The organism is Qipengyuania sp. SS22 (assembly GCF_025736935.1).
In the GTDB taxonomy this organism is placed as follows: domain Bacteria; phylum Pseudomonadota; class Alphaproteobacteria; order Sphingomonadales; family Sphingomonadaceae; genus Qipengyuania.
Genome location: NZ_CP107048.1, coordinates 2,355,234 through 2,411,934 on the forward strand (window position 1 = coordinate 2,355,234; position 56,701 = coordinate 2,411,934).

Consider the following 56,701-nt stretch of genomic DNA (forward strand, 5'->3'; position numbering starts at 1 on the left):
CGATCGCCGAGCATTGAATCCGGACCTCCAGTGATATAAAAATGATATCATAATTATTGGAGGAACGATATGACCGTCGAACTCAGGGGAATGAAGACCAGTAGCGAACAGGCAGGCTCAAGCTTCAGCGGCTATCCCATGCTGGCGCTGATCCTGGTCTTGCTGGTGCTGGTAATATGGAACGTTGCCGGAAATGTGCCGATGGACGGCGCGGACAAGGCGGCCAAGCTCACCTTCGTCGGCCTGCTCGTCCTGCCGATCCTCGTGCTGGCGTTTCTCGCCGCCGGATTTTTCATGATCCAGCCCAACCAGGCCGCGGTGATCACCCTGTTCGGCGAATATCGCGGGACCGAGCGGCGCGAGGGGCTGCGCTGGATCTGGCCGTGGATGACCAAGAACAAGCTTTCGGTGCGCGCGCACAATATCCATTCGGAACGCGTGAAGATCAACGATTTGCGCGGCAATCCGATCGAGATCGCCTGCAATGTCGTCTGGCGCGTCGCCGACAGCGCGGAGGCAAGTTTCGATGTCGACGATTACAAGGAATTCGTGAACATCCAGATCGAAGCGGGTCTGCGCACGGTCGGCTCGCGCCATCCCTATGACGATTTCGAAGGCGAGGAAGTCACGCTGCGCGGCGGCGCGGACGTCATCAATCGCGAATTGCTCGAGGAACTCAACGACCGGTTGAAGGTCGCGGGTATCATCGTCGACGAAGCGGGCCTGACTCACCTCGCCTATGCCAGCGAAATCGCCAGCGCGATGCTCAAGCGCCAGCAGGCGGATGCGATCATTGCGGCGCGGGCCAAGATCGTGCTTGGCGCGGTCGGCATGGTCGAGGATGCGCTGACCAAGCTCGCGCAGGACGATATCGTCGAACTCGATGACGAACGCCGCGCGGCGATGGTCAGCAACCTGATGGTCGTGCTGTGCGGCGAGAAGGACGTGCACCCGGTGATCAACGCGGGCTCGCTCTACCAATAGGCATGCGTGGAGCTTCGGTCCGATGACAAAGAAGGCCTTCGCCCTGCGCCTCGATCCGGCGGTCCACGCCGCGATAGAGCGGCTTGCCGCGAGCGAGCTACGCAGCGCCAATGCCCAGATCGAGATGTTGCTGCGCGAGTCGCTGGCGAAGCGCGGGATCAAGGTGCCGGTGTCGAAACCGCTCAAGCGCGGCCGGCCGAAGAAGGAGGAATGAGATGACAGTCCCTCACTGGCTGAGCGCGGTTGTCCTGCTGGCAGCGGTGGGCGGCCCGCCCGCGGCCGTTGCGGTCGGGGCGGATTTGATGACACGCGATAGGGGGGCAGGTGAGTGAACGAGCGTGACGACGGCGCATGGTTCGCACCCAAGAGCCATGGCTATGGTGCGGGTCTGCCGATTGCCTGGCAGGGCTGGGCGCTGCTGACGGGCTACCTCGCGGTGCTCTTGCTGTGCGTCGGCTTGGCGGCATGGAATGCGGAAGTAGGGTTGGCTGGGGCTATCCTCCTCGGCTCCGTTGCTACCGCAGCACTGGTTTATGTCGCAGCTTTGAAAACGCGTGGCGGCTGGCGCTGGCGGTGGGGCAAAGACGATTGAGGGTCTCATCCCGGGCACGGGACTTATCACTGCGTTAACCATTATACCCTAGGCGTTGACTATGGTTTCGCCATTCGTCTCCCCCGCCTCGCGCCTTCCGCGCTGGCTTCTCGCTGCGATCGCCGCGATGGCGGTCAGCGCTATCCCGCTGGCCGCGGTGCTGGCGCAGACCGGCGGATCGCCCAGCTTTACCGTCGCCGAGACCGGCCGCGGCTATGGTTCGCTGCAGGCTGCGGTCGATGCGATCGGCAATCGCGAGGGCACGGTGGTGATTGCTTCCGGCAATTGGAACGAGTGCGCGGTACAGAGCGAGGGCGTGGTCCATTTCCGCGCCGAACAGCCGGGTGAAGCGCTGCTTGGCGGCAAGGCGTGCGAAGGCAAGGCATCGCTGGTGCTGCGCGGTCGCGCTGCCAGCGTCGAAGGGCTGGTTTTCGCCGATATCGCGGTTGCCGACGGCAATGGCGCGGGCATCCGTCTTGAAGAGGGGCCGCTGCGCGTGTCGCAAAGCTGGTTCCGTGACAGCCAGCAGGGGATCTTGACCACCAATGGCGTCGACAGCGAGCTGGTGGTCGACAAATCGACCTTCACCCGGCTGGGCACTTGCGAAAATTCGGGCGGCTGCGCCCATTCGATCTATGCCGGCGATTACGGCAGCGTCACCGTGACGCGCAGCCGGTTCGAACAGGGCACCGGCGGCCATTACCTCAAGTCGCGTGCGGCGCGGATCGTGATCGAAGGCAACAGTTTCGACGATGCCAACGGCCACGGTACCAATTACCTGATCGACCTGCCCAATGGCGGGACCGGCGCGATTCGCGGCAACTGGTTCGTCCAGGGGCGCGACAAGGAAAACTGGTCGACGATGATCGCCATCGGCGCCGAAGGCGCACGTTACACGTCCGACGGGCTGGTCATTGCCGATAACGATGCGCGGATGGTCCCGGGGCTGTCGCGCAGCCCGGCCTTCATTGCCGACTGGACCAATGACGCGCTGGTGATCGAGAACAACAGGCTCGGCAGCAACGTCAGGCGCTTCGAGCGGCGCTGAACGCCGGGGCGAAAGTCACCGCGCCGCGCGGCGCGTCGCCTTCAAGCACCAAACGCTGGAAATAGCGGGGCTCCGCCCCGTCGTAGCGCAGCGCGGAATCGCATTCGAAACCGAAGCGCGCGTAATAGGCCGGATCGCCGACCAGCACGATCCCGTGCCCGCCGCTTTCGCGCAGATCGGCAATGCCGCGCTTGATCAGCGCCGAACCGATGCCCTGCCGTTGCAGTTCGGGCGAGACGCTGACCGGGCCGAGCCCGAACCACCCCTCGCTGCCATCGGAAATGGTGACCGGCGAAAATGCGGCATGGCCGACGATCCGCGCCGTATCCTCGGCGACCAGCGACAGCGCCAGGTCGCCATCGGCGCGCAGCCGGTCGACCAGTTGCTGCTCGTCGCCACCGGCATAGGGCATGTCGCGGAACGCCGCTTCGGTCAGCGCGAAGATCGTCGGTGCATCACAGCTGCGTTCGGGCCGGATCGCGATGGCGCTCAAATCAGATGTCCCGACCGGTCACGTTTGGTCGCGAGGTAATGCGCGTTGTGCGGATTGTCGGGCAGCGCATGCGGCACGCGCTCGGTGATGGACACACCTTCCGCCTCGAGCGTGGCGACCTTGGCCGGATTGTTGGTCATCAGCCTTATTGCCCCGACATTGAGCAACTCCAGCATGCGCGCCGCAGTGGGGAAATCGCGTGCTTCGTCGGGCAGACCAAGCCGCGTGTTGGCATCGACCGTGTCGAAGCCCTGATCCTGCAGGCGGTAGGCGCGCAGCTTGTTGATGATGCCGATCCCGCGGCCTTCCTGTCGCATATACAGCAGGACGCCCCAGCCGCCCTCCTCGGCCTCGGCGGCCATAGCCTGTAGCGCGGCGGCGAGTTGCGGGCCGCAATCGCATTTGAGGCTGCCGAGGATATCGCCCGTGAGGCATTCCGAATGCAGCCGGACCAGCGGAATGCGGTCGGCCGATTGCTCGCCGATGATCAGCGCGACATGCTCGCGCGTGTCATCGGGACTGCGGAAGGCGACGATCCGCGCATCGGCGGCGGCGGCCACGGGCAGCCGCGCGCGCGAGGCGATCTGCAGCCGCGCGGCATCGGTAAAAGCGCCGACGTCGGCAGCGGTCAGCGCCACCGCTTCGCCGGCATTTTCCGGGTCGACCAAAAAGGCGGGCAGCACGCCGGCGAGACGGGCGAGTTCGAGCGCGGCGCGTGCCTGCTCCTCCCATTCGAGCGCCAGCGCCTTGAACGGCCCTTTGAGCGGCTTGGCCATGTCGAGCGCGGGATCGGCAACCGCCAGCGCGGCGGGCAGGTCGAACGGGTCGGCACCGCGCATCAGCACCGGCTGGCGCGGCGCGGCGGCTTCGATCTGGTTGGCCAGCTTGAGCGTCGCCGCGCGCGTGGCGGATATCAGCATGGCCGATCCTGCGAGTTCGCCGAAGGCGGTTTCGACCGGTTGCAGCCGCGGGGCTCCTTCGATGGCGAGCGGCCAGCCGTGGCGCAGCGCGTCCACCGCTTGCGCCGCGCGCCGTGAAGGAGAAGCTGCGCTCAGAGCGTGAACTCCGTCACCAGCGGCACATGGTCCGATGGCTTTTCCCAGTCGCGCGCATATTCGTGGATCGAATGGCCGGTGGCCTGCCGCGCAAGTTCGGGGCTGGCCCACATATGGTCGAGCCGGCGGCCGCGGTCGTTCACCTTCCAGTCCTTCGACCGGTAGCTCCACCAGCTGTAATAGCGCTCGGGCGCCGCGATGTGTTCGCGCCCGATATCGCTCCAGCCGTGTGCATCCATGAAGCGCTGCAGGCTCTCGACCTCGATCGGCGTGTGGCTGACCACCTTGAGCAATTGCTTGTGGTTCCAAACATCGCTTTCGAGCGGGGCGATGTTGAAATCGCCGACGATCAGCGTCGGCCGGTCGACCGCATCGGCCCAGCGGGTCATCCGCTCGAGGAAATCGAGTTTCTGGCCGAACTTGGTGTTCTTTTCGCGATCGGGCTCGTCCCCGCCGGCGGGGACATAGACGTTCTCGACGATCATCCCCTGATGGTCGGTCAGCTCGACACCGACATGGCGCGCTTCGCCATTGTCCTGCCAGTCATGGCGGCTGAATTCCTTGAGCGGCGTTTTCGCGACTGTCGCGACCCCGTGATAGCCCTTCTGGCCGTGCACCGCGAAATGCTCGTAGCCGAGCGCGCGGAATGCCTCGTAAGGAAACTGGTGCTCCTGGCACTTGATCTCCTGCAGGCACAGCACATCGGGCGCCTGCTCTTCGATGAAGCGCTCGACGATAGGCATGCGCAGACGGACGGAATTGATGTTCCAGGTAGCGATAGAAACCATGGCCAGCGACTTAGGACGCGCGCCGGGAAAACTCCACCTTTCCCTTTTCGGATCGAGCCGATAGCGCGGGGGCGATTGCCAGGAGAGCTACATGATCCGGACCCATTCCCTCGCCGCGCTGGCCGCATCCGCCGCGCTGTTGCTGGGCGGCTGCACCACCACCAACAATTACAACTATCCCAAGGACGCGCGCGCCGCGCCGGCTGCCAGCAAAGCGCAGGCCGCGGGCCAGGCGAAGAACGTAATCCTGTTCATCGGCGACGGTATGGGCATTTCCACCGTCACCGCCGCGCGGATCTATGCGGGCCAGAAGCAGGGGCAGAGCGGCGAGGAATACGTCCTGCCGTTCGAAACCTTCGACAATGTCGCGCTGGTCAAGACCTACAATACCGACGCGCAGGTGGCCGACAGCGCGGGCACGGCCAGCGCCATGCATACGGGCGTTAAGACCAGGATCGGCGTGCTCGGCTATGGGCCCGGCGTGGCCAATGGCGATTGCGCATCGGGCAGCGGGCACGAACTGGGCCTGCTGGGTGAAGAGGTGAAGCAGCGCGGGCTGGCGCTGGGCATCGTCAGCACCGCGCGGCTCACGCATGCGACCCCCGCCTCGGTCTATGCGCGCAGCGTGTCGCGCGACTGGGAAGGCGATACCGCCATTCCCGAAGACCAGCGCGGGCTTGGCTGCACCGACATCGCGCAGCAACTGGTCGCCGCGCCGTTCGATGTCGCGCTGGGCGGCGGCAGCGTGGCTTTCTTCGGCAAGCAGAACGGCGGGTTGAGGCTCGATGACGGCGCCGACCTTCCCGCGGACTGGGCGGCGGCGACCGGGGGCAATTTCGTCACCACGGCTGCTGATCTGGCCGCAGCCCCTGCCGATGCGCCGCTGCTGGGGCTCTTTTCGCCCAGCCACATGACCTACATGGTCGAGCGCGGTGACCAGAGCAGCGAACCGACGCTGACCGAGATGACCGCGACGGCCGTAACCCGGCTGGCGGACGATCCCGACGGGTTCTACCTGATGGTCGAAGGCGGCCGGATCGACCATGGTCATCACGACGGGCAGGCGGGCTACGCGCTGGAGGAAGCAGTCGAGTTTGCGCGCGCGATCCAGTGGGCGATCGACAATACCGACCCGGCAGAGACGCTGATCATGGTCACTGCCGATCACAGCCATGTCTTCACGATCGCGGGCTATCCGCGGCGCGGCAACGATATCCTCGGCCTGGTCGTGCCGCCTGAAGGTTGGGGCGAGGATGGCGACCCTGCCGATGCCCCGATGCTGGCGGCGGACGGCAAGCCCTACACCACGCTCGGTTATGGCAATGGTCCGGGAGCGCTGAAGCCCGCCGTCGCAAATGGCCGCCCGATCCCCGAAACCGGTATCGGGGCGCACCAGCAGGCGGCAATACCCACGGGCTCCGAAACGCACGGGGGCGAGGATGTCGCGCTGTATGCCAATGGCCCGGGGGCCGAAAACGTCCGCGGCGTGATGGAGCAGAACCTCATTTACGACGTGATCCGCAAGGCGTTCGGCTGGGACACGGAATAGCCGCGCACCCGCGTTCATCCCTTCCGGACAGCAAAAAGCCCTCACGCCGGGGGCATTGGCGCGAGGGCTTCCTGTGAGCGTTCGTCACGCTTGGAACGAGACGAACCAGATCGAGGGGGTCAACAGGGGGGAAACCCGCCTCGTGTCGTCTCGTGAATTAGAAATTAGGCCTCGGTCGATTGCTGTTCAATGAACGCCATGGAGCGGGATAACGCATAGATCGCACAATTCGCCGCGTGCCCGTTTATCCCGGGCGACGGGACGAACGGCGCGGGTCACGGAAGGTGAACGCGCTGTCGGCCACCGCCACGCCATAGCGCTGATTGGCAAGCCGTACGGTGGTGCGGTGATTCTGCGAATCGAGCGCGACCCAGTGGGTCAGCCGGAGCCCGCCCGGCGATGCGGCATCGCGCGCGAAGATCAGCGTGATCACACCGAATTCGGGCCGCTTGGTATCGCGCACTTCGACGCTGACGACATCGGGGTGACTGGTCGGCACCAGCTTGCCGAAGCGCTTCACGTCGCGGCTCGGGTCGAGCAGTGCGCCGAGCGGCGAGTTCTCGATCGGCCAGCGCTGGACCTGGTTGACCTCGTAGTCGACCATATACATCGACTTGCCGTTCGAGACGACGAGCATGGGCACGCCCTTCTCGTATTCGAACCGGATCTTGCCCGGCCGCTTGAGCGTCATGACCCCGCGTACGGTCTGGCCGCTGCGGTCGGTCTGGACGAAATCGGCCTTCATTGTCGAGATACCGCGCAAGGCCGCAACGGCCTTGTCGAGATCGCCCTGCGCGGCGGCCACCGGGGCCGGCGCCAGGAGGGCGGATGCAGGAAGCGCCGCGGCCAGCGAAAGGGCTAGCGCGGCGCGGATCGATTTATGCTTTTGCAAAGACAAGGTGCTCATGCTCCTGCGGTTAGGGTCGGAGCATTGAACCATCGCTGAACCCGGCTCGTTCCCGCGGTTCAGCTGGTTGCGCATTACTTGATCTTGGCTTCCTTGAACTCGACGTGCTTGCGCGCGACGGGATCGTACTTGCGGAAGGTGAACTTCTCGGTGTGATTCCGGGGGTTCTTCTTGGTCACATAGTAGAAGCCCGTGTCGGCAGTCGAGACGAGCTTGATCTTGACGGTTGCGGGCTTCGCCATGGCGTGTTCCTAAAGATCTGAATGGGGCCGATGGGGCCCGAAAAAACAAGGGCGGCGCGCAGAGCACCGCCGTTCCGGCGCGCCCATTGGGCGATTCACCGGGAAAAGTCAAGCATCCTACCAGTCGACCCGGCCGCGCTTTGACTTGACCTCACCGCGCGCCTTCTTGGCCTTGAGACGCTTGACCTTGCCCACGCGATTGACGCGGCTCTGCTTGCGTTTGCGCGGCGGGGTGAGCGCCTCGCCAAGCAGCGCGACCAGCCGTTCGCGCGCCGCTTCGCGGTTCTGTTCCTGCGTCCGGTATTCATTGGCGGTCAGCACGATTTCGCCGCCCTTGGTGAACTTGCTCCCGGCGATGTCCTTGAGACGCCCGAACGATTCGGGATCCATGCCCAATTGGAACACATCGACCCGTAATTGGACCGAGGTGGCGACCTTGTTGACGTTCTGCCCGCCGGGGCCCGAGGAAGCGATGAATTTCTCCTCGGCGATTTCCAGAGCCTTTTCGGCTATCCTACCCATCGCCGAAGCCGAGCGCGGCGAAGTCGCGCGGAACCGGGGCAGTCGCGGCGATCGGCGGCTTGCCCTCGCGCGGGACAGTGATCGCGGCGGCATGCAGCATCGTGCGCGGGGCACCCTTGCCATTGCCATAGACCGGATCGCCCAGCAGCGGCAGGCCAAGCCCCGCTTCGCAATGCACACGGATCTGGTGGGTGCGCCCGGTTTCGGGGCGGAATTCGAGCAGGGCGCGGCCATTGATCTCGGTCAGCACACGCCAATGGGTGATCGAGGGTTTGCCCTTCTTCGCCGCGATCATGCGCCAGCCCTTTTCAGCGCTGCTGATCTTGGACAGCGACAGTTCGATCGTCCCTTCGCTTGCGCCCGGCACACCTGCGAGCACGCCGAGGTAGCGTTTTTCGACCTTCCGTTCCTCGAAGGCGCGCGAAAACCGCGTCAGCGCTTTGGGATTGCGCGCCAGCAGCAGGCAGCCGCTGGTATCGGTGTCGATCCGGTGGACGGGCACCGGCGCGCGCTGGAACCCCAGCTTGAGCTGCTCGAAATGGTCTTCGAGGCACGCGCCGCCGCGCCGCGGGCGTTCGATCGGCAATCCGGAAGGCTTGTCGATCACCAGCGCCTCGCCGTCTTCGAAAAGGATCGGGATCTGCATCATGTCTTGAGTGTCGCTTTCATCAGGAGCCGCAGCGCATTGCCGAGGAAGAAGCCCTTGTCCAAGTCCTCGAGCCGCAGGTCCGCCTCGCGCGCACGGCCTTGCTCGATCAGGGTCTGGCGATAGACACCGGGCAGCAGGCCGAGGCGCGCGGGCGGAGTGAGCAACCCGCCGTCGCCATCATCGACGAAGATATTGGTCACGCAGCCTTCGGTCAGCAGCCCGTCCTCGCGCACGAACAGCGCTTCTTGCGCGCCATGGCTATGCGCGACACGGTGGGCATCCTCGTAAAAGCCGCGGTCGGTGGTTTTGTGCCGCAGCCGCCAGTCCCCCGGGTCGACCGGCAGCGGCATGACGATGCAGCGGGCGGGGTCTGGCCAGGCCTGCGGCAGGTCGCGCGCCTCGAGCGCAATCGCGCCCGAGCGGGCGGCGAGCAGGCGTACCCGGCTGGGCTGCTCGAGCACGAAGCACAGCGCATGCAGCTGGTTGCGCGCTTCGTGACGATCGAAGGAAAACCCAAGCTCGGCGGCGCTGTCCTTCATCCGCTGGAGATGCATTTCGAGCTGGACGATCCCCTTGTCGGGGGTGAAGCGCATGGTTTCGATCAAGTCGAATTGCGCGGCGCGGCAATCGGGGGAGGAGCTGCGTGCAAAGGCACCCTTGAGCAGCGCTTCGCGCCATTCGGTGCGCGGCTCGCTGTCGGCGACGATTGCACCGCCCACGCCCAGCACCGCCTTGCCGCGGCCGTTCTCGATCTCGGTCAGTCGCAAGGTGCGGATCGCCACGTTGAAGGCCGCGTCGCCGCCGCCGTTCGTGTCCGGTGCGCCGATCCTCCCGATCGCGCCGCAATAGGCGCCGCGCGGATCGCGCTCGACCGCATCGATCAACTCCATGGCGCGGATCTTGGGCGCACCCGTGATCGACCCGCAGGGGAACAGCGCGCGGACGAGATCGACCGCGCCTTCGTCTTGCTTCAGCCGGGCGCGGACCACGCTGACCATCTGGTGGACGGTGGGATAGCTCTCGATCGCGAAGGGTTCGTCCACCCGCACGCTGCCCGCTTCGGCGACGCGGGCCAGATCGTTGCGCATCAAATCGACGATCATCAGATTCTCGGCGCGGTCCTTGACCGAACCGGCAAGCTCTTCGGCCAGCGCCGTATCCATCTCCGCATCGCTGCCCCGCGGCCGCGTGCCTTTCATCGGCTTGGCCTTGGCCTCGCCATCCTTGAGCGAGACGAACAATTCGGGACTGAGGCTGAGCAGCCAGTGCGATCCGTCGAAGATCACCCCGCCATAACCTGCCTGCGCCGCGGGGCGCAGCGCGGCATAGAGACCCAGCGGGTCGCCGGTGAAATTGCCCGCCAGCGGGAAGGTCAGATTGGCCTGGTAGATATCGCCCGCGCGGATCGCCTCCTGCAGCGCCTCGAAAGCCTGCGTGTAGCCGCCTGGCGATAGCTGCGGATCGAGCGGGCCGACACTGCCGGCGCCTTGCGCATGCGCTGCCAGCCAGTCGGGGACGTCGGGGGCGGCGATCCGCGTCGGCGCATCGAACAGACCGAGCCAGACCAGCGGCCCGGCGCCGCCACTGCGTGCGTCGGCGAGCGGGCGGAGGCGGTCTTCCAGCGCCAGTCCGGCCTCGTAAGCGATGAAGCCCGCCAGTTCGCCGCCCGTCTGCCGCGCGTATTCTGCTGCAGCGAGCACCTCAGCCACCTGATCGGGGCGCTGGGCGACGAAGATTTCGCGCGGGTTCTCGAACAGCAGGGCATCTGCCGCGCCGCGTTCGCGCGCATCGTCGAGCAGGACAAAGGGACGCTTTTCCGCCATCGGTGCCAGCCTTTACCGCAAGCGCTGCGCCTGTCGAGGGATAGCTTGACCGCACCCACAAGGCTGCGCCACACCGCGAGGGCGGGCGAACCATCGGGAGCGGGCAGCGCAATGAGCGAGATTTTTCTTGGACTGGGCGGAAATGGCGAGAACCAGTTCCTGCGGCTCGACCAGGCCAATCGCCACGGCCTGATCGCCGGGGCGACGGGAACCGGCAAGACGGTGACGCTGCAGGGGCTCGCGGAAAGTTTCTCTGCCAATGGCGTTCCCGTCTTCGTTGCCGATGTGAAGGGCGATCTGGCGGGTATCTCGATGGCGGGATCGCCGCAGTTCAAGCATGCCGACAAGCTTGAAGGCCGTGCGGCGGAACTGGGCATGGAAGCCTATGCCTATGCCGACAATGCCGCAGTCTTCTGGGACTTGTATGGCGAACAGGGCTTCCCGATCCGCACCACCATTTCGGAGATGGGGCCGCTACTACTGGCGCGGCTGCTCGATCTCAACGAGACGCAGGAAGGCGTGCTCAACATCATCTTCCGTCATGCCGACGATGATGGATTGCTGCTGCTCGACCTCGGTGACCTGCAGTCCATGCTCGCCTTTGCCTACGAGAATTCAAAGGAGCTTTCTGGCACTTACGGCAATGTGTCGAAGGCCAGCGTCGGCGCGATCCAGCGGCAGCTGCTCAGCTTCGAGAGTCAGGGCGCGGATATGTTCTTCGGTGAACCCGCGCTGGAAATCGACGATTTCCTCGCGCTCGACGAACAGGGGCGCGGCGTCATCAACGTGCTCGCCGCGGACAAGCTGATGCGCGGCCCCAAGCTGTACGCCACCTTCCTGCTGTGGCTGCTCGCCGAGCTGTTCGAAAGCCTGCCCGAGGTGGGCGATCCCGAAAAGCCCAAGCTGGTGTTCTTCTTCGACGAGGCGCACTTGCTGTTCGACGATGCGCCCGAGGCGCTGGAGGACAAGGTCGAACAGGTCGTCCGTCTGATCCGGTCGAAGGGTGTGGGCGTCTATTTCGTCACCCAGAACCCGATCGACATTCCGGAGAAGATCGCCGGGCAGCTGGGCAACCGCGTCCAGCACGCGCTGCGTGCCTTCACCCCGCGCGACCAGCGCGCGATCAAGGCGGCGGCGGAAACCTTTCGCATCAATCCCGAACTCGATGTCGCGCAGGCGATCACCGAACTGAAAGTGGGCGAAGCGCTGGTTTCGTCGCTTGACGAGGACGGTGCGCCGACGGTGGTCCAGCGCACGCTCATCAAACCGCCGCAATCGCGCCTTGGCCCGGTGACCGAAAAGGAGCGCAAGATCGTCAATTCGGTCAGCGCGCTCGACGGCAAATACGATGTCGCGGTCGATCGCGAAAGCGCGGAGGAAGTGCTCGCCGCCAAGGCGGTCGACGCGGGCGCGACCGCCGAGGAGGTCGCGAAGAAGGGCGAACCCGAAGTCCGCAAGCGCAGCCGCAAGACCACGTCGCTATGGGAAAAGGCGGGCAAGGCCGCGGCGGGCGCTGCCGCGAGCAGCGCCGCTTCGCTCATCGCTGCCAAGGTGCTGGGCAAGAAAAGCCGCGCCAATCCGGCGCGTTCGGCCGCCACTTCGGCCGCCGGGTCGATCGCGACCGAGTTTGGCGGCAGTATCGCGGGCCGGTTTGTGCGCAATCTGGTCGGCGGGTTGATGCGCTAGGTCGGGATCCGGATTTCCGCGCGCAATCCGCCTTCGGGGCGGTTGGCGAGCGTCAACGTTCCACCATGCTGTTCGGCCACCGCGCGCGCCAGCGTCAGGCCCAGCCCGGAGCCGCCGGTTTCACGATTCCGGCTCGCCTCACCGCGCGTGAAGGGTTCGAGCATTTCGTGAATGCGGTCTTCGGGAATGCCCGAACCTTCGTCCTCGACGCGCAGCACCGCCATACCGTTCTCGCGCAGCACGCTGACTTGCGCGGTCCCGGCATAGCGCAGCGCATTGGTGACGAGATTGCGCAGGCCGCGCTTGAGCCAGGTGAGATGGACCGGGGCGGCGATGCGCGCGCCGCTGGCCAGCGTGACCGGTTGGCCCAAATCCTCGAATTCCTCGATCACCGACGCGGCCAGCGCGACCAATTCGGTCATTTCGGGCGGCGCATCGCTGCGTCCGATGCGCGCGAGCGACAGGATTTCGTCGAGCGTGCGGGTAATATCCTCGATCGTCGCCGCCATCTTGCGCCGCGCGCCTTCGTCCTCGACGCTTTCGATGCGCACCCGCAACGCGGCAAGCGGGGTTTTCAGATCGTGCCCGATGGCGCCGAGCATGACGTCCTTCTCGTCGAGCATCGAGCCGATCCGGCCCTGCATTGCATTATGCGCCTCGATCAGTCGCCGGACATCCTGCGGGCCGCTGGGCACCAGCGGTTCCTCGGGCGCGCCTGCGCTGCCAAACCGCCGGGTGCGGTCGGCCAGCGCGTCGAGCGGGCGGGTGATCCGGCGCAGCACGAAATAGAGCAGGCCGACGAGCACCAGGAACAGGATCAGCGTCTGCAGCACGAGTGTGCGGATAATGCCGCGATCGGCAGGCGGCACCGCAAGGCGGGTGACCTGCCAGCCTTCGGTGCCCTCTTGCCGCAGTCCGACGACCAGCAATTCATGCGGCGCGGTGCGCAGGCGCTGGTCCCATATCGGGTTGGTTTCCTCCAGCTTGCCAACGAGCGGATCCGACTTCAGGGGCCGATCGGTAACGACGATTTCGGCCACTTCCAGGCCCTGGCGTTCAAGCTGGCGCGTGATCGCGGCCTCGCGCGCCGAATTGCGTTTCTCGCCGGAGAGCAGCGGGCTGGTCTCGCTCTGCGAGAAACGAATGCTGCGCGGCAGGCGAATGAACGGTTCGTCTTCGACGGGGCCGGGCCGGCGCGATGGCGGGCGGACGCGGCGCCGCCCTTCGTCACGCAGGTCGCGGCGTTGGCCGACGAGGAGCTGGAAGCTTGCTGCGCTGGTCACGGCAAGCTCGCGCCGCTCGGAAGCTGCACGGTAGAGCATGGTCGCCGAGATGGCCTGCGCGATCAGCAGCGCGGCGGCCAGCGCCAGCATGACCTGGCCCAGCAGGCTACGGGGCAGGAACCGCGTCATGCGTTGTCGTCGCGCGCCACGCGCGTGACCTCGGCGCCGAAGCGATAGCCGCCGCCGCGCACGGTCTGGATGAAATGCGGGCTGCGGCTGTCGGTCTCGATCTTGCGCCGCAAGCGGCTGATCTGGTTGTCCACCGCGCGGTCGAACAGCTGCGCCTCGCGACCCTGTACCATATCGAGCAGGCGATCGCGGTCGAGGACCTGCCGCGGGTGATCGCAGAAGGCGCGCAGCATGCGGAACTCGGCGGTCGAGAGCGGCACCAGCGCACTGTCGGGATCGGTCAGGCGGCGCTTTAGGGGGTCGAGCTGCCAGCCTTCGAACCGATAGAGCAATTCTTCGTCCGCCGCCGCGGCAGGCCGTTCGGCACGACGCAGTACCGACCGGATACGCGCCACCAGTTCGCGCGGTTCGAAGGGCTTGGTGACATAATCATCGGCGCCAATTTCCAGGCCGATGATCCGGTCCATCGCTTCGCCCTTGGCGGTCAGCAGAATGGTCGGCAGTCCGCGGCTCTCGACCAGGTGGCGACACAGCGACAGCCCGTCTTCGCCGGGCATCATGATGTCGAGCAGGGCGAGGTCGGGCAGGTCCTGCGCCAGCAGCGTGCGCGCCTGCGCGGCGCTGTCCGCCTCGGTCACGACGAACCCCTGGCGGGACAGATAGTCCGCCAGGGGTTCGCGTAGACTGCGCTCGTCATCGACAAGCAGGATGGAGGTGGGCGCGGGATCGGTCATGGTTGCTTCAATCCCGCGCCTACCGCCGTGGGGCGCGTGCGGGCAAGCGCTTACTGGCCGCGGCGTTCGGCGCGCTTGGAGCGGCGTTCACTCTTGTGCGCTTCGCGTTCCTCGGCGGAAATCGCGCCGTCGCTATTGGTGTCGACCTTGGCGAACCGGGCCTGCACCGAGGCATCGAATTCGGCGCGACTGATCGCCTGGTCGCCATTGGTATCGGCGCTCTTGTGCATGCCGCCGCGCTTCCCGCCACGGCCACCACGTTTGCCGCGTTCGCCGCGAGCTTCGTGCATCGCGGCCAGTTCGGCTTGCGAGAGGCCGCCCGACTTGTCGGTATCGGCCTTGGCGAAATGCTCGGCCATGCGGGCAGTGCGATCACCGCCGCGAGTGCCGCGACGTTCGGCGCGATCGCCCCGTTTCGGCCGGTTCGCCTTGCGGGCTTCACGCGCGGCCGTCATTTCTGCTGCGGTCAGCTCGCCATCACCATCGGTGTCGGCCTGGGCGAACATCTGGGCGCCCTTGGCCGCGCGGTCGTTGGCATTGAGCACGCCATCGCCATTGGCATCCATGCGGGCGAAGCGCGCGGCGCTGGTGGCCTGGATTTCAGCCAGCGTGATGCGGCCATCGCCATCGGTATCGGGATTTTCCCCGCCACGGTGCTGCGCGATCGCAGCAGTGCCGGTCAGTGCCAGCACGGCAGCGGAGAGAGTGAGGAAGGTCTTGTTCATTGCTTATCTCCAAAAGTGGAGAGCTGCGACGGACCAGGGGTCTGAGGGGAGGGACGTATTGCCCGCCGCAGCTCGTATCCCCGTTCTAGGCCTGCAATGTCGCAGCAATATCCCGAACATGGCCTGAATTGTAACGGATTGCATCGGCACGGCGGATCTGTTCATCGCGCTGCAAGTCAGCGGGGCCGGTGCTGGGTGCCTTCGCCCGCGGTGATGAATATCGCGGTAGCTTCCTTCTCGACGTCGGCGATATGCCACACGCCCGCGGGGTTGATGGCATAATCCCCCGCATCCAGCGTGGTGGTTTCGCGCCGCCCGTCGGGGAATTCCTGCGTCAGCGCCATGGTGCCCGCAGTGCAGATCACCACTTCTTCGCCCAGCGGGTGCATTTCCCAGCTGGGCCAGCTCTCGGTAAAATGGTGCTGACTGACCAGCCGCCCCTCACGCCCGTCGGCCCCGTGCCGTTCGCCATAGCTTTCGTACCATTCCAGCCCTTCGAAGGGCGGCTGCGGCACCGCAGTCGCGCCCAGACCCAGATGGATGAACCTATCGGCGAGACGGTACGGCTGGGACATGTCAGGCCACCCTGTCCATCAGGAAGGCGTTGAGCTTGTTGCCATCGGGATCGCGGAAATAGGCGGCATAGAAAACCATGCCATTGGCATCGGGTTCGCCGCGCGGCCCTGGTTCGCCCTCGCAGCTGCCGCCGTTTGCCAGCGCGATGTCGTAGAGCCGCTGCACTTGGTCGCGATCCTGCGCCTGCAGCGCCACCATCGTGCCATTGCCAACGGTCGCCGCCTCGCCGTCGAACGGCTTGGTCGCAGCGATGCCTGCAGCGCCATCCATATCGCCCCAGGCGATGAAGCTGTCGAAATCCATCATCCGCCCGACACCCAGTTCGGCGGCGACGGGATCGTAGAACTGGGCGGCGCGTGCGAGGTCATTGGTCCCCACTGTCACATAACCGATCATGCGAATTCTCCTTGTCGAAAACGACTCGCGACCAGCAGAACATTACGGGAACAGCGACGATCCTACAAGAGCTGGCCTACAGCGGCTGGCATTGTTCCTCGAGCCAGGCCAGATCCGCACCTTCGAGCTGCGGCGCGAGGACCGCGCGCACGGCGGTGTGGTAATTGTTCCACCAGTCGATCTCGGCCGCGCTCAGCAGCGCCTTGTTGACCAGCGTGCGATCGAGCGGAACGAAGGTCAGCGTCTCGAAACCGAGATATTTACCTTCGCTTCCCGTCACGCCGGCATCGACCACCAGCACGAGGTTCTCGATGCGGATGCCGTAGTCGCCGGCTTTGTAGTAGCCCGGCTCGTTCGAGAGGATCATGCCTTCGCGCAGCGGGGTTTCGGTGCCGGGGAAAGCGCAGCCCGGCTTGCTGATCCGCTGCGGTCCTTCATGGACGGAGAGGAAGCTGCCCACACCGTGGCCGGTGCCGTGGCCGTAATCGACCCCGCCGTTCCACAGATGCATGCGGGCCAATGCGTCGAGCGCGCCGCCAGTGGTGCGGTCGGGGAATTTCTGCATGTCGAGCTGGATGTGCCCCTTGAGCACACGCGTGTTGCGCTCGATCATCTCGGGGCTCGGTTCACCCGGACCGACCCATACGGTACGCGTGATGTCGGTGGTGCCATCGAGATACTGGCCGCCCGAATCGACGAGGTAGATCGAGGAAGGCGGGATCGGGATATTGCTCTCTTCGTCGACCTTGTAATGCGGCAGCGCGGCGTGGCCCGCCGCGGCGCTGATCGTGTCGAAGCTGGCATCCTTGAGCACACCGCCTGCCTCGCGGAATTCGCGCAGCTTGGCGGCGGCGGTCAGTTCGTCGATCCCGCCCTTGGGCGCTTCGAGCGAAAGCCAGTGGAGGAACCGCGTAACCGCTGCCCCGTCGCGCGCCTGCGCATCGCGGTGGCCCTGCTGTTCCGCCGGGTTCTTGATCGCCTTGGGCAGCACGGTGGGATCGTCGGTCCGCACGACTTTCGCGCCGCCGGTCTGCAGCGCGTGGAAGATGCCTGCCACCGCATGGTTGGGATCGACCGCGACGGTCTTGCCCTTCAAGGCTTCGAGCGCGGGGACGAAATCGTCGCGATCGCGCACGGTGACCGCATTGCCGAGATGCTGGGTCAGTTCGGGTGTGACCTTGTCGGGGGCAATGAACAGTTCGGCAGTTCCATCGGCATGCGCCAGGACATAGGACAGCGCGACCGGCGTGTTGTCGACATCGGTGCCGCGCATGTTGAGCAGCCAGGCAACCGAATCGAGCGCGCTGATCACCGTCGCGTCATAATCTTCGCCCTTGAGCCAGTCGGCCACTTCGGAACGCTTGTCGGCGCTTGAGCGACCGGCATGTTCGTCGCCATGCGGTACTGCCGCGGCGAGCGAGGCCTGCGGGCGGTCGTCCCAGATCGCATCGATCGGATTGCCGTCCACCGGGACCAGCTCGATACCCTTCTTGGCGAAAAGCGCCTCGGCTTCCTCGGCCCAGCCGATGCCGTGCAGCCAGGCGTCATAGCCGATGCGGGCACCTTCGGCTGCGTGTTCGGCGAGCCATTTGGCGGGCGATGTCGCGGGCACATCCTCATAGGCATAGAGCGCGCCGTCGACCTGTTCGCGCACCTGCACCGTATAACGGCCGTCGGTGAACATGGCGGCGCGGTCCTTGAGCACCGCTGCGCTGCCCGCGCTGCCGCCGAAACCGGTCAGCCAATGGAGCCGCTGGGCATAGGAGCCGACATATTCGCTCATATGCTCGTCGGAAATCGGAATGACGAAGCCGTCGAGGCGGCGCCGGGCGAGTTCCTGGCGCAATCCGTGGAGGCGGGCTTCGTAAGTTTGCATCAGCATCGAGAAATCCTTTTCACTCGTGCCGGTCGCGCTTGGGGGGCGACTCGGCGCTTGCGGCGCGTGGCGCAGCCGCATAATCACTGGCCTGTCATAGTCATCCGCGGCGCTCCTTTCCAGTTTTGCGCCGCCCGGGGGAGGACCACCTATGCCTTTCATGCGATATGCCGCGTTCCTATCTGCCGCATCGCTGGCGCTCAGCGCACCGCTTCACGCCCAGAATTCCGAAGGGACCACAGTGACACAGCCGACTTCGCCGCCGACTGCCGAAAAACGCGACCACAGCTATTCGCATCACGGGATCACGATTGCCGATCCGTATCACTGGCTGAGGGACCAGTCCTATCCCACGGTCGACGACGCGGATGTGCTCGACCACCTCAAGGCGGAGAACGCCTGGTTTGAAGCGCGGATGAAACCGCAGCAGGCGCTGGTCGACGAATTGTTCGCCGAGATGAAGGCGCGGATCAAAGAAGACGATTCGACCGTGCCCCAGCGCCGCGGGGACTATCTCTACTGGTCGGAGTTCGAGGAAGGCGCGGAATACCGCAAATATTACCGCAAGCCGGTTGCGGGGGGCGATGATGTCCTCATCCTCGACGAGAACGCGCTGGCCGAAGGGGTCGAATATTTCCGCCTGGGCGCGTTTTCGGTGTCGCAGAATGGGCGCTATCTCGCCTATTCTGCCGATACCAACGGCTCCGAACGCTTTACCGCGCGGATCAAGGATCTCGAGACGGGTGAATTGCTGCCTGACGAGATACCGGGCACGCTGTCGGACCTTGTCTGGGTGAAGAACGACAGCGCGCTGGTCTATGGCACCGCTGACGACAATTGGCGCGTCCATGACGCGACGATGCATGTCCTCGGCACACCGCTGGGCGAGGACGTCGAACTCTACCGCGAAACCATGGATGAGGGCTTCCGCGTCGGCGCGGGCCTGTCGGCGCAGGAAGACTGGCTGATCATCGCGACCGGCGACAATGAGACGAGCGAGGTCCGCCTCGTGCCCGCCAGCGAACCCACCGCCGAACCGGTGCTGGTCAAGCCACGCAACAAGGGCGTCGAATACGATGTCGATGTGCGCGACGGCACGGTGTGGGTACATACCAATGACGATCACGTCAATTTCCGGCTGGCGACTGCCAAGCTCGACACGCCCGGCGACTGGACTACTCTGATCGCCGGATCGGACGAATTTTACTTGACCGGTTTCGACCTGTTCAAGGATTTCTACGTCACCGAAGGGCGATTGCGCGGGCTCGACCAGATCCAGCTGCGGTCCTACGCCGACCCCAATCTGGTCAAACCGATCGCCTTTGCCGAAGCCAGCTTCAGCGCAGGGCTGAGCAACAATCCCGAATACGACCAGGACACGCTGCGGCTTGCCTATGAAAGCATGGTCACACCCGATTCGGTCTATGATTACAATGTTGCGACGGGCGAGCTCGAACTGCTCAAACAGCAGGAAATCCCCAGCGGCTACGATCCTTCGCTCTACACTGCCGAGCGGGTGGAAATCGCCGCGCGCGACGGAACCATGGTCCCGGTCAGCATCATCATGCGCAAGGACCGGTCCAAGGCCGGGCCGCTGCATCTCTATGCCTATGGCGCCTATGGTTATGCCGTGCCGCCGGGCTTTTCGACTTCGCGGTTGAGCCTGGTCGATCGCGGCTATGCCTATGCCATCGCGCATATCCGCGGCGGCGACGATCTGGGCCGCAAGTGGTATCTGCAAGGTAAGCTCAACGAACGCACCAACACCTTCAACGACTTCGTCGATGTGGCGAAGGGGCTGGTCGCCAAGGGCTATACCGAGAAAGGCCGGATCAGCATTTCGGGCGGTTCGGCGGGCGGCGAGCTGATGGGCGCGGTGGTCAACACCGATCCCGAGCTGTGGGGCGCGGTCGTGGCGCATGTGCCCTTCGTCGATGTGCTGTCGACCATGCTCGACGAAGAGCTGCCGCTGACGCCGGGCGAGTGGCCCGAATGGGGCAACCCGATCCTCAGCAAGCAGGCCTTCGCCTATATCCTCAGCTACAGCCCCTATGATCAGGTGACGGCGCAGGATTACCCGCCGATGCTGGTGACTGCCGGCCTCAACGATCCGCGCGTGACCTACTGGGAGCCCGCCAAGTGGGTGGCCAAGCTGCGCGAGGTGAATACCGGCGATAGCGAGCTGCTGCTGAAGACCAATATGGGCGCGGGCCATGGCGGCAAATCGGGCCGCTTCCAGTCGATCTACGAAACCGCCGAGGAGGTCGCTTTCATCCTGTGGCAGATGGACGAGGCCGAGTGACAGCCGGCTTCACGCGCAGCTTCACAGCAGAGGCGCGCCACATCGACGAGATGGGGCACGTCAACAATGCGGTGTGGGTGCAGTGGATCCAGGACATGGCCACCGCGCATTGGGACGCGATGGGGCGCGCGGAGGATCGCGAGCAGTTTGTCTGGCTCGTGGTGCGTCACGAGATCGATTACCGCGGCAATATCGATGCCGGCGACACGGCGGAGGGCACCACCTGGATCGAGGGTCCGGCGCGCGGGGCGACCTCGCTCCGCCGCGTCGATTTTCGCAACGCGGCGGGCAAGGTCATCGTCTCTGCGGCGACGACCTGGGCGATGCTCGATCGCGAAAGCGGCCGGCTGGCGCGCGTCCGCCCCGAAGTGCTCGCCCCCTTCCTCTAGCGAAGCAGGTCGGCCACCGGGCGATAGTCGTATCCCAGCTCGCTCGAGACCGCTTCATAGGTCACTTCGCCGCGGTGGACGTTGAGCCCCTCGGCGAGATGCGGATCGGCTGCCAGCGCGGCCTTCCACCCCATCCGCGCGATGCGCAGCGCATGCGGCAGCGTCACATTGTTGAGCGCATAGGTGCTCGTGCGCGCCACCGCGCCGGGCATGTTGGCGACGCAATAATGCACGACATCGTCGATGACATAGGTCGGTTCGGCATGCGTGGTCGCACGGCTCGTTTCGAAACACCCGCCCTGGTCGATCGCGACGTCGACCAGCACTGCACCCTTGTGCATGTCCTTGAGCATTTCGCGCGTCACCAGCTTGGGTGCTGCGGCACCGGGTATCAGCACCGCGCCGATCACGAGGTCGGCATTGGTCACCGCGTCGTAGAGGTTGGCGGCGTTGGAGAAACGCGTGCTGGCGCGCGCCTCGAAATGCGTGCCGACCTTTTCGAGCACTTCGGGATCGCGGTCGAGAATGGTCACATCGGCACCGAGGCCGACCGCCATCTGCGCGGCGTTGAACCCGACCACGCCGCCGCCGATCACCACAACTTTGCCCGGCATCACGCCGGGGACGCCGCCGAGCAGAACGCCGCGTCCGCCATGCGCTTTTTCAAGCGCGGTGGCGCCCGCCTGCACGCTCATCCGACCGGCCACCTGGCTCATCGGCTTGAGCAGCGGCAGCTGCCCGCGCGGACCGGTCACCGTTTCGTAGGCGATCGCGGTGACACCGCTATCGAGCAGTTCCTTTGTCTGGTCGGGATCGGGTGCCAGATGCAGATAGGTGTAAAGGATCTGGCCCTCGCGCAGCTTCTTGCGCTCGACTGCCTGCGGTTCCTTGACCTTCACCACCATTTCGCATTCGGCGAAAATCGGATCGGGTCCGTTGACGATTTTCGCCCCTGCGGCGACATATTGGTCGTCATTGGCGTCGATGCCGGCGCCCGCATTGGTCTCGATCCACACCTCGTGGCCTTGCATGACGAGCTCTTTCGCGCTCTCGGGCGTCAGGCCGACGCGGTATTCGTGGTTCTTGATTTCCTTGGGGCTGCCGATGCGCATGGGGGACTCCTTGATTGCGCGCATCCGTTACAACTGCAACCAAGCGGCGGCAAGCCTGTCACACCCTTCGATGAGGTCACCCTGGGCTCAGTTCTGCGCTTGGTCGGCGGCCGTCGACCACTCGGCGGTCACGGTATTTCCATTCCCGGTAGCACTGGCATCTACATAGCGCGCGTCCGTGCCAAGCGCCTGCGTCACTACACTCAGCGCAGCGGCGCTGCCGGTCAGCGTGATCCGCAGACCGGTGCGCCGCGCAGCCCAGCCGATCAGCGCGAGTCGCGAAGTATTCGCATCATCGAGACCCTCTTCGCCCACGGTAACCTCGGGCAAGGCGACAAGGGGCGGGCGCAAATCAACCGTCCAGCCCGGCGTCGTGCGCTCGAGCCGCTGCTCCAGCTGGCGGTAGCCCGAGAGGGTGAGACCCGCGAGCGGTTGCGCGGTCGCCTGAACCGTCTGGTTTTCGCGATCGAGCATCACATCCTTGCGCGCGGCCCCGGCAATCAGAGCCACGCTCTGCCCCAGCGTGGCGATCTGGCGCTCGCTTGCCTCGGCCGCTTCGCGCACGCGCGCCTGCGCCAATGCGGCCTGCTCGGCGGCGCCCGGATCGGTACCGACCTGGAACTGGTCGATCGTCACGACCACCGGCCGTCCCAGCCGCTGGGACAGCCGTTCGGCCACCTCGCTGTCGGCGCCGGGATTGAACTCGGGGGTGAAGACGCTGGCAGCGATGGTTACGGGCTCGGCCGCCCAATTGACGATCGGCTGTTCGACCCGCGCGCGTCCGGTGAAGGCCTCGGCGACCTCCTGGTTGACGATTCGCTGGCCGTTGGCCTCCCACGCAATCGTCCTCAGCGAGAAGCCGAGCGGCACCGCCAGCGAGACAAACACCGCCACCATCACCATCGACTGCAACCGGGTCTGGCGATGCGTCATGTCCGACTGGAAGCCGTAGAGCCGCGCCATCAGCGCAGCGGTCAGGCCGATCGTCACGAGGTTGGTGATGAACAGGCCCAGCGCGCCGCCGAAGACCGTCCAATTGAAGGTCGCCAGACCGAAGCCCACCACCGCCAGCGGCGGCATCAGGGCGGTGGCGATCGCCACCCCCACGATCGTGCCTTCGCGCCCGCGGATCACGGCATAAGATCCCGCCAACGCCGAAAATAGCGCGACCAGCAGGTCGAACAGATTGGGCCGCGTGCGCGCGGCGATTTCCTCGGTCACCGTCTGCAGCGGCGAGAAATAGACAATCAGCGCGCAGAACAGGATTGCGAAGACCGACCCCGCCACCAGCGCCTTGCCGCAGCGCCGCAGCCAATCGGCATCGCCCGTGGCAAGCGAGAAGCCAGTGCCGAGGATCGGGTTCATCAGCGGCGAGAGCAGCATGGCGCCGATGACCACCGCAGGCGAGGATAACAGCAGGCCCAGGATCGCGATGCCCGCGCTCATCGCGGTCATGAAGATATAGCGGCTGGTGAGCAGCGATTCGCCGCGCACGCGCTCGATCGTGGCGACATGGTCGAGATCGGCGATCACCCCGTCGCGCCACCACATCCGCACTTCGACCAGCGCCCGCAGCATCGTCAGCCGGCTGATCGGCCGGCGTGTGCGATAGGCGGTTTCCTCGGTCGAATTATCGACGGACGGGGCGGGCGAAGTATCGGAAGATGGGGGCATCACCGCGCGATTTAGCCGGATGGAATGCGAGAGTCCCGCCAATTTTGCGCTGCGAGCCCGTGGCGTCGCGCTACTGCCATCCCGGCGGGCATGCCGCTAAAGCGGATTGCCATCCTGATCGCGGAAGATCTCGCGCCGCCCGACATGGTTGGCAGGGCCCACCAGCCCTTCGGCCTCCATGCGTTCGATCCACTTCGCGGCGGTGTTGTAGCCCACGCCCATCTGACGCTGCAGCCACGAACCCGATGCCTTCTGGTTCTCGATCACGATCTGGCAGGCCTGGCGGTACTTGCGCTCTTCGGGATTGTCCGACGCGGTAAATTCGTCCTCGAAGTTGAAGCCGCCATCTTCCGGTTCCTCGGTAACCGCGTCCACGTAATCGGGCTTGCCCTGTGCGCGCCAGTGGGTTGCGACGCGTTCGACCTCCTCGTCGCTGACGAATGGGCCGTGCACGCGGATCATCGCGCCGGTATTGGGCTTGTAGAGCATGTCGCCCTTGCCCAGCAGCTGCTCGGCACCCTGCTCGCCCAGGATCGTGCGGCTGTCGATGCGGCTGGTCACCTTGAAGCTGATGCGCGTGGGCAGGTTCGCCTTGATCACGCCGGTGATGACATCGACCGAGGGGCGCTGCGTCGCCATGATCAGATGGATGCCCGCCGCGCGGCTCTTCTGCGACAGTCGCTGGATCAGCACTTCGATTTCCTTGCCCACGGTGACCATCAGATCGGCCAGCTCGTCGACGATCAGCACGATCAGCGGCAGCGGTTCGTAATCGAGCTGCTCTTCCTCGTAGAGCTCCTCGCCGGTCTCGGGATCGAAGCCGGTCTGCACCCGGCGGCGGAGCGGTTTGCCCTTCTCGATCGCCTTGCCGACCTTTTCGTTGAACCCGGCGATATTGCGCGAATTGACCGACGACATCATCCGGTAGCGCCGCTCCATCTCCTCGACCGCCCATTTGAGCGCGCGGACCGATTTGTGCGGCTCGGTCACCACCGGGCTGAGCAAATGCGGGATGTCGTCATAGCTTTTCAGCTCGAGCACCTTGGGATCGATCAGGATCAACCGGCATTCGTCGGGCGTGAAGCGATAGAGCAGCGACAGCAGGATCGCGTTCAATCCGACCGACTTGCCCGAACCGGTGGTGCCCGCGACCAGCAGGTGCGGCATGGCGGCAAGATCGGCGACGATCGGTTCGCCGGCGATATCCTTGCCGAGGATCATCGGCAGGCTGCCCTGATGGTCGACGAAGGCAGCCGAATTGGCGAGCTGTTTGTAGCTGACCATCTGGCGGTCGGCATTGGGCAGTTCGATACCGATCACCGTCTTGCCCGGGATCGGCGACACGCGCGCGCTGATCGCCGACATGTTGCGCGCGATATCCTCGGCCAGGCCGACCACGCGGCTGGCCTTGATACCCGGCGCGGGTTCGAGTTCGTACATGGTGACCACCGGCCCCGCGCGCACCGCGGTGATCTCGCCCTTGACGTTGAAATCGTCGAGCACGTTCTCGAGCAGCCGCGCATTGCGTTCGAGCGCCATCTTGTCGAGCTTGGGCGCGGTATGGTCGGGGGCGTCGTCGAGCAGATCGTGGCTCGGCAGCTGGTAATTGGCGAACATGTCGCGCTGCTTGGCCTTGGCCGGCCTGGGCTGCACCGGGGTCGGCGCAGGATCGGCGATTTCAGGAGCGCGCCGCGGTTCGTTCATCGGCACCGGCTCCGCCCCATCATCCTCGGACGATTTGGCCGCGCGCTTCTGCTTCTTCGGCGCGAGCGGCAGGTCGAGTTCGGGGAGCTGCGCCTTGCGTTTCACGAAGTCGGGCAGGGTAAGGAACTGCGCCCAGTCGATCGCGAACACGCGGGTGACCAGCGCGATGCCGCCACCCAGCGCGATCAGGGCGAGGACCAGCACGATCCAGCCCGCGAAGGCGCCGCCGAAGCGCGCGGCGACCGCCTCGATCCCCAGCCCGCCGAGCTGGCCGAACAACCCGCCAACGCCTGCCGGCAGGCTGCCGGTGGCGGGCTCGAAAACCAGCGCCAGCACCGTGTCGAGCAGCGCGATCGCGGCGAGCAGCATGGCGACGGGGCGCCACCAGCGGCCAGGCGTTTCCTCTTCGTCTTCGCGCTCGACCCCGGTCCACAGCCGCCGCGCGGAGATATAAAACAGCGGCAGCAGGAGCACTGCGGGCAGTCCGAGGAAATTGAGCGCGCGTTCGCTCGCCCAGGCCCCGCTGGCGCCCATCCAGTTGCGGATGTCCGCCCCGCTGGCCGCAGTCGAGGGGCTGGGATCGGTCTGGGTATAGCTCGCCAGCGCCAGCGTCAGGAAAACGAGCAGCGCGAACAGCACTCCGGCGCCCGCCATATGCGTGGCGCGGCGGAAGGAGCGGCGAAACGCCGCGCGCCAATCGGGTGCTGCGCCTGCGCGCGAAGCCATGTGAGTTCCCCTGATCCGTCGAGAGCGCGCAGTATGAATCCTCGGGGAGTCCGCCGTCAAGCGGCCTTCGTCGAACCGAGTCCGTCGATCGCGCCCCAGCGTGGCCAGTCGAGTTCGCGCGCGCGCTCGTGGGTCATGCCGCCCAGCGCGATTACCGGAACGGCAGATGTGTCTGCCAACGCGTGAAACCCGGCAATGCCCAGCGTGGCGGTGCCGGGGTGCGAGGCGGTCGGGAAGACCGGCGAGAGGAAGATGCCGTCGGCCTGCGCCGCCACGGCGGCCTGCATTTCCCGCTTGTCATGCGCGGTGGCGAGCCGCAGGCCGCGGCCGAGCCTGTCGGGCGTTCCGTAATGGCCATCGGCGCCCCAATCCTGCGTATCGGCGAGGATCACCGTATGGCCGCGCGCCCGCGCCGCAGCGGCGAGGGTGTCGAATCGCGCGCGCCGGGCGGCGGGGGCGAGGTGGTAATGGCGGAAGACGAAACCCGAGGCTTGCGGGAGCGCTGCGAGCACTTCCTCCAGCCGCGCGTCATTGCGGGCATCGCTCAGCAACCAGATCAGCGGGAGGGACTGTTTATCGCGCATATTGTCGCTATAGCGCGCCGCGATGGAAAAGGCAGAGACCCCGCTTCAGCAGGTGCAGGCGACTATCGCGCAGGCGTGCCAGATCGCCCGCCGCGAACCGGGCGAGGTGACGCTCATTGCCGTCAGCAAGATGCATCCGGCCGCAGCGATCGAACCGCTGCTGCGTGAAGGCCAGCGTCATTTTGGCGAGAACCGCGTGCAGGAAGCGCAGGGCAAGTGGCCCGCGCTGCGCGAGGCGCATCCCGCGGTCCAGTTGCACCTGATCGGCCAGTTGCAGTCGAACAAGGCGGAGGATGCGGTCGCGCTGTTCGATGTCATCCACTCGCTCGACCGGCCCAGCCTCGTCAAGGCGCTGGCCAAGGCGATGGACAAGGCGGGCAAGCGCGTTCCCTGCTTCGTGCAGGTCGATCTGGGCGAGGAACAGCAAAAGGGCGGCTGTCCGCTGGCCGACCTGCCCGTGCTGCTCGATCAGGCGCGCGCTGCGGATATCCCGATCGCGGGGCTGATGTGCCTGCCGCCCGCCGATATCGAGCCCGCGCCGTTCTTCGCCTTCCTCGACAAGCTCGCGCGCGACCACGGCCTGGAAGGTCGCAGCATGGGAATGAGCGGAGACTACGAAACCGCGATCAAGCTAGGCGCGACGCATGTACGCGTGGGCACCGCGCTGTTTGGCGCGCGTCCTGCTCCCGAGTAACCCACATCCCCTCGTGTAGCGCAGCGGCAGGGCGGGCGATCAGGATAATTGGCTACGCGTTCTCGAGCCGGTCCTGCGTTGCATCGCTGGCGGCTTCCATCAGCCGCGCCTCGATACGGTTCATCCGCTCGCCCGGCTCCAGCTTCCCCCCGGTGAGGTCGGTCACGTAGAAGGTGTCCGCCGCGCGTTCGCCGTAATTGGTGATATGCGCCGAATGCACCACCAGCCGGCTTTCGAACAGCGCGCGCGCCAGGCGGTTGAGCAGCGCCGACCGGTCGCGCGCATTGACTTCGATGACGGTGAACTTGTTCGACGCCTTGTTGTCGAACAACACGCGCGGGGCGACATCGAAGGCGCGCGCGCGGCTATGCGGCAGCGGGCGCTGCGCGAGACGCGGGGCGAGATCGACCCGGTGCGCCAGCGCATCGGCAATGCTCTTTTTGAGCCGTTCGAGTTGGCCCGCTTCGGCGAAGGGTTCGCCATGCGGGTCCTGGACGAGGAAATTGTCCAGCGCCCAGCCCATCCGCGTGGTGTGGATGCGCGCATCGATGATGTTGCCGCCGGCGAGGTGGATGCCGCCCGCGATGCGGTAGAACAGGCCCGGGTGGTCGGCGGCGATCACCGTGACCAGGGTGGCCCCGCGCGCCTCGTAATATTCGCAATGGATCGACAGCTCGTGCTCCGCCGCGCGCGCTGCGGCATAATGCACCAGGTTGAGCGCGATGATATCGGTCGGCTCGGCGATCCAATAGGCATCGCCCATGGTCTCGGCGAGATCGTCGACCAGACCCGAGCGCTCGCCCAGCAAATCGACCACCTCGGCCTGCTTGTGCGCGACCTTCTGGTCGCGGCCATGACGCATATGGCCGAGGCGCAGGCGTTCGCTTGAGACGTCGTAAAGCTCGCCCAGCAACTGCCCCTTCCAGCTGTTCCACGTGCCGGGGCCGACCGCACGGATATCGACCGCGGTCAGGATCGCCAGATGGCGCAGCCGTTCCTGGCTTTGCACCAGCGCCACGAAATCCTCGATCGTTTTGGGATCGGTCAGGTCGCGCTTCTGTGCGGTGTGGCTCATCAGCAAATGGTTGCGCACCAGCCACGCGACCATCTCGGTTTCGCTTTTGGTCAGGCCGAAGCGCGGGCACAGTTCCTCGGCCACCTCTGCGCCAAGCACCGAATGGTCGCCCCCGCGGCCCTTGGCGATATCGTGCAGCAGCGCAGCGACATAGGCGGTGCGGCGCGATCCCACCTTGTGGATCAGCCGGGTGGCGCGCGGGTGGTCGTCGGCCAGTTCGCCCTTCTCGATCTGGTTGAGCAGGCCGATCGCGCGGATGGTGTGTTCGTCCACCGTATAGTGGTGGTACATGTCGAACTGCATCTGCGCGTTGACCTTGCCGAAATCGGGCACGAATTTCCCGAACACGTTGGCCTCGTTCATCCAGCGCAACACCATTTCGGGATCGTTGCGTCCGCACAGCAGGTCGAGAAACAGCGCATTGGCGCGGGCATCCTCGCGAATCTTGTGGTCGATCAACCCGCTGTCGCGATTGGCCTGGCGCATGGTTTCGGGGTGGATTTCGAGCTCTTCGGCCTCGGCCAGCTGGAAAATCTCGATCAGCCGCACCGGGTCCTGCTTGAACCATTCGTCCGTCGGGGCAGCGATCTTTCCGCCATAGACGCGGTATCCCTTGAGGATACGGGCCTTCTGCTTCCATCCCGCGAAGAACCCGCGCCGGGCGGTCTTGGCCTCGAACTGCTCGTCGATATGCGCGAGGAAAATGCCGGTCAGCGAACCGACGCGCTTCGCCTGCAGGAAATAGAACTGCATGAAGCGTTCGACCGAACTCTTGCCGGGCCGTTCGGCGAAATTCATCCGCTCGGCAATGCGGCGCTGGAGGTCGAAGGTCAGCCGGTCCTCGGCGCGCCCGGTCAGCACATGCATATGGCTGCGCACCGCGAGCAGGAAGTTTTCCGCGCGGCGAAAGCTGCGGTATTCGGCCGGGGTGAAGAGGCCGACATCGACCAGCTCGGCGGCAGCGCGGACGCGGTGGATGAACTTGCCGATCCAGTAGAGCGTATGCAGGTCGCGCAAACCGCCCTTACCGTCTTTCACATTGGGTTCGACGACATAGCGGCTGTCGCCCATGCGCTTGTGGCGCGCATTGCGCTCGGCCAGTTTCTCGGTGACGAAGGCGCGTTCGTTGCCGCGTACGACTTCGGTCGTGAACCGGTGCGAGCCTTCGTCGTACAACTCCTGGTCGCCCCAGACATAGCGCCCTTCGAGCAGCGCAGTGCGGATCGTCAGATCGCTCTTCGACAGGCGCATCGCCTCGTCCAGCGTGCGCGTCGAATGGCCGACTTTCAGCCCGAGATCCCACATCAGGTAGAGCATTGCCTCGACCACCTGCTCGCACCAGGCGGTTTTCTTGCCACCGACGAGGAAGGCGATGTCGACATCCGAATGCGGCGACATTTCCGCGCGGCCATAGCCGCCCACCGCCATCACTGCGAGCCGTTCGGCCTGCGAGCGATTGGCGCTGGAATAGAGATGGGTGGTCGCGTGATCGTGGATCACCCGGATCAGCTGGTCGATCAGGAAGGCGAAGCCGCCCGCATTTTCATGCCCTGCCGAGGGCTTTTCCTCGAGCCGTCGCTCAAGCTCGGCGCGGCCCTGGTCGAGCGCGGCCTTGAGCAGCGTCACCACATGCGGGCGCGCCTTGTCGCCGTGCTCCCCGACCAGCGATTCGATTCCGGAGGCAAGCTGCCGCCGGTCGATGATGGCACGCTGGCGGGGGACACGGATCACGCTCAAGCGGCCAGGTGCTCCTTGGCGTAGGTTGCCTTGACGGTGCGCTTGTCGACCTTCTGCGTACCCAGCCGCGGTAGCTGCTCTTCGCTCTGCCAGATGACCGAGGGGACCTTGAAGGCTGCAATGTGTTCGCGCAGGAAGCCCTGCAGTTCCTCGCCCGACAGGGTCTGCCCCGGATGCGGGTAATAGACTGCCGCCGGGATCTCGCCGAACCGTTCGTCGGGCAGGCCGAAGACAGTGCATTCGGCCACTGCGGGATGCGCGTAGATCGCCTCTTCCACCTCGATGCAGCTGATATTCTCGCCGCCGCGGATGATGATGTCCTTCTTGCGGTCGACGATGAACAGGTAATTGTCCTCGTCGAGATAGCCGAGATCGCCGGTGCGGAAATAAGCGTCGTCCGAATAGGCGGCCTTGGTCGCGTCCTCGTTCTTCCAATAGCCGAGGAAATTGCACACCGAGCGGATCGAAACCTCGCCGATCTTGCCTTGCTCCAGCGCTTTCCCGTCATCGTCGAGGATGGCCATGTCGACCAGCGGCCGCGAGGGCATGCCGGTGCTGTTCGGCTTGGCGAGATAGTTCTCGTTCAAATTGCCCGCGCCGACCCCATTTGTTTCAGTCAGGCCATAGCCAAGCGCGGGGAAGCCGTCCTTGAACGCCTCCCTGATCTTCTTGACGTGTTCGATCGGTCGCGCCGCGCCGCCACCGGCAAAGGTCTTGCACTGCGACAGATCGTATTTCTCGCGCTCGGGATGAACCGCAATTTCGTAGCTCATCAGCGGCACGCCGACGAAATAGGTGATCTGTTCCTTCTCGAGCAGTTCGAGCGCGTTGGTCGCGTCCCATTTGGGCATCAGCACCAGCTTGCGCCCCATGGCGAAGCTCTGCAGCAGCAGCGGCACCTCGCCGGTCACATGGAACAGCGGCACCGCCACCAGCGCGCTGGGCTGGACCGTCGGCGCAGCGTCGTTCTCGGTCAGCAGTTGGAGCATCATCGCCGTCTGGCAGACGTAGTTCATCGTACCCGACACAACGCCGAGATGATCCGAGTAGGCGCCCTTGGGATGGCCGGTCGATCCCGAGGTATAGAGGATGGTGGCAAGATCGTCGGGACCGAGCTGGCCGAGCATGGTCATCGCGGTATTGCCCGCCGCCCAGACGGGGGCGAGTCCTTCGGACGGAACGCCGTGGCCGAACACGACGACCTTCGCGCCATGCTTGACCCCATCGAGCCGTTCGGCACGCTGTGCATCGGCGAGCACCAGCTTGCACTCGCACAGATCGATTCCGTAGGCGAGTTCCTCGCCGGTCCACCAACCATTTAGCAACGTGGCGCATCCACCGGCCATCAAGACGCCCATATAGGCGATGATCCAGTTGGCCGAATTGCGCGCCGCAATGCCGACCCGGTCGCCCTTGGCGATTCCGTGCTCGGTGGCGAGGCTATGCGCGACATGCGAAGCTGCGCCCCACACCTCGCCGAAGGTCAGCCGCATCTCGCCATCGACGATGAACAGCTCGTCCTTCTTCTCGTTGCAGAAATGCGCGAAGTAATGCGCCACGCTGGGCGGCGCATTCTTGAACGCGGGCATGGTGACGCCGCGGCGGGTGACTTCGGTCAGCTCGAACATCTGACCGGGTTCGGTCACTGCCCTGGTGATCCGGTCGATATCCTTGTCGAGTTGTGTCGGCATGGGTTGTTTCGTGTCCTCTCCAAATCGGCACGCGGCCTCGTGCTCGAGGCTCGCGCATGAATGCGGCTCGACGCAGGCTTTCCCCAAATCCCCTGCTATGCCAAAAGCCGCCCCCGATGGGTCGCCGGACGCGGCCTTGGGCACACCTCTAAGGGGATAACCACTTGCTGTCACTACTGGCTGCATCGGGCGTTGCAGAGCCGATCTACTGGGAGAATCTGGGGCTGCGGCCCTATCTCTTCGAGATCGGCGGCTTCCAGCTGCGCTTCTACTCGCTCGCCTACCTGCTGGGCATCCTTTTCGGCTATTGGCACCTGTCGAAAATGATCAAGGCACCCGGTGCCCCGATGGCGCAGCGCCATGCGGACGATCTGTTCTTCTACTGCACGCTCGGGGTGATTCTCGGCGGGCGGCTCGGCTATGCGGCGTTCTACAAGCCCGAGCTGTTCGCAAGCGCCGATGTATTCAAGCTGTGGGAAGGCGGGATGAGCTTCCACGGCGGGGTTATCGGCGTGCTCGTCGCGATCACCTGGGTCGCCTGGCGGGGCGGGCTCAACTGGCTCCGCATTACCGATTATATCGCGGTCAACGTCCCGCTTGCCTACATGCTCGGGCGGCTGGCGAATTTCGTCAATGGCGAGCTTTACGGGCGCCCGGTCGAAGGCGGGTTCCCGCTGGCGATGATTTTTCCGACCGATCCGGACCAGCTGCCGCGGCACCCCAGCCAGCTTTACCAAGCCGGTTTCGAAGGCCTGCTGCTCGGCCTGTTGCTGCTGGCGATGTTCTGGAAGACGCCGGCGCGCTATCGCCCGGGCTTCCTCGTCGGCATCTTCACCATCGGCATGGGGCTGGGCCGGTTCCTGATGGAGTTCTTCCGCGAACCCGATGCGCATCTGGCGTATGTGGTGGTCGAAACCGGCCTTTCGCGTGGCCAGTGGCTGAGCCTGCCGATGATCGGTGTCGGGCTGGCAGTGCTGGCCTATGCGCTGCTGCGCCCCGCCATCGGTAGCGCCAAGGCTTCCCCGTCGACGCAGGCATGACCGATCTGGGCGAGCCCGCGCTGGCGGCGGTCTTCCGCCGCCTGATCGCCCAGCATGGGCCGATGCCTGTTGCGCGCTACATGGGCGAGAGCAATGCGCGCTATTACACCAGCCGCGACCCGCTCGGCGCGGCGGGCGATTTCATCACCGCGCCCGAGATCAGCCAGATGTTCGGTGAAATGGCGGGGCTGTGGCTGGCGGATATCTGGGCGCGGGCGGGTCGCCCGGCGGATGCGATCTATGTCGAGCTCGGCCCGGGCCGGGGGACGCTGGCCAAAGACGCGCTACGCGCGATGGCCAGTCAGGGACTGCGTCCCGAAGTACACCTCGTCGAAGGGTCCGCCGCCTTGCGCAAACTGCAGGGCAGTGCGCTCGCCGGCGCGCAGTTCCACGATTCGCTCGACAGCCTGCCCGACGATCGCCCGATCCTGCTGCTTGCCAATGAATTTCTCGATGCGCTGCCGGTCCGCCAGCTGGTGATGACCGCGAAAGGCTGGCGCGAACGCATGGTGGGGCTGGAGGAGGATCGATTCGCCTTCGTCGCCGGACCCAACCCGATGGACGAGGCAGTGCCCGAGGCGCAGCGCGCCGCAGTGGCCGAAACGGTGATCGAAACCTGCCCTGCCGCTGCCGCGCTGGTCCAGTCGCTCGCGCAGCGGCTCGATGTGCAGGGCGGCGCGGCGCTGTTCATCGATTATGGCCATTTGGCCCCGCGCCATGGCTCGACGTTGCAGGCAGTGCAGGCGCATGAGAAAGTCGATGTGTTCGCCGCGCCCGGCGAGATGGATCTCACCGCGCATGTCGATTTCGCCACGCTCGACAGGATCGCGCGGCGCGCAGGCGTGGCGAGTTCGCTGACCACGCAGGGCGCTTGGCTCAGCGCGATGGGCATCGGCCTACGCGCACAGGGGTTGGCGGCTGCCTCGCCCGAGCGTTCGCATGAAATTCAGGTCGCGCACGACCGGCTGGTTCAGCCGCAGGCCATGGGCGAATTGTTCAAATGCATGGCCCTGTCTGCCCGCGACTGGCCGCGCGGCGCAGGCTTTCCCGAAGGCCAGCGGAGGACATCGTCATCATGAAACGCTGGCTTGCGTGCGCCGCGATGGCGCTGATCGCCACGCCGCTGGCCGCCGCCGAACCGATCGAGGGCCGGTGGGTGACCGCAGACAAGGACGCGGTCGTGCAGATCGGCAATTGCGGGCGCAGCACTTGCGGCCGGATCGCCAAATTCCTCGTCACCCCGCCGCAGGGCGCCGACCAGCGCGACGTCAACAACCGCGATGCCGCCAAGCGTAGCCGCAAGCTGCTCGGCATGGCGATCCTCACCGGATTCACCAAAGACGAGGATGCGTGGCGCGGTGAAATCTACGATCCCAACAACGGCAAGACCTACCGTTCGATAGTGCGCCGCAGCGGCCCGGACCGGCTCGAGGTCAAGGGCTGCATCGGCCCCTTCTGCCAGACGCAGATCTGGCAGCGGGCGCGCTAGCCTACCGGCCGATCCGTTCGGCGAGGCGGTGCGCGGCCTCCTGAAACGACAGCTTGTCTTCGTCGCGATCGACAGAATAGTTGGCTTCGCGCATCGCCTCTACGCTGATTGCGCCAATCAGCGGCTCGAGCGCGGCGACAAGTGCGTCACCCGCCCCTGTCGCGGGCGCGAGCAGGATGATCGCATCGTAATTCGGGAAGGCACCTTCCGGGTCGTCGAGGATCACGAGGTCATCCGCCGCGATCCGCCCGTCCGAGGTGTAGGCGCCGATTACATCGGCCTCGCCCGAGATGAGCGCGTTGTACATGAAGGTGGGGGAGAAATTGCGCTGCGCTTCAAAGCGCAGGCCATAGGCCTCGCGCACCGCGATCCATTCGGGGCGTTCGAAAAACTCCGGATCGCCGCCGATGGTCATGCCCTGCGCGCGACCGGTGAGATCGCCGATACTGGCGAAACCGCCCGCCTCGGCCGCTGCGCGCGGCATGGCGAGGCCATAGGCATTCTCGAAGCCCAGCCTCCCCAGCACATGCGTACCGCTGGTGCGGGTTTCCCACGCGGCAATTTCGGCAAGCATGGTCTCGCGGTCGGGATTGTCGCTGCGTTCCATCTGGTTGGTCCAGATGGTGCCGGTGTAATCGACCAGCACATCGATCGCGCCGGTCGATACCGCTTGGTGCGCGACCGCAGAGCCCAGCCCGTCGCGGTATTCGACCGAGAACCCCTCCGCCTGGAGTCGTTGCCCGATCAGGCGGGCGAGGATGTATTGCTCGGAAAAGCCCTTGGCCCCGATAACGATGCGGTCGTCTCCGCGAGCGCCGAATTGAACGGAAAGCGCGGCCAGAACGCCTAGCAGGACCGCCGCCAGCCCGCCGAACGTCAGCATCCGGCGGCGTGTGGCGAGCCCTTTCTCGATCAGGCCCAGCAGCGCATCGGCGATCAGCGCCAGTCCCGCGCTGGCGATGCACCCCGCCAGCACCAGCACCCAGTTCTGCGTCTGCAATCCGGCGAAAATCGGATCGCCCAGGCTCGGCTGCCCTATGGTGGTGGCCAGCGTCGCCGCACCGATCGTCCATACCGACGCGGTACGGATGCCGGCCATGATGTAAGGCGCGGTCAGCGGGGCCTCGACCAGCCGCAGGCGCTGCCAGAAGGTCATTCCGACGCCATGCGCGGCCTCGATCACGCCCGGGTCGAGATTGACCTGCGCGGTGACTGCATTGCGCAGGATCGGCAGCAGCGCATACAGCGCCAGCGCCAGCAGCGCGGGGAGGAAACCCAACGTCGGCAGGCCTTCGCCGAACACCGCGCGCAGCGACAGCAGGATCGGGAAGAACAGCGCGAGCAGCGCTAGCGCGGGGATCGTCTGCACCAGGCTGGCAAAGCCCAGCGTGGCGCGCGCCACGCCCGGCGAGCGGCTGGCCCAGATCGCGAGCGGCAAGGCGACTGCGATCCCCAACGCAATCGCGGCGGCGGAGAGCAGTACATGCGCGGCCAGCTTGTCGCCCAATCCGAGCAGCGTGGTCCAGATCACGCTCACCGCGCCAGCTCCGCCAGCCGGTCGGCCTGCGCGCGCGGGACTGCGACGAGCCCCTGCGCGATCTGGCCGCCGGATCCCGCGAGCAGCGAATGCGGGGTTTCGTCGGCAACGACGATGCCGGCATCCATTACCAGCACGCGGTCGGCGAGCAGCAGGGCTTCGGCCATGTCGTGGGTCACCATCACCGTGGTCAGACGGAATTCGGCATGCAACGCGCGGACGCGGTCACCCAGCGCATCGCGTGTAACCGGATCGAGCGCGCCGAAGGGTTCGTCCATCAGGAGCAGCTGCGGCTCGTTGGCCAGCGCGCGCGCCACGCCGACCCGCTGGCGTTGTCCGCCCGACAATTCATCGGGCAGCCGGTCGGCCATTTCAGGCTCGAGATCGACCAGCTCGAGCAATTCGCCGATCCGCTCTGCGGCGAGCCGCTCGCCGACAAGGCGCGGCCCGATGGCGATGTTCTCGCCCACGGTCATATGCGGGAACAGCCCAACCGACTGGAACACATAGCCGATCTTGTGGCGCAGCGCGGCCAGTGGCAGGCTTTCGACATTATCGTCTTCGAACCGCACCTGTCCGGATGTCGGTTCGACCAGCCGGTTAACGGTCTTGAGCAGCGTCGATTTGCCCGAGCCCGAGGCGCCGACCAGCGCGACAAATTCACCCTGCGGGATCGTGAGCGAGACGCCCGCAACCGCTTCGGTCGCCTCGTAGCTCTTCCTGAGGTCGCGGAATTCGAGCAGCGGGGCGGGCGTGCCGGTCACGCGGGTGTGTCGTCCGTGTCCGTATCCGGCTCGGCGGGCGGTCGGTATTCGACGCGTTCGAGCTCGATCGAGACCCCGTCGTCATTCGTCGCTTTCATCGTCCCGCCCGACATCCGGCCAGGCTCCCAGCACCGCTCGACACCGGTTGCGGGCGTGGGAATGAAGCACAGGCGCTTGTCGCGCTCGACCGCGCTATAGCTCCAGCTTCCGGTCTGCCGCGGATCGCCGTTGCGCAGGTCGCGATAGGTCCCATCGGCATCGAGATAGGTGGTGTAGCGCGCACCGTCGGCCGCAACCGCGCGCCATGCGGTGGCGGCGAAGACTTCGGGTGCGGGCTCGCCCGATGGCGATACGACCTGTTGCGGCGTAAGCGCGGCGCTGTCGCCTTCGTCACTGGCCGGGGTACAGGCGGGGAGCGCCATTCCCAGCGCAAGGATTGTCAGACTTCGCATGGCAGGCGGGAAAGCACAGCCACGCCAAGCGTGCAAGGCGGGCGGCGGCTCAGGTTTCGATCGAACTGCGCGGAAAGACGATCCGGATATCGAGGCCGTCGTCCGAAAAGGTGCGCTCGAACGAACCGCCCAGCTGGCCTTCGACCGCCATTCTCAAAAGGCGCGAGCCGAACCCCTCATGCGCGTTTTCTTCGGGCGCGGTGGCGCTGTGTACGCTTTCTTCCCATACCACGCAGACATCGCCCTCGGCCTCGCCTTCGCATTCATCCTCCACGGTGACGGTCACATGCCCGTCGGCGCGCGACAGCGCACCGTATTTGGCCGAGTTGGTCGCCAGTTCGTGGAAAATGAGCGCCAACGGGGTCGCGGCGCGGGCACCGATCACGATTCCCGGACCGGTCACGCTGAAGCGTTTGTCGTCCGAGGTCCCGTATGGGGCGAGCAGATCGGCCAGCAGGCCCGACAGCGTGCCGCCCTGGTGCCCGTGGCCGGGCCGGACGTAATCATGCGCTGCGCCCAGCGCGCGGATGGTCTCGTTCAGCTCGGTGGCAAACTCGGCGATTTCGGGCTTCCCGCGCGACCGGATCGCGACCAGCCCCGATACCACCGCAAAGATGTTCTTGATTCGGTGCGACAGCTCGTTCGCCAGCAGGTCGCGCGCTTCGGACAGGCGGCGCTGGCGATCGACATCGATGACCGTGCCGAACCAGCGGTTCTGGCCCCCGCCCACCGGCGTCTGGACCGCACGGGCGAGCATCCAGCGATAATTGCCATCGGACAGCTTCAACCGCCATTCGAATTCGAACGGCTTGCCGCTATCGAGCGAGGCACGGAACGCGCCCGAGGCAGTGTCCCAGTCTTCCGGGTGAACCGTTGCGCGCCAGTCGGCCAGTGTCTTGGGCTCGGCGCGGCCGGTCATCTCGTCCCATTGCGCGTTGACGTAATCGAAATTGCCTGCGGCATCGGCGGACCAGGCGATCCCCGGCACGCTGTCGATCATGCGCTGGAGGTAGCTTTCGCGGACCGCGACCGCGGCCTGCGCGGTTTCGCCCATGCGCCGCTGCGAGATGCGGCGCATGACTGCCTTGCCGAGCACGCCCAGGGTCTCGCGCTGGAGCATGGTCAGCCCGTCCGGGCGCGGCACGGTATCGATGACACAGAGCGCACCCAGTGGAGCGCCTTCGACAGACACCAGCGGATGGCCGGCATAGAAGCGGATGTTGGGCTCATCGGTCACCAACGGGTTGTCGGCGAAGCGTTCGTCCTCGCGGGCATCGGCGACTACCATCGGCTCGGTGCCCAGCATGGCGTGCGCACAGAAACTGGTTGGACGCGGCGTTTCCCGCGCGTCGATCCCGACCCGGGTCAGGAACAGCTGGCGCCCCTCTTCGACCATGGTCACCATCGCCATCGGTGTGCCGCAGATCTTGGCGGCAAGATCGACGACTTCCTGCAGTTCGCGATCGTCGAGCATGGCTTCGGTGCCATGCGCGGCCAAAATCGCGAGGCGCCGGTCCTCGTCGCAATAGGCATCCGAGGGGGGCTCTCCCTCGGGCCACAGGATGTTGTCTTTACGGTACATAGGCAGACCCAAGCGCCTAGAAGCAAGCGACTATCGCGTAAAGTATTTACCAGTGGCAGGGGGTAAAGCCAGCCTATTCGGTTTGCCCCGTGCTGCGCGCTCGGCTATCGGCCCGCTCGCAGCCGAATTTTCGCGAGCCCCCAAGGAGAGAGCATGCGCGCGACCCCCGATTTCGATTTCCAGCTTGGCGAAAGCGCTGAGATGATCCGCGACAGCGTGGCCCGCTTCGCCGATGAACAGATTGCCCCGCTGGCCGAGCGGATCGACCGCGAGGACTGGTTCCCGCGCGACGAGCTGTGGCGGCAGATGGGCGAACTGGGTTTGCACGGCATTACCGTGAGCGAAGAAGATGGCGGGCTCGGCCTCGGCTATCTCGAACACGTTATCGCGGTCGAGGAAGTCAGCCGCGCCAGCGCCTCGCTTGGCCTCAGCTACGGCGCACACTCCAACCTGTGCGTCAACCAGATCCGCCGCTGGGGCAATGACGAACAGAAAGCCAAATATCTCGCCCCGCTGGTCAGCGGCGAACATGTCGGCAGCCTCGCCATGTCCGAAGTCTCGGCGGGTTCGGACGTCGTGTCGATGAAGCTGAAGGCCGTGGCGGTCGATGGCGGTTTCCGCCTCAACGGCACCAAGTTCTGGATCACCAATGCGCCCTATGCCGATACGCTGGTGGTCTATGCCAAGACCGATGGGAGCGCAGGATCGCGCGGGATCACCGCTTTCCTGATCGAGAAGGACGATGCGGGTTTCTCGATCGGCCAGAAGATCGAAAAGGTCGGCATGCGTGGCAGCCCGACCGCCGAACTGGTGTTCGACGATTGCTTCGTGCCCGAAGATCGCGTGATGGGGCCGCTGAACGGCGGCGTCGGCGTGCTGATGAGCGGGCTCGATTACGAACGCGTGGTGCTTGCCGGGCTCCAGCTCGGGATCATGCAGGCGTGTCTCGACACGGTCATTCCCTATCTGCGCGAGCGAACCCAGTTCGGCAAACCGATCGGCAGCTTCCAGCTGATGCAGGCCAAGGTGGCGGATATGTATGTCGCGCTGCAATCGGCGCGCGCCTATACCTATGCGGTGGCCAAGAGCTGTGACAGCGGCCACACCACCCGCTTCGACGCGGCGGGCGCGATCTTGCTGGCATCGGAAAATGCGTTCCGGGTGGCGGCGGAGAGCGTGCAGGCACTGGGCGGCGCGGGCTACACGCTCGACTGGCCGGTGGAACGCTACATGCGCGATGCCAAGCTGCTCGACATCGGCGCAGGCACCAACGAGATCCGCCGCATGCTGATCGGCCGCGAACTGATCGGGGCGGCGGGGTGAGCGCCGACGAAGATTACGTCTACGACGAGGAGAGCGGCGAGTGGATGCCCGCCTCCGAACTCGCGGAGAAGCAGGCTGCCGCGAACCGCGTGGAAGTGCGCGACGCGGTTGGCAATCTGCTGGCCGATGGCGACCAGGTGACGCTGATCAAGGATCTGGACGTCAAGGGCGCGGGCCAGACGCTCAAGCAGGGTACGCTGATCAAATCGATCCGCCTGACCGGCGACCCCCAGGAAATCGACTGCAAATATCCCGGCATCAAGGGCCTCGTCCTGCGTGCCGAGTTTGTGAAGAAGCGCTAAGGCCAGACGAATGACCGCACCCGTTCTAACCTCGACGCTCGACCGCGAGGCACCCGATGCAAAGGCTCGTTTCGCGCATAACAGGGGTCTTGCCGAGGAATTGCGTTCGACCGTCGCCGCGGCCGCGCTTGGCGGGTCGGAAGGCAGCCGCGAGCGGCATGTCGGGCGCGGCAAGCTGCTCCCGCGTGAGCGCGTGGAGCGGCTGCTCGATCCGGGCAGCCCCTTTCTCGAAATCGGGCAGCTGGCCGCGAACGGCATGTACGAAGGCGACATCAATGGCGCTTCGCTGATCGCGGGAATCGGTCGCGTGTCGGGCCGCCAGGTGATGATCGTGTGCAACGATGCCACCGTGAAGGGCGGCACCTATTACCCGATGACGGTCAAGAAGCACCTCCGCGCGCAGGAAATCGCGCAGGAAAACCGCCTGCCGTGTATCTATCTGGTCGACAGCGGCGGGGCGAACTTGCCGCATCAGGCCGAGGTGTTCCCCGACCGCGATCACTTTGGCCGCATTTTCTTCAACCAGGCGAACATGTCCGCGCTGGGCATTCCGCAGATCGCTTGCGTCATGGGTAGCTGCACGGCTGGCGGGGCCTATGTCCCCGCTATGAGCGACGAAACCGTGATCGTGCGCAACCAGGGCACGATCTTCCTTGCCGGGCCGCCGCTGGTGAAGGCCGCCACGGGCGAGGAAATCAGTGCCGAGGATCTAGGTGGCGGCGATCTCCATGCGCGGAAATCGGGCGTGGTCGATCATTTGGCCGAAAATGACGAGCATGCGCTGACCATCGTGCGCGATATCGTGAGCCATTTGGGCGACAATCACGCTGCAGCGCAGGCCATCGCGACAAAGGATCCGCGCGCGCCGAAATTCGATGCCGAGGACCTTTACGCACTGGTGCCTGACGATGTCCGCGCGCCCTATGACGTGCACGAGGTCATCGCCCGGCTGGTCGACGGCAGCGAATTTCACGAATTCAAGCAGCACTACGGCAGCACGCTGGTATGCGGCTTCGCGCGTATCTGGGGTATGCCGGTGGCGATCCTCGCCAACAATGGCGTGCTGTTTTCCGAAAGCGCGCAGAAGGGCGCGCATTTCATCGAGCTCGCCTGCCAGAGGCGCATCCCGCTGCTGTTCCTGCAGAATATTTCGGGCTTCATGGTTGGGGGCAAGTACGAGGCCGAAGGCATTGCCAAACACGGCGCCAAGCTCGTCACCGCGGTCGCCACCGCCAGTGTGCCCAAGCTCACCGTGGTCATCGGCGGCAGTTTCGGTGCGGGGAACTACGGCATGTGCGGACGCGCCTATTCCCCGCGTTTCCTGTTCACCTGGCCCAATGCGCGGATCAGCGTGATGGGCGGCGAACAGGCCGCCTCGGTGCTCGCCACCGTCCACCGGGATGCCGATAGCTGGACGCCTGAACAGGCCGAGGAATTCAAAGCCCCGATCCGCCAGAAATACGAGGATGAGGGTAATCCCTATTACGCGACCGCGCGGCTATGGGACGACGGGGTGATCGACCCCGCGCAGACACGCGACGTGCTCGGTCTGGCGCTTGCCGCGACGCTCGAAGCGCCGATCCCCGAGCATCCGCAATTCGGTGTGTTCCGGATGTAAGCGGCGGGAAAACCGCTGCATCCCTCTCGCTTTCCCTCGCGTAGCTGTTAGGCCGGATCACCGGGGAGAGTGAAGTGTCGTTAGCCAGGCCGCGCCGCAAGCGTTCGATCCTGTCGCGTATCGTGCGGCGGACCATCTTGGCGATCTATCGCTGGCGCGGGTGGACGCTCGATGGGCACCTACCGGACATCCCGAAATTCGTTATCGCCGGCGCCCCGCATACGTCCAATTGGGATTTCGTCTTCTTCACCGGCGCTACCGCCGCAGAGGGGATCGAGCCCGCCTTCATGGGCAAGCACACGCTGTTCAAGGGCGTGATGCGCAACTTCATGCTCGATATGGGCGGTATCCCGATCGACCGGACCAAGCGCGCCAATGTAGTCGATCAGGTCGCGGAAGAGTTCGAGCGCCGGGACCGGCTCGCGCTGGTGATCGCGGCGGAGGGCACGCGCAGTTCCCGGGGCGAATGGAAATCGGGATTTTACAATATCGCCCGCGCCGCCAATGTGCCGATCGTCCCCACCTGGGTGTGCAACACGCGCCGGATCGTCGGCTTCGGGCCGGCGATCATCCCGAGTGCAAATTACGGCGAGACACTACTGGAAATTGCGCGTTTCATGCGCAGCAAATTGCCCGAATTCGAACGCTTCAAGGTGCTCGAACGCCAGGCTTTGCAACTGATCGAGGAGACCGGGACATGATTGTCGAAGCGCTGCTGGCCAATGCGGCGATCCTGCTCGGCATGGCGATCCTCCTGTGGGTGGTCGCGGTGCAGATCGACGATGTCAGTTTCGTCGATGCCTATTGGGGCGGCGGCATGGCCCTAATGGCGTTCGTCAGCTGGCTGCGGCTGTACGAACCCGGCCCGCTCGCCACGCTGCTGACGGCGATGGCGGTGATCTGGGGCCTGCGGCTGTGTATCCATCTGCTGCTACGCTGGCGGCGCGAGGGCGAGGACAAGCGCTATGCCCGCATTCTCGCGAAGGACCGCGCGAATGGGCGTTTCGCGCTGGCCGCGCTGACCAAGGTGTTTTTGGGTCAGTCGGTGCTGCTGTTCATCGTATCCAGCCCCGCGCAATACGGCATTCTCGAGGCCAATTGGATGGTGCCGATCAGCGGGCTGGCGCTGGTCGGGCTGGCGCTATGGACGGTGGGCATCGTGTTCGAATGGGTCGGCGACTGGCAACTCGCCCGGTTCAAGGCCGATCCCGCGAATGCGGGCAAGGTGATGGACCGCGGCTTGTGGCGCTATACCCGTCACCCCAATTACTTCGGCGACGCCTGCGTCTGGTGGGGCATCTGGATCGCTGCCGCATCGGCCGGCTGGTGGGTCGCCGCCGCGACGGTGATCGGGCCGCTGTTCCTGACCTTTACGCTGACCAGGTGGTCGGGTGGTCCGCTGCTCGAGCGGGGCATGAAAAACTCGCGTCCCGGCTATGCCGATTACAAGGCGCGGACCTCTGCTTTCTTCCCGCTCCCACCCAAGAAATCGCCGGGCTGATTCCGCAGGGGGTTTAACCCGCGCCCCTGCGCCCCTATTTGCGGCGCAGTACGAGAGGGGAGCGCGCGGGCGTGAGCGAGAACGAAATCGACGAATTGCGCAGCCGCTTCGCGCGCGAGGCGATGGCGTTGATGGAACGCACCGGCGAAGAAGTGTCACGGGCGCGGCTGGCTGCCGAACTCGGCGTCGCGCGGGCGCGGGTTGACGCGGTCTTTCCCGAAGATGGCGATCTGTTCGACGCGATTACCGCCGAATGGTTCGCGCCCAAGCTGCGGGTGATGGACGAGGTCATGGCCTCCGACCTGCCGCCGCCACGCAAGATGTACGAATTTTTCGCCCGCCGGTTCATTCTGTTGCGGCAGAACTTCCGCGACGATCCGGCGACTTTCAACCTCTATGTCGAGATGGGCGAGCGCTATTTCGACTACGCCCGTAGCTATATCGACCTGGGTGACCACTATCTGTGCGAACTGATCGCCGAAGCGCAGGCTGAGGGATACCTCGAGGGGCTCGAGGTCGATACTGCGATGTCGATCATCAACCAGATGGTGAACTGCTATTTGCAGCCCTACATGATCGCCATGATCGACGACCGGCTGACCGAAGAGAAGCTGGCCCTGATCGTGGGGGCGATCTTCGGTGGTCTCGATGCCAAGGATGGCGGCGCGCGCGGAACGAACGACATCCGCGCAGCGTAATCAGGCCGCTTCGTTCGGCTCCGTTGGGACGACCGCGGGTTCGCGCTGTTCGGCAAAGATGCCCCAGGCGGCGAGGAACAGGCCGCAGATCAGCGGGCCGACCACGATCCCCGACAGGCCCATGAGCGCGATGCCGCCAAGCGTCGTCACGAGGATCAGCCAGTCGGGAATACCGGTATCACGTCCCACCAGGATCGGGCGCAGAACATTGTCCGCCATCCCGATCAGCGCAACGCCCGAGATGATCACCGCCACACCCTGCCACAGCGCCCCGGTGGCAAGCAGGTAGATCGCGGCGGGCGCCCAGACGATCGCCGGGCCAAGCGCGGGCAATAGCGAGGCGATCGCCATGATCACGCCGAGCAGCAGCACCGAGGGAAGGCCGACGATCCAGAAAGTCAGCGCTCCCAGCGCGCCCTGCACCAGACCGACCACGACCGAGCCCTTGATCGTCGCGCGCACAATGGTGAGGAAGCGTTCGGCCAGCCGGTTGGCGACCTGCCGCTCCATCGGCAGCGCAGCGATGATCGCCGCGCCGATTGTGCGTCCATCGCGCAGCAGGAAAAAGCCAACATAGAGCGCGATCCCGAAGCCGAGCACGAAACCGAATACGCTGCCGCCGAGCGCTATCGCCTGCGTCGCGATCAAACCGAGGCTGGCCTGCACGAACGCGGTCGCGCGTTGCTGGATCGCGCCGAGATCGCCGAACCCGGCATTGGCGAGCGAGGCCTGGATATTGGCGGGCAGTGCCGCGAAGACCTGTTCGAAATACATCGCGACATCGATGTCGCCTTGCTGGAAGGCGACGAAGACACCCGCCGCCTCATTGACCACTTCGCTGCCGATCCACAGCGCGGGCAGGACCACTGCGAACAGGATCACCACCATGCTGGCGAGCGCGGCCTGGCTTTCCTTTTCGGGGCGCCGTGCGAGGAACCAGCGATAGAGCGGCTCGAACATGATCGCGCCCAACATCGCCCACAGCAGTGGGCGCGCGAAGGGCAGCACCACGGCGAGCAGTGCTGCCGAAACCAGCGCGAGGAAAAGCAGGAACCCGCCCCGCTCGACCGGTCTGACTATGGCCCTCCCCTCCATTCGGTCAGACGTCCAGATTGGCCACGTTGAGCGCGTTGTTCTGGATGAATTCGCGGCGCGGTTCGACCACGTCGCCCATCAGGCGGGTGAAGATCTCGTCAGTGACGTCGGCATCCTCGACCTTGACCTGCAGCAATGCGCGATTGTCCGGATCGAGTGTGGTCTCCCACAGCTGCTCGGCATTCATTTCGCCCAGACCCTTGTAGCGCTGGATCTTCTGGCCCTTGCGCCCGGCCGCCATGACCGTCTCGAGGAGCTGGGTCGGCAGGGTGATCGCATCATCGGCGAGGATCGGTGCGTCCTCTTCGACATCGCTGCTGTCGACCTCTTCCGCCGGCTCCGCGGCACCGCTGCGGACCAGCCGTACGGGCGAGGTGTAGACGTCGGCGAAGTCCTGCGCGATGCGGTGAAGCTTGCGGGCCTCGGCGCTGTCGAGGAAGGCCGGGTCGATCTCGTGAACGTCGGTCACCCCGCGCCAGATGCGGTTGAGGCGGACTTTGCCGTCTTCGCCGACTGCGCCGCTCCAGCGCGCTTCGGGATCGCCCATCTGCAGATGCGCGGCGGCCCGTTCGAGCGCCGAGGGCCGGTCGCCCTGGGGCTCGAACGCGCCCGCCAGTGCCATCGCCTCGATCAAGTCGGTCTTGTACTTGCGCGGGACGAAGCCGAGCAGATTGCGCATCCGCAAACCGTGGTCGACCAGCGCTTCGAGTTCGCCGCCGCCATGCGTCGAACCGCCCTGCGATTCGAGCATGCGTCCATCGAGGCCCTGCGCGATCAGATAGCGGTCATAGGCAGCCTGATCCTTGAGATAGACTTCGCTCTTGCCGCGCGCGACCTTGTACAGCGGCGGCTGCGCGATGAAGAGGTGCCCGGCCTTGACGATTTCGGGCATCTGGCGGTGGAAGAAGGTCAGCAACAGCGTGCGGATATGCGCGCCGTCGACGTCGGCGTCGGTCATGATCACGATCTTGTGATAGCGCAGCTTCTCGAGATCGAATTCATCGCGCAGGCCGGTACCCATTGCCTGGATCAGCGTGCCCACTTCCTTCGACGAGATGATCCGGTCGAAGCGTGCGCGCTCGACATTGAGGATCTTGCCCTTGAGCGGCAGGATCGCCTGCGTCTTGCGATCGCGGCCTTGCTTGGCGCTGCCCCCTGCCGAATCACCCTCGACCAGGAAGAGCTCGCAATTCGCAGGGTTGCGATCCTGGCAGTCGGCCAGCTTGCCTGGCAGCGAGGCGATGCTCATCGCGCCCTTGCGGCTCATTTCACGCGCGCGGCGGGCCGCTTCGCGTGCGGCGGCGGCGTCGATCACCTTCTGGATGATCGCCTTGGCTTCGGCCGGGTTTTCCTCCAGCCATTCGCCCATCTTCTCGCCCATCAGGCTTTCGAGCGGCGAACGCACTTCGGAACTGACCAGCTTGTCCTTGGTCTGCGACGAGAACTTGGGGTCGGGCAGCTTGACCGAAACGATCGCGGTCAGGCCTTCGCGCATGTCCTCGCCCGAAAGCGAGACCTTTTCCTTTTTCAGCATTCCGCTGGCGCTGGCGTAATTGTTCAGCGTGCGCGTCAGTGCCGTGCGGAACGCGGCAAGATGCGTACCGCCATCGCGCTGCGGGATGTTGTTGGTGAAGGTGAGGACGTTCTCGTAATAGCTGTCGTTCCACTCGAGCGAGACGTCGATCGCGATACCGTCCTTTTCCGCGCTCACCGCGATCGGTTCGGCAACCAGCGGCTGCTTGTTGCGGTCGAGATATTTGACGAAGGCCGCGATGCCCCCCTCGTAGAACAGGTCGTGTTCCTTCGCTTCCTCGTGGCGCTTGTCGCGCAGCAGGATCCGCACGCCCGAATTGAGGAAGGCGAGCTCGCGGTAGCGGTGCTCGAGCTTTTCGAAATCGAACTCGATGACGTTCTTGAAGGTATTTTCGGACGCCTTGAAGGTTACGCGGGTGCCCTTCTTGAAGCCGTCCTCGTCGGGGTTCTGCTCGACTCGCGGGGCATCGCCCACGACGCGCAGGCTTTCGACCGCATCGCCGTGCTCGAAGCGCATCCAGTGCTCCTTGCCATCGCGCCAGATGGTCAATTCGAGCCATTCGGACAGCGCGTTGACCACCGAGACGCCGACGCCGTGCAACCCGCCCGAAACCTTGTAGGCATTGTCGTCGCTGGTGTTTTCGAACTTTCCGCCGGCGTGAAGCTGGGTCATGATGACCTCGGCCGCCGACACGCCTTCGCCCTTGTGCATATCGACCGGGATGCCGCGGCCGTTGTCTTCTACCGAGACCGAGCCATCGGGGTTGAGTTCGATCAGGACGAGGTCGCAATGCCCCGCCAGCGCCTCGTCGATGGCATTGTCCGAGACCTCGAACACCATGTGGTGAAGGCCCGATCCGTCGTCGGTATCGCCAATATACATGCCGGGCCGTTTGCGGACCGCGTCGAGGCCCTTGAGGACCTTGATCGAATCTGCGCCATAACCGGGTTTCTTCGGCGCTTCGGCGCCCGTGTTTTCAGGGGTTTCGTCCATAGTGAGCATATAGGCGTTCGAGGGGAGATTTCCAAAGTTTCGCGGGCGATTTTACCCACAGATTGCAGCCGGCCCGGTTTCGGCTGCAACCGGTTGCTTTCGTGGCCTGAAAAGCCCATTTCGAGGGCCATGCTTTCGGTGCTCGACATCTTCCGGATCGGGATCGGTCCCTCCTCCTCGCACACGGTCGGACCGATGCGGATCGCACGGACCTTCGTGCGCGCACTGGCGAAGTCGGGCAAGCTCGACAGGACGGCGCGTGTCACGGTGGAATTGCAGGGTTCGCTAGCACTGACCGGTGTCGGACACGGCACGGTCGATGCGAGCATCCTCGGCCTGATCGGCTTCGCGCCCGACACCACCTGTCCCGACGACGCTGCGGCTGCACTCGAGCGGGTGCGCGAGGATCGGCGGCTGGTGCTGGCGGGCAAACGCGAAATCGCCTTCGATCCGGCGGCGGATATCGATCTTGCCGGGCATATCATTCCCGACTTGCATCCCAACGGGATGAAGCTGGCGGCCTTCGATGCCGCTGGGGAGCGGTTGTCCCAGCGGACCTATTATTCGACAGGGGGCGGGTTCGTCGCCTCCGAGGCGCAATTGCAGCGCAAGCCCAAGGATGACCGGATCAACACCGGCACGCGGGTGCCGCATGATTTCGGTTCGGCGGAGGAGCTGCTCGCCGCCTGCGCCCAGACCGGCCTGTCGATCGCCGACCTGATCCTTGCCAATGAAGACAGCTTCCGCCCGCGCGAGAAAACGCTCGCGGGGATCGACCGCGTCGCCAGCGCGATGGACCAGTGCATCGATCGCGGCCTGCACCAGCGCGGCATCCTGCCCGGCGGGCTCAAGGTGGCGCGGCGCGCGCCCGATCTGTGGGACAAGCTGTCCGCCAATCCGCAATCGAACGAGCGCGAGCAATTGTTCGACTGGCTCAATTGCTATGCGATGGCGGTCAACGAGGAGAACGCCGCCGGGGGCCGCGTTGTAACCGCGCCGACCAACGGTGCTGCTGGGATCATCCCTGCCGTAATCCGCTTCTACTGCACGACAACCGGCGACGGCCCGTGCCGTGACAGCCGCCGTACCTTCCTGCTGACCGCCGGCGCGATCGGCCTGCTCTATAAGCAACGTGCGAGCATTTCGGGCGCGGAAATGGGGTGCCAGGGCGAAGTGGGCGTGGCCTGTTCTATGGCCGCCGGCGGACTGGCGGCGCTGTGGGGCGCCTCGCCCGCGCAGGTTGCCTGCGCTGCGGAGATCGGGATGGAGCACAATCTCGGCCTGACCTGCGACCCGGTCGGCGGGCTGGTCCAGGTGCCCTGTATCGAACGCAACGCGATCGGCGCGGTCAAGGCGGTCAATGCTGCGCGGCTCGCGCTACACCGGACCGAGGCGGAGACCTGCGTCAGCCTCGACCAGGTGATCGAGACGATGCGGCAGACCGGCCTCGACATGTCCTCGAAATACAAGGAAACGAGCCAGGGCGGTCTCGCGGTCAATGTGATCGAATGCTGATGCTGCTCGTCGTAGTGCTGGTGGTCTCGGGCGCTTTGGTCGCCGGGGCAGCATGGGGCATCTACGGCAAGCTCCCCAACCGGGTCGAAGGGTTCCTCGTCGCGCTGGCTGGTGGTGCCCTGCTGCTTTCGGTAACGAGCGAGCTGATCGAGCCCTCGATCGCCAAGAGCAGCGTGTTCCACGCCATGCTCGGCGTCGGGGCGGGGGCGATCGTCTTTGCCGTGGCGGACTATCTGATCGACGAGAAATGGGGCTCGAACCGCGGCGGCGGCCTGCTGGCGGCGATCACGCTCGACGGCATCCCGGAAAACCTTGCGCTGGGTGTCGCGCTGATCGGCGCGGGCGGGATGGAAGTTGCCGCGCTCGCGGGATCGATCTTGCTGTCCAACCTGCCGGAAGCCGCGGGCGGCGCGCGCGCCATGACCGCCGACGGGCGCTCCAAGGGCTCCGTGATGCTGCTCTGGATCGGCACCGCGGCGCTGCTCGCGCTCGCCGCAATCGTCGGCAATCTCGCGCTGGCCGGGGTCGGCGAGGGCACGCTGGCGGTGATCCGCTGCTTTGCCGCCGGGGCAGTGGTCGCGAGCCTTGCGACCGAAGTCTTCCCGCGGGCTTTCCGCGAGGATCGCCACTGGGCGGGCATCGCCACTGCGCTGGGCGTCATTCTCGCCTTTTCACTCGGCAACCTCGCTGGCGGCTAGACAGCGCCGCGTGCCGCGATAGGGTGCGCCGCATGGGAGAGACACAAAAAGCAGCGCTGACCGAAACTTTCGGCAGCTTTCCGCATATCATCGCCGCCAATGCCGCCGCACTGGATAGCCAGATCGCGATGCGCGACGACGAGGACGAGCTGAGCTGGGCCGAGCTGGGCGACCGGGTCGAACGGATCGCCGCGCGGCTGGTCGCGGACGGGCTGGAGCGGGGGCAGGCAGTGGCGATCCTCGGCTATTCCTCGATTCCCTATGCGCTCGTCTTTCTCGCCGCGGTGCGCGCGGGCGGGGTTGCCGCGCCGCTGACCACCAGCGCCAGTCCCGGCCAATTGGCGGGCATGGCGCGCGATTCGGGCGCGCAGCATATTTTCATCGACCGCGCGAAGTTGGCCGAACTGGGCGAGGATTGCTTCCCGGACATGACGCGGATCGTGCTCGACGAGGAGCTCGCCGGGTGGATGGCACCCGAAGGCACGCAGGCGCCCGCGTTCGAGCCGCAGCCGAGTGATCCGTTCAATATAATCTATTCCTCTGGCACGACGGGCGTCCCCAAGGGCATCGTTCATTCACACCAGATGCGCTGGCGGCAATTTGCCAGCACGGCATCGAGCTGGCTGGAAAGCGGCCTGCCCGTCCGCACGCTCGCCTCGACCCCGCTTTATTCGAACACCACCATGGTCGCCTTCCTGCCGCCGCTGCTGGCGGGTGGGACGGTGCGCGTGATGCGCAAGTTCGATGCCCTGCGCTGGCTCGAATATGCGCAGGCGGACCGCGCTACGGCGACCATGCTGGTCCCGGTCCAGTACCGGCGGTTGATGGAGGAGCCCCGGTTCGACGAATTCGACCTGTCCGCCATGCAGCTGAAATATTGCACCTCCGCGCCCTTCCCCGCGGAATTGAAGCGCGAGGTGCTGGCGCGGATGCCGGGTGCGCTGATCGAGATCTATTCGATGACCGAAGGCGGGGTCGTCTGCCTGCTCGAAGCGCACAAGTTTCCCGACAAGTTGCATACGGTGGGCCGGCCCGCGCCGGGCAGCGAGCTCAAGGTGCTCGACGATGCGGACCAGCCGGTCGCGCCGGGGACGCCGGGCAATCTCATCGGACGCAGCCAGACGATGATGGCGGGGTACAAGAACCAGCCCGACAAGACGCGCGAAGGGTATTGGACCGACCCGGAGACGGGCGAGGTGTGGCAGCGCATGGGCGATATCGGCCGTGTCGATGCCGACGGCTTTGTCGAACTGGTCGGCCGCGCGAAGGACATGATCATTTCGGGCGGCTTCAACATCTTCCCGGTCGATCTCGAGGATGAATTGTCCAAGGAAGCCGATGTGGTCGAGGCCGCGGTGATCGGCGTGCCCAGCGCGCGCTGGGGCGAAACTCCCGTGGGGTTCGTGACGCTGGCGCAGGGCGCGCGCGATTGCGAAGCGATTCGCGAAGCGGTCAATGCGCGGCTGGGCAAGACCCAGCGGCTGGCGCAGCTCCATAGGATCGCGGATATGCCGCGCAGCCATATCGGCAAGCTGCTCAAGACCGATCTGCGCGACGAGGCCGGTCGGCGCGGCCTGCCCGACTGAGCGGGCGGGCGGCGCAGCGCTTCGAGACGCGGCGCCGACTTCTTGGGGGGAGGGAGAGGAATGTCGGCGGCCGCGTCTCTACTCGCTGCCATATCGCCTCGCCGGTGCGGAGGGCCGAGGGCCGGCCGCCGTGGCGAGGAAGGCCAGAAACGCGGCTGCTTGGGGGGCCGACGCTTCTGTAAATCGTCCGGGACGGGAGTGTCAGGGTTCACCGTCCGGCTGTGAGGCGTGTAATAATCTTACTCGCCCGCGAACGAAAGTGAGAAAACTTTGAAAGATGTTGCGATTTGCGCAACCAAGCTTTCGCCGCCACCTACCGCTGCGGCCCAAAACGAACGGTGCCGCCAGGACCGAGGTCGTGGCGGCACCGCAATATCCTGCAATCGCGCATGCAGGAGAGTGGCTTAGCGGACCTGTGCCAGCTTTGCCGAGGTCTTCAGCGTGATCATCTTACGCGCCGATGCGACCAGCGAAGCCTTGCAGCGACGATCGTAGGAGAAAGCGTTGACCGACAGCGCGTCGGGGTGGGTGCAGGCGGCTTCGGCGGCATCCGCAACGCGCTCGCGCAGGACGTCGACCTGGTCGGGATCGCGCAGGTCGATGTCGTTGAATTCGACTTCGATGCTGACTTCGCTGCGTTCGGCCTGAGCCGGGGTGTGGATGAGTGCGGCAACGACGAGGCTGGCGAGAAACTGGCGGTACTTCATGAGCGTCTCCTGGGGTAGAGGTTAGCGCTCTTCAGACATCCTCGGCCTTGTTCTTGATCGCGATTGTGCATTGCAGCATGAGTGTTCGCAAGTGCAAAATACGCGACAATAGGTTGTAAGCGATGCATCTTCGCCGCGGGGCGCGGGATATGACCGGCAGCAGCGCTGCGAATGCTGGACAGGCGATGCGCGCTGCCCTTATCGGGACCCATGCAGCCCGAACACCTCCCCGATTCCATCCTGATCGTCGATTTCGGTAGCCAGGTTACCCAGCTCATCGCGCGCCGCGTGCGCGAAGCCGGGGTCTATTCCGAGATCGCCCCCTTCACCCAGGCGGAGGAGGCGTTCCACCGGCTCCAGCCCAAGGGCATCATCCTGTCGGGCTCGCCCGCCAGCGTCTGCGACGAGGGCAGCCCGCGCGCGCCGCAGGTGCTGTTCGACAGCGGCCTGCCGATCCTCGGCATCTGTTATGGCCAGCAGGTGATGACCGAGCAGCTCGGCGGCGAGGTTCGTCCGGGGCATGAAACCGGCGAAGGCGGCGAATTCGGCCGCGCCTATCTCACCGTGTCGGAAGAGTGCGCGCTATTCGACGGGCTATGGCAGACCGGCGAGCGCCACCAGGTGTGGATGAGCCACGGCGACAAGGTCACCCGCTTCGCCCCCGGTTTCGGCATCGTCGCCACAAGCGACGGCGCGCCCTTCGCGGTCATCGCCGACGAGAAGCGCCAGTATTACGGCACGCAATTCCACCCCGAAGTGGTCCACACGCCCGATGGCGGCAAGCTGCTGGCAAATTTCGTGCGCCATGTCTGCGGGCTCGCGGGCGACTGGACCATGGCCGAGTTTCGCCGCACCAAGATCGAGGAAATCCGCGCACAGGTGGGTGACGGCAAGGTCATCTGCGGTCTTTCGGGCGGAGTCGATTCGGCGGTTGCCGCAGTGCTCATCCACGAAGCGATCGGCGACCAGCTGACCTGTGTCTTTGTCGATCACGGCCTGATGCGGATGAACGAGGCCGAGCAGGTCGTCACCCTGTTCCGCGACCACTACAACATCCCGCTGGTGCATGTGAACGCCGAGGAAATGTTCCTCGCGGGCCTTGCAGGCCAGACCGACCCCGAAAAGAAGCGCAAGTTCATCGGCGGCGCCTTCATCGACCTGTTCGAGGCCGAGGCTGCCAAGATCGGCGGCGCCGATTTCCTCGCGCAAGGGACGCTGTATCCCGATGTGATCGAAAGCGTCAGCTTCACCGGCGGGCCATCGGTCACGATTAAGAGCCACCACAATGTCGGCGGCCTGCCCGAGCGGATGAACATGAAGCTGGTCGAGCCCTTGCGCGAACTGTTCAAGGACGAGGTCCGCGAACTGGGCCGCGAGCTGGGCCTGCCCGAAATCTTCGTTGGCCGCCATCCCTTCCCCGGGCCGGGCCTCGCGATCCGTATTCCGGGCGAGGTCACCAAGGAGCGCTGCGACATCCTGCGCAAGGCCGATGCCGTCTATCTCGAGGAGATCCGCAATGCGGGGCTCTACGATGCGATCTGGCAGGCGTTTGTGGTGCTGCTGCCGGTCAAGACGGTCGGCGTGATGGGCGACGGGCGTACCTATGACAGCGTCTGCGGCCTGCGCGCGGTGACCAGCACCGATGGCATGACCGCCGATGTCTATCCTTTTGACAGTTCCTTCCTCAGCCGCGTTGCGACCCGCATCATCAACGAGGTGCAGGGCATCAACCGGGTGGTCTACGATTACACATCGAAGCCCCCCGGCACGATCGAGTGGGAATAGACGCGAGCAAACCGCGCGGGGCAGCCGCGGCTGCACGCCCGTTCGGGCTCGCGACGGTTCTCGTCCTCGCCAGCCTCGCGGTGCTGGCCTTTGCCGGCAATTCGCTCATCGCGCGTTATGCGCTCGCCGGAGGGGGGATCACGCCGATCGCCTTTTCGGTGGTCCGGCTGGCAGCCGGCGCGATCGTACTTGCGCCGCTGCTGCTGGGGCGCGGCGGGACATGGAATTTCGGGGCGGGGCTCAGCCTGTTCGCCTATGTCGCGATGTTTTCCTGGGCCTATGTCGAACTGCCCGCTGCAACCGGCGCGCTGATCCTGTTTGCCGTCGTCCAGGCGACTATTTTGCTCGCCGGCATAGTCCGCGGCGAACGGGTCGGCTGGCTCGGGTGGACGGGCCTCGTGCTCTCGCTCTCGGGTCTGGCGGTGCTGCTGGTTCCGCAAGTGCAGGGCGGACGACTGTTGCCGTCGGCATTCATGGCGACCGCCGGGATTGCGTGGGGCGCCTATACGATGATCGGGCGGGCGTCCGCCGGGGCGGGCAGCTATACGGCGCGCAGCTTTGCCATCGGCGCAGTGCTGGCGCTGCCATTGCTAGCCTTCGACATGACGGTGCCCGAAACCCGCGGGCTGCTGCTCGCGATCCTCTCGGGTGCGGTTACCTCGGGGCTTGGCTATGTCATCTGGAACCGCGTTTCCCCATCGCTGGGGCTGGCGACGTTGGCGACCGTCCAGCTGGCCACGCCATTGGTCGCGGCGCTGGGCGGCATCGCCTTGCTCGATGAGCTGGTGACCAACGAGCTGATCGTGGCGGGGGTGCTGATCGTGACCGGCATCGGCCTGACACTGCGGCGCTGACGCGATGCTGCCGCTGGGTCCCGATCCGCGCACCGCGACGCTTCGCCGCCTGCAGGCGCTGCTGGTCCAGCGCTTCGGGCATATCGAGCGCGCGGCAGCCGAATGGCGCCAGCCCGAATGGGTGCTGGTGCAAGGCGTGATCGGCGCGCGGACCAAGTCCGAGGTTTCGAACGCCGCTACCGACCGGCTGCTGCAGCGCTGGGGCAGTTGGGAAGCGGTGGCGACGGTACCGCTGGAGGATCTGCAGGCCGAACTCGCGACGCAGACTTATCCCAATGTCGCCGCCGAACGCCTGCAGGCGAGCCTTGCGGCGTTGATCGATTTGCGCGGCGCGGTGGATATTGCGCACCTCGCCGACATGGACACCGAAGCGGCGATGGACTGGCTCGAACAACTTCCCGGTGTCGGCCGCAAGATCGCCGCGGGCGTGATGAACGCCAGCACGCTCGACCGCCGCGCGATCGTGCTCGACGGGCATCATACGCGCATCCTCCAGCGCATGGGGCTGGTCCCGCCCAAGGCGGGCACCGCGCGCGCGTTCGCGTCGATCATGCCCGCCATGCCCGAGGATTGGTCGGGTGCCCAATTCGACGAACATCACCTGCTGATGAAGAAGCTGGGGCAGACCTGGTGCCGCCCCTCCGCCCCCGATTGCCCCAATTGCGCCGCGCAGGCGCTGTGCGAGACGGGTCGCCGCCGCGCCTGATTGCGGTGCGCGCAGGCTTGCGCCACAAGGGGCGGCAATGAAGCGTATCGGCTCGATCCTCCTGTGGTCCGCAATCGCGGCGGCATTCATCGGGCCGGGCACGGTCACGGCGGCTGCGAGCGCGGGGGCGTATACCGGCGCGGCGCTGCTGTGGGCGATCCTGTTCTCGGGCATCGCGACCTTCACACTCCAGGAATTTGCCGGACGGCTGGCAGTGGCGACGGGCGGCGATCTGGCGACCGTGCTGCGGCGCCGGTACCCGACCGGGTTTGCACATATCGCCACGCTGCTGCTGGTCGGCGGCGCGATCCTGCTGGGCTGCGCAGCCTATGAAGCGGGCAATATCCTCGGCGGCGCGGCGGGCGCGATGCTCGCCTTCGACTGGCCTCGGGCAGGCGTTACGCTCGGTCTGGCGGTGGCCGCTGCACTGCTCCTGCTGGCGGGATCGCCGCATAGCGTCGCGCGGCTGATGGCGGTCTTCGTCGCGCTGATGGGTGGCGGCTTCCTGCTCGTCGCGCTGTCGCTGGCGCCGCCTGCGGTCGGGCTTCTGGCGGGTCTCGTCCCGACCCCGGGTTTTGCCGACGATCCCGCCGCGCTGCTTGCGGTGCTGGCCTTGGTTGGGACGACGGTGGTGCCCTACAATCTGTTCCTCGGCGCCGCGCTGGCGCGCGGTCAGAGCCTGGGGGACATGCGTTTCGGCCTCGCGGTCTCGGTCGCGCTTGGCGTGGTCATCACCGCGGCGATCCTCGTGGTCGGCACGGCGCTGGCGGGCGAGTTTTCGTTCGCGGCGCTGGGCGATGTGCTGGATGAGCGGGTTGGCGGCTGGGCGCGAACGGGCGCCGGGATCGGGCTGCTTGCGGCAGGCATTTCCTCTGCCGTTACCGCCCCCTTGGCGGCGGCGCTGACCGCGCGCGGGCTGTTCGGCAAGGCGGACGACCCGCAGTGGCAGGCCCGTGGCTGGCGCTTCCGCGCGGTCTGGGGCGCGGTGCTGCTGGTCGGCCTCGGCTTCGGGCTGGCCGAGATTCGTCCCGCCCCGGCCATCCTCGCCGCGCAGGCTTTCAATGGCGTATTGCTACCGTTGGTCGCGCTGTTCCTGCTCTCAGCGATGAATGACGCAGGCCTGCTGGGCGATCGCGTCAACGGCCTGCTGGCCAATGGCTTCGGCCTGCTGGTGGTG

53 protein-coding genes (2 of these 53 only partly in view) are annotated in these 56,701 nt (G+C 65.5%); 26 read left to right on the forward strand and 27 right to left on the reverse strand.

The window, feature by feature from the left end; all coding sequences use genetic code 11:
• From recQ to N6L26_RS11785, 5 genes are all read left to right on the forward strand, one after another.
• Positions 1–17, forward strand: the final stretch of a protein-coding gene (gene recQ, locus N6L26_RS11765) for a DNA helicase RecQ (RefSeq protein ID WP_263605746.1). It extends 1,753 nt beyond the left edge of the window; the window shows 17 of its 1,770 coding nt (coding positions 1,754–1,770); its start codon lies beyond the left edge, outside the window; it ends in the stop codon at positions 15–17.
• Between the two features lie 52 nt (positions 18–69).
• Entirely contained in the window at positions 70–984 is a 915-nt protein-coding gene (locus N6L26_RS11770; protein WP_263605747.1) for an SPFH domain-containing protein, read from the forward strand.
• Positions 985–1,006: 22 nt separating this feature from the next.
• On the forward strand, positions 1,007–1,198 hold the full coding sequence (locus N6L26_RS11775; RefSeq protein ID WP_263605748.1) for a toxin-antitoxin system HicB family antitoxin: 192 nt from the start codon (positions 1,007–1,009) through the stop codon (positions 1,196–1,198).
• Positions 1,199–1,312: 114 nt separating this feature from the next.
• On the forward strand, positions 1,313–1,576 hold the full coding sequence (locus N6L26_RS11780; RefSeq protein ID WP_263605749.1) for a hypothetical protein: 264 nt from the start codon (positions 1,313–1,315) through the stop codon (positions 1,574–1,576).
• Positions 1,577–1,637: 61 nt separating this feature from the next.
• The gene (locus N6L26_RS11785; RefSeq protein ID WP_263605750.1) at positions 1,638–2,624 is read left to right on the forward strand and encodes a right-handed parallel beta-helix repeat-containing protein; all 987 of its coding nucleotides are present in this window, start codon (positions 1,638–1,640) and stop codon (positions 2,622–2,624) included.
• Here the strand turns inward: N6L26_RS11785 and N6L26_RS11790 are convergent.
• The 3 genes from N6L26_RS11790 to xth are packed head-to-tail and all read right to left on the reverse strand — an operon-like array spanning position 2,602 to position 4,960.
• The gene (locus tag N6L26_RS11790; protein ID WP_263605751.1) at positions 2,602–3,117 is read right to left on the reverse strand and encodes a GNAT family N-acetyltransferase; all 516 of its coding nucleotides are present in this window, start codon (positions 3,115–3,117) and stop codon (positions 2,602–2,604) included. The genes N6L26_RS11785 and N6L26_RS11790 overlap by 23 nt on opposite strands.
• Positions 3,114–4,133 (reverse strand): GTP cyclohydrolase II, encoded by a 1,020-nt coding sequence (ribA, locus tag N6L26_RS11795; protein WP_263605752.1) that lies wholly within the window; start codon positions 4,131–4,133, stop codon positions 3,114–3,116. The genes N6L26_RS11790 and ribA overlap by 4 nt, the downstream gene beginning before the upstream one ends.
• Before the next feature lie 35 nt (positions 4,134–4,168).
• A complete protein-coding gene (gene xth, locus N6L26_RS11800; protein WP_263605753.1) occupies positions 4,169–4,960 on the reverse strand; it encodes an exodeoxyribonuclease III in 792 nt (263 codons plus the stop codon).
• 91 nt (positions 4,961–5,051) lie between these two features.
• Here xth and N6L26_RS11805 point away from each other — a divergent pair, with 91 nt between their 5' ends.
• Positions 5,052–6,509 carry an alkaline phosphatase gene (locus N6L26_RS11805; protein ID WP_263605754.1) on the forward strand — a complete coding sequence of 486 codons (1,458 nt, stop codon included), beginning with the start codon at positions 5,052–5,054 and terminating at the stop codon, positions 6,507–6,509.
• A gap of 244 nt (positions 6,510–6,753) precedes the next feature.
• Here the strand turns inward: N6L26_RS11805 and N6L26_RS11810 are convergent, their stop codons facing one another.
• From N6L26_RS11810 to pabB, 5 genes are all read right to left on the reverse strand, one after another.
• Complete coding sequence (locus tag N6L26_RS11810; protein WP_253521456.1) at positions 6,754–7,416, reverse strand: LolA family protein; 663 nt, start codon at positions 7,414–7,416, stop codon at positions 6,754–6,756.
• A gap of 74 nt (positions 7,417–7,490) precedes the next feature.
• On the reverse strand, positions 7,491–7,658 hold the full coding sequence (gene rpmG, locus N6L26_RS11815; RefSeq protein ID WP_050601641.1) for a 50S ribosomal protein L33: 168 nt from the start codon (positions 7,656–7,658) through the stop codon (positions 7,491–7,493).
• A gap of 117 nt (positions 7,659–7,775) precedes the next feature.
• Positions 7,776–8,180, reverse strand: a complete 405-nt coding sequence (gene arfB / locus N6L26_RS11820) for an alternative ribosome rescue aminoacyl-tRNA hydrolase ArfB (RefSeq protein WP_263605755.1) — start codon at positions 8,178–8,180, stop codon at positions 7,776–7,778.
• Positions 8,173–8,826: an RluA family pseudouridine synthase gene (locus N6L26_RS11825; protein WP_263607308.1), complete on the reverse strand. Its 654-nt coding sequence runs from the start codon at positions 8,824–8,826 to the stop codon at positions 8,173–8,175. The genes arfB and N6L26_RS11825 overlap by 8 nt, the downstream gene beginning before the upstream one ends.
• Positions 8,826–10,652 carry an aminodeoxychorismate synthase component I gene (gene pabB / locus N6L26_RS11830; protein ID WP_263605756.1) on the reverse strand — a complete coding sequence of 609 codons (1,827 nt, stop codon included), beginning with the start codon at positions 10,650–10,652 and terminating at the stop codon, positions 8,826–8,828. The genes N6L26_RS11825 and pabB overlap by 1 nt, the downstream gene beginning before the upstream one ends.
• A 111-nt stretch (positions 10,653–10,763) precedes the next feature.
• On the opposite strand from pabB, the gene N6L26_RS11835 reads away from it, so the two are divergent.
• Positions 10,764–12,338, forward strand: a complete 1,575-nt coding sequence (locus N6L26_RS11835; RefSeq protein ID WP_263605757.1) for a DUF853 domain-containing protein — start codon at positions 10,764–10,766, stop codon at positions 12,336–12,338.
• On the opposite strand, the gene N6L26_RS11840 is transcribed toward N6L26_RS11835, so the two are convergent.
• The 6 genes from N6L26_RS11840 to N6L26_RS11865 all read right to left on the reverse strand — a co-directional run bounded on the left by N6L26_RS11840 (position 12,335) and on the right by N6L26_RS11865 (position 18,063).
• Positions 12,335–13,750 (reverse strand): sensor histidine kinase, encoded by a 1,416-nt coding sequence (locus N6L26_RS11840; protein WP_263605758.1) that lies wholly within the window; start codon positions 13,748–13,750, stop codon positions 12,335–12,337. The two genes, N6L26_RS11835 and N6L26_RS11840, sit on opposite strands and share 4 nt — an antisense overlap.
• Positions 13,747–14,484 (reverse strand): response regulator, encoded by a 738-nt coding sequence (locus N6L26_RS11845; RefSeq protein WP_263605759.1) that lies wholly within the window; start codon positions 14,482–14,484, stop codon positions 13,747–13,749. The genes N6L26_RS11840 and N6L26_RS11845 overlap by 4 nt, the downstream gene beginning before the upstream one ends.
• Before the next feature lie 50 nt (positions 14,485–14,534).
• Positions 14,535–15,209: a hypothetical protein gene (locus N6L26_RS11850; protein ID WP_263605760.1), complete on the reverse strand. Its 675-nt coding sequence runs from the start codon at positions 15,207–15,209 to the stop codon at positions 14,535–14,537.
• A 176-nt stretch (positions 15,210–15,385) separates the two neighbouring features.
• Positions 15,386–15,784 carry a cupin domain-containing protein gene (locus N6L26_RS11855; RefSeq protein ID WP_263605761.1) on the reverse strand — a complete coding sequence of 133 codons (399 nt, stop codon included), beginning with the start codon at positions 15,782–15,784 and terminating at the stop codon, positions 15,386–15,388.
• Position 15,785: 1 nt separating this feature from the next.
• Positions 15,786–16,181, reverse strand: a complete 396-nt coding sequence (locus N6L26_RS11860; RefSeq protein ID WP_263605762.1) for a VOC family protein — start codon at positions 16,179–16,181, stop codon at positions 15,786–15,788.
• 76 nt (positions 16,182–16,257) lie between these two features.
• Positions 16,258–18,063 carry an aminopeptidase P family protein gene (locus tag N6L26_RS11865; RefSeq protein WP_263605763.1) on the reverse strand — a complete coding sequence of 602 codons (1,806 nt, stop codon included), beginning with the start codon at positions 18,061–18,063 and terminating at the stop codon, positions 16,258–16,260.
• Between the two features lie 154 nt (positions 18,064–18,217).
• On the opposite strand from N6L26_RS11865, the gene N6L26_RS11870 reads away from it, so the two are divergent.
• Complete coding sequence (locus tag N6L26_RS11870; protein WP_263607309.1) at positions 18,218–20,359, forward strand: S9 family peptidase; 2,142 nt, start codon at positions 18,218–18,220, stop codon at positions 20,357–20,359.
• Positions 20,356–20,748, forward strand: coding sequence for an acyl-CoA thioesterase (locus N6L26_RS11875; protein ID WP_263605764.1), 393 nt, complete (start codon positions 20,356–20,358; stop codon positions 20,746–20,748). Before N6L26_RS11870 ends, N6L26_RS11875 begins: the two co-directional genes overlap by 4 nt.
• Here N6L26_RS11875 and ald read toward each other — a convergent pair.
• From ald to N6L26_RS11895, 4 genes are all read right to left on the reverse strand, one after another.
• On the reverse strand, positions 20,745–21,860 hold the full coding sequence (ald, locus tag N6L26_RS11880; protein ID WP_263605765.1) for an alanine dehydrogenase: 1,116 nt from the start codon (positions 21,858–21,860) through the stop codon (positions 20,745–20,747). The genes N6L26_RS11875 and ald overlap by 4 nt on opposite strands.
• Positions 21,861–21,947: 87 nt before the next feature.
• Positions 21,948–23,534 (reverse strand): DUF389 domain-containing protein, encoded by a 1,587-nt coding sequence (locus N6L26_RS11885; RefSeq protein ID WP_263605766.1) that lies wholly within the window; start codon positions 23,532–23,534, stop codon positions 21,948–21,950.
• Between the two features lie 96 nt (positions 23,535–23,630).
• Positions 23,631–25,964: an FtsK/SpoIIIE family DNA translocase gene (locus tag N6L26_RS11890; protein ID WP_263605767.1), complete on the reverse strand. Its 2,334-nt coding sequence runs from the start codon at positions 25,962–25,964 to the stop codon at positions 23,631–23,633.
• Between the two features lie 56 nt (positions 25,965–26,020).
• Positions 26,021–26,548: a thiamine phosphate synthase gene (locus N6L26_RS11895; protein WP_263605768.1), complete on the reverse strand. Its 528-nt coding sequence runs from the start codon at positions 26,546–26,548 to the stop codon at positions 26,021–26,023.
• A 22-nt stretch (positions 26,549–26,570) separates the two neighbouring features.
• On the opposite strand from N6L26_RS11895, the gene N6L26_RS11900 reads away from it, so the two are divergent.
• Entirely contained in the window at positions 26,571–27,242 is a 672-nt protein-coding gene (locus N6L26_RS11900; protein WP_263605769.1) for a YggS family pyridoxal phosphate-dependent enzyme, read from the forward strand.
• Positions 27,243–27,294: 52 nt separating this feature from the next.
• Here the strand turns inward: N6L26_RS11900 and N6L26_RS11905 are convergent, their stop codons facing one another.
• Positions 27,295–30,054 carry a [protein-PII] uridylyltransferase gene (locus N6L26_RS11905; protein ID WP_263605770.1) on the reverse strand — a complete coding sequence of 920 codons (2,760 nt, stop codon included), beginning with the start codon at positions 30,052–30,054 and terminating at the stop codon, positions 27,295–27,297.
• Complete coding sequence (locus tag N6L26_RS11910) at positions 30,051–31,745, reverse strand: class I adenylate-forming enzyme family protein (protein WP_263605771.1); 1,695 nt, start codon at positions 31,743–31,745, stop codon at positions 30,051–30,053. Before N6L26_RS11910 ends, N6L26_RS11905 begins: the two co-directional genes overlap by 4 nt.
• Positions 31,746–31,909: 164 nt before the next feature.
• Here N6L26_RS11910 and lgt point away from each other — a divergent pair, with 164 nt between their 5' ends.
• The 3 genes from lgt to N6L26_RS11925 are packed head-to-tail and all read left to right on the forward strand — an operon-like array spanning position 31,910 to position 34,274.
• Positions 31,910–32,785: a prolipoprotein diacylglyceryl transferase gene (lgt, locus tag N6L26_RS11915; RefSeq protein WP_263605772.1), complete on the forward strand. Its 876-nt coding sequence runs from the start codon at positions 31,910–31,912 to the stop codon at positions 32,783–32,785.
• Positions 32,782–33,864, forward strand: coding sequence for a class I SAM-dependent methyltransferase (locus N6L26_RS11920; protein WP_263605773.1), 1,083 nt, complete (start codon positions 32,782–32,784; stop codon positions 33,862–33,864). The genes lgt and N6L26_RS11920 overlap by 4 nt, the downstream gene beginning before the upstream one ends.
• Positions 33,861–34,274, forward strand: coding sequence for a DUF2147 domain-containing protein (locus N6L26_RS11925; RefSeq protein ID WP_263605774.1), 414 nt, complete (start codon positions 33,861–33,863; stop codon positions 34,272–34,274). Before N6L26_RS11920 ends, N6L26_RS11925 begins: the two co-directional genes overlap by 4 nt.
• Before the next feature lies 1 nt (position 34,275).
• Here the strand turns inward: N6L26_RS11925 and N6L26_RS11930 are convergent, their stop codons facing one another.
• The 4 genes from N6L26_RS11930 to N6L26_RS11945 all read right to left on the reverse strand — a co-directional run bounded on the left by N6L26_RS11930 (position 34,276) and on the right by N6L26_RS11945 (position 38,609).
• Positions 34,276–35,811 carry an ABC transporter permease/substrate-binding protein gene (locus tag N6L26_RS11930; protein ID WP_263605775.1) on the reverse strand — a complete coding sequence of 512 codons (1,536 nt, stop codon included), beginning with the start codon at positions 35,809–35,811 and terminating at the stop codon, positions 34,276–34,278.
• Positions 35,808–36,575, reverse strand: a complete 768-nt coding sequence (locus N6L26_RS11935; protein ID WP_263605776.1) for an ATP-binding cassette domain-containing protein — start codon at positions 36,573–36,575, stop codon at positions 35,808–35,810. Before N6L26_RS11935 ends, N6L26_RS11930 begins: the two co-directional genes overlap by 4 nt.
• Positions 36,572–36,997, reverse strand: coding sequence for a hypothetical protein (locus N6L26_RS11940; protein WP_263605777.1), 426 nt, complete (start codon positions 36,995–36,997; stop codon positions 36,572–36,574). Before N6L26_RS11940 ends, N6L26_RS11935 begins: the two co-directional genes overlap by 4 nt.
• Before the next feature lie 79 nt (positions 36,998–37,076).
• Positions 37,077–38,609, reverse strand: a complete 1,533-nt coding sequence (locus N6L26_RS11945) for a sensor histidine kinase (protein WP_263605778.1) — start codon at positions 38,607–38,609, stop codon at positions 37,077–37,079.
• A 153-nt stretch (positions 38,610–38,762) separates the two neighbouring features.
• Between N6L26_RS11945 and N6L26_RS11950 the strand changes: the two genes are divergently transcribed.
• The 6 genes from N6L26_RS11950 (at position 38,763) to N6L26_RS11975 (ending at position 44,051) form a co-directional block, all read left to right on the forward strand.
• Positions 38,763–39,932 carry an isovaleryl-CoA dehydrogenase gene (locus N6L26_RS11950; protein ID WP_263605779.1) on the forward strand — a complete coding sequence of 390 codons (1,170 nt, stop codon included), beginning with the start codon at positions 38,763–38,765 and terminating at the stop codon, positions 39,930–39,932.
• Positions 39,929–40,234: an alkylphosphonate utilization protein gene (locus N6L26_RS11955; protein WP_263605780.1), complete on the forward strand. Its 306-nt coding sequence runs from the start codon at positions 39,929–39,931 to the stop codon at positions 40,232–40,234. The genes N6L26_RS11950 and N6L26_RS11955 overlap by 4 nt, the downstream gene beginning before the upstream one ends.
• A 10-nt stretch (positions 40,235–40,244) precedes the next feature.
• Complete coding sequence (locus tag N6L26_RS11960) at positions 40,245–41,852, forward strand: carboxyl transferase domain-containing protein (RefSeq protein WP_263605781.1); 1,608 nt, start codon at positions 40,245–40,247, stop codon at positions 41,850–41,852.
• 74 nt (positions 41,853–41,926) lie between these two features.
• Positions 41,927–42,553, forward strand: coding sequence for a 1-acyl-sn-glycerol-3-phosphate acyltransferase (locus tag N6L26_RS11965; protein ID WP_263605782.1), 627 nt, complete (start codon positions 41,927–41,929; stop codon positions 42,551–42,553).
• Entirely contained in the window at positions 42,550–43,353 is an 804-nt protein-coding gene (locus N6L26_RS11970) for a DUF1295 domain-containing protein (protein WP_263605783.1), read from the forward strand. The genes N6L26_RS11965 and N6L26_RS11970 overlap by 4 nt, the downstream gene beginning before the upstream one ends.
• Positions 43,354–43,424: 71 nt before the next feature.
• Entirely contained in the window at positions 43,425–44,051 is a 627-nt protein-coding gene (locus N6L26_RS11975) for a hypothetical protein (protein WP_263605784.1), read from the forward strand.
• Here N6L26_RS11975 and N6L26_RS11980 read toward each other — a convergent pair whose 3' ends face one another.
• Positions 44,052–45,146 carry an AI-2E family transporter gene (locus N6L26_RS11980; RefSeq protein ID WP_263605785.1) on the reverse strand — a complete coding sequence of 365 codons (1,095 nt, stop codon included), beginning with the start codon at positions 45,144–45,146 and terminating at the stop codon, positions 44,052–44,054.
• Between the two features lie 4 nt (positions 45,147–45,150).
• Positions 45,151–47,682, reverse strand: a complete 2,532-nt coding sequence (gene gyrB, locus N6L26_RS11985; protein ID WP_263605786.1) for a DNA topoisomerase (ATP-hydrolyzing) subunit B — start codon at positions 47,680–47,682, stop codon at positions 45,151–45,153.
• 120 nt (positions 47,683–47,802) lie between these two features.
• Between gyrB and N6L26_RS11990 the strand changes: the two genes are divergently transcribed.
• From N6L26_RS11990 to N6L26_RS12000, 3 genes are read left to right on the forward strand one after another with little or no spacing between them, the layout of a single operon-like run.
• Entirely contained in the window at positions 47,803–49,188 is a 1,386-nt protein-coding gene (locus N6L26_RS11990; protein WP_263605787.1) for an L-serine ammonia-lyase, read from the forward strand.
• Positions 49,188–49,886 carry a ZIP family metal transporter gene (locus N6L26_RS11995; protein ID WP_263605788.1) on the forward strand — a complete coding sequence of 233 codons (699 nt, stop codon included), beginning with the start codon at positions 49,188–49,190 and terminating at the stop codon, positions 49,884–49,886. Before N6L26_RS11990 ends, N6L26_RS11995 begins: the two co-directional genes overlap by 1 nt.
• Positions 49,887–49,918: 32 nt before the next feature.
• Positions 49,919–51,472 (forward strand): class I adenylate-forming enzyme family protein, encoded by a 1,554-nt coding sequence (locus N6L26_RS12000; protein ID WP_263605789.1) that lies wholly within the window; start codon positions 49,919–49,921, stop codon positions 51,470–51,472.
• A 404-nt stretch (positions 51,473–51,876) separates the two neighbouring features.
• Here N6L26_RS12000 and N6L26_RS12005 read toward each other — a convergent pair whose 3' ends face one another.
• Positions 51,877–52,179 carry a UrcA family protein gene (locus tag N6L26_RS12005; protein WP_263605790.1) on the reverse strand — a complete coding sequence of 101 codons (303 nt, stop codon included), beginning with the start codon at positions 52,177–52,179 and terminating at the stop codon, positions 51,877–51,879.
• A gap of 210 nt (positions 52,180–52,389) precedes the next feature.
• On the opposite strand from N6L26_RS12005, the gene guaA reads away from it, so the two are divergent.
• The 4 genes in view from guaA to N6L26_RS12025 are tightly spaced (at most 37 nt apart) and all read left to right on the forward strand, a layout consistent with a single transcriptional unit that may run on beyond the window.
• Positions 52,390–53,964: a glutamine-hydrolyzing GMP synthase gene (gene guaA / locus N6L26_RS12010; protein WP_263605791.1), complete on the forward strand. Its 1,575-nt coding sequence runs from the start codon at positions 52,390–52,392 to the stop codon at positions 53,962–53,964.
• Positions 53,955–54,818, forward strand: coding sequence for a DMT family transporter (locus N6L26_RS12015; RefSeq protein ID WP_263605792.1), 864 nt, complete (start codon positions 53,955–53,957; stop codon positions 54,816–54,818). Before guaA ends, N6L26_RS12015 begins: the two co-directional genes overlap by 10 nt.
• 4 nt (positions 54,819–54,822) lie before the next feature.
• A complete protein-coding gene (locus N6L26_RS12020; RefSeq protein WP_263605793.1) occupies positions 54,823–55,524 on the forward strand; it encodes an endonuclease III domain-containing protein in 702 nt (233 codons plus the stop codon).
• A 37-nt stretch (positions 55,525–55,561) separates the two neighbouring features.
• Positions 55,562–56,701 carry the 5' portion of an NRAMP family divalent metal transporter gene (locus N6L26_RS12025; protein ID WP_263605794.1) on the forward strand. 153 nt of this gene lie beyond the right edge of the window, so 1,140 of the gene's 1,293 nt are visible here — the first part of the coding sequence; it begins with the start codon at positions 55,562–55,564; its stop codon lies beyond the right edge, outside the window.

Excerpts from the sequence above, each read along its gene's own strand:
- N6L26_RS11770 (WP_263605747.1), top strand. The coding sequence starts at position 70 with ATGACCGTCGAACTCAGGGGAATGAAGACCAGTAGCGAACAGGCAGGC.
- N6L26_RS11775 (WP_263605748.1), top strand. The coding sequence starts at position 1,007 with ATGACAAAGAAGGCCTTCGCCCTGCGCCTCGATCCGGCGGTCCACGCC.
- N6L26_RS11785 (WP_263605750.1), top strand. The coding sequence starts at position 1,638 with ATGGTTTCGCCATTCGTCTCCCCCGCCTCGCGCCTTCCGCGCTGGCTT.
- xth (WP_263605753.1), bottom strand. The coding sequence starts at position 4,960 with ATGGTTTCTATCGCTACCTGGAACATCAATTCCGTCCGTCTGCGCATG.
- N6L26_RS11805 (WP_263605754.1), top strand. The coding sequence starts at position 5,052 with ATGATCCGGACCCATTCCCTCGCCGCGCTGGCCGCATCCGCCGCGCTG.
- N6L26_RS11810 (WP_253521456.1), bottom strand. The coding sequence starts at position 7,416 with ATGAGCACCTTGTCTTTGCAAAAGCATAAATCGATCCGCGCCGCGCTA.
- rpmG (WP_050601641.1), bottom strand. The coding sequence starts at position 7,658 with ATGGCGAAGCCCGCAACCGTCAAGATCAAGCTCGTCTCGACTGCCGAC.
- arfB (WP_263605755.1), bottom strand. The coding sequence starts at position 8,180 with ATGGGTAGGATAGCCGAAAAGGCTCTGGAAATCGCCGAGGAGAAATTC.
- N6L26_RS11825 (WP_263607308.1), bottom strand. The coding sequence starts at position 8,826 with ATGCAGATCCCGATCCTTTTCGAAGACGGCGAGGCGCTGGTGATCGAC.
- pabB (WP_263605756.1), bottom strand. The coding sequence starts at position 10,652 with ATGGCGGAAAAGCGTCCCTTTGTCCTGCTCGACGATGCGCGCGAACGC.
- N6L26_RS11835 (WP_263605757.1), top strand. The coding sequence starts at position 10,764 with ATGAGCGAGATTTTTCTTGGACTGGGCGGAAATGGCGAGAACCAGTTC.
- N6L26_RS11840 (WP_263605758.1), bottom strand. The coding sequence starts at position 13,750 with ATGACGCGGTTCCTGCCCCGTAGCCTGCTGGGCCAGGTCATGCTGGCG.
- N6L26_RS11845 (WP_263605759.1), bottom strand. The coding sequence starts at position 14,484 with ATGACCGATCCCGCGCCCACCTCCATCCTGCTTGTCGATGACGAGCGC.
- N6L26_RS11850 (WP_263605760.1), bottom strand. The coding sequence starts at position 15,209 with ATGAACAAGACCTTCCTCACTCTCTCCGCTGCCGTGCTGGCACTGACC.
- N6L26_RS11855 (WP_263605761.1), bottom strand. The coding sequence starts at position 15,784 with ATGTCCCAGCCGTACCGTCTCGCCGATAGGTTCATCCATCTGGGTCTG.
- N6L26_RS11860 (WP_263605762.1), bottom strand. The coding sequence starts at position 16,181 with ATGATCGGTTATGTGACAGTGGGGACCAATGACCTCGCACGCGCCGCC.
- N6L26_RS11865 (WP_263605763.1), bottom strand. The coding sequence starts at position 18,063 with ATGCTGATGCAAACTTACGAAGCCCGCCTCCACGGATTGCGCCAGGAA.
- N6L26_RS11870 (WP_263607309.1), top strand. The coding sequence starts at position 18,218 with ATGCGATATGCCGCGTTCCTATCTGCCGCATCGCTGGCGCTCAGCGCA.
- ald (WP_263605765.1), bottom strand. The coding sequence starts at position 21,860 with ATGCGCATCGGCAGCCCCAAGGAAATCAAGAACCACGAATACCGCGTC.
- N6L26_RS11885 (WP_263605766.1), bottom strand. The coding sequence starts at position 23,534 with ATGCCCCCATCTTCCGATACTTCGCCCGCCCCGTCCGTCGATAATTCG.
- N6L26_RS11890 (WP_263605767.1), bottom strand. The coding sequence starts at position 25,964 with ATGGCTTCGCGCGCAGGCGCAGCACCCGATTGGCGCGCGGCGTTTCGC.
- N6L26_RS11895 (WP_263605768.1), bottom strand. The coding sequence starts at position 26,548 with ATGCGCGATAAACAGTCCCTCCCGCTGATCTGGTTGCTGAGCGATGCC.
- N6L26_RS11900 (WP_263605769.1), top strand. The coding sequence starts at position 26,571 with ATGGAAAAGGCAGAGACCCCGCTTCAGCAGGTGCAGGCGACTATCGCG.
- N6L26_RS11910 (WP_263605771.1), bottom strand. The coding sequence starts at position 31,745 with ATGCCGACACAACTCGACAAGGATATCGACCGGATCACCAGGGCAGTG.
- N6L26_RS11920 (WP_263605773.1), top strand. The coding sequence starts at position 32,782 with ATGACCGATCTGGGCGAGCCCGCGCTGGCGGCGGTCTTCCGCCGCCTG.
- N6L26_RS11925 (WP_263605774.1), top strand. The coding sequence starts at position 33,861 with ATGAAACGCTGGCTTGCGTGCGCCGCGATGGCGCTGATCGCCACGCCG.
- N6L26_RS11940 (WP_263605777.1), bottom strand. The coding sequence starts at position 36,997 with ATGGCGCTCCCCGCCTGTACCCCGGCCAGTGACGAAGGCGACAGCGCC.
- N6L26_RS11945 (WP_263605778.1), bottom strand. The coding sequence starts at position 38,609 with ATGTACCGTAAAGACAACATCCTGTGGCCCGAGGGAGAGCCCCCCTCG.
- N6L26_RS11950 (WP_263605779.1), top strand. The coding sequence starts at position 38,763 with ATGCGCGCGACCCCCGATTTCGATTTCCAGCTTGGCGAAAGCGCTGAG.
- N6L26_RS11960 (WP_263605781.1), top strand. The coding sequence starts at position 40,245 with ATGACCGCACCCGTTCTAACCTCGACGCTCGACCGCGAGGCACCCGAT.
- N6L26_RS11970 (WP_263605783.1), top strand. The coding sequence starts at position 42,550 with ATGATTGTCGAAGCGCTGCTGGCCAATGCGGCGATCCTGCTCGGCATG.
- N6L26_RS11980 (WP_263605785.1), bottom strand. The coding sequence starts at position 45,146 with ATGGAGGGGAGGGCCATAGTCAGACCGGTCGAGCGGGGCGGGTTCCTG.
- gyrB (WP_263605786.1), bottom strand. The coding sequence starts at position 47,682 with ATGCTCACTATGGACGAAACCCCTGAAAACACGGGCGCCGAAGCGCCG.
- N6L26_RS11990 (WP_263605787.1), top strand. The coding sequence starts at position 47,803 with ATGCTTTCGGTGCTCGACATCTTCCGGATCGGGATCGGTCCCTCCTCC.
- N6L26_RS11995 (WP_263605788.1), top strand. The coding sequence starts at position 49,188 with ATGCTGCTCGTCGTAGTGCTGGTGGTCTCGGGCGCTTTGGTCGCCGGG.
- N6L26_RS12000 (WP_263605789.1), top strand. The coding sequence starts at position 49,919 with ATGGGAGAGACACAAAAAGCAGCGCTGACCGAAACTTTCGGCAGCTTT.
- N6L26_RS12005 (WP_263605790.1), bottom strand. The coding sequence starts at position 52,179 with ATGAAGTACCGCCAGTTTCTCGCCAGCCTCGTCGTTGCCGCACTCATC.
- guaA (WP_263605791.1), top strand. The coding sequence starts at position 52,390 with ATGCAGCCCGAACACCTCCCCGATTCCATCCTGATCGTCGATTTCGGT.
- N6L26_RS12020 (WP_263605793.1), top strand. The coding sequence starts at position 54,823 with ATGCTGCCGCTGGGTCCCGATCCGCGCACCGCGACGCTTCGCCGCCTG.